Annotated in this window: 48 protein-coding genes, 1 tRNA gene and 1 riboswitch; of the genes, 33 read left to right on the top strand and 16 right to left on the bottom strand. The window is 69.3% G+C overall.

Features of this window, described 5'->3' with window-relative positions; translation table 11 throughout:
• Positions 1-179 precede the first annotated feature (179 nt).
• The 6 genes from F6X38_RS13095 to glgB all read left to right on the top strand — a co-directional run bounded on the left by F6X38_RS13095 (position 180) and on the right by glgB (position 9,735).
• The gene (locus F6X38_RS13095; protein WP_150970278.1) at positions 180-1,427 is read left to right on the top strand and encodes a urate hydroxylase PuuD; all 1,248 of its coding nucleotides are present in this window, start codon (positions 180-182) and stop codon (positions 1,425-1,427) included.
• Positions 1,424-2,809: a guanine deaminase gene (gene guaD, locus F6X38_RS13090; protein WP_150970277.1), complete on the top strand. Its 1,386-nt coding sequence runs from the start codon at positions 1,424-1,426 to the stop codon at positions 2,807-2,809. The genes F6X38_RS13095 and guaD overlap by 4 nt, the downstream gene beginning before the upstream one ends.
• Positions 2,810-2,898: 89 nt before the next feature.
• Entirely contained in the window at positions 2,899-3,747 is an 849-nt protein-coding gene (locus F6X38_RS13085; protein WP_150970276.1) for a fumarylacetoacetate hydrolase family protein, read from the top strand.
• Positions 3,748-3,864: 117 nt separating this feature from the next.
• Positions 3,865-5,919: an alpha-1,4-glucan--maltose-1-phosphate maltosyltransferase gene (locus F6X38_RS13080; RefSeq protein ID WP_246191333.1), complete on the top strand. Its 2,055-nt coding sequence runs from the start codon at positions 3,865-3,867 to the stop codon at positions 5,917-5,919.
• A 49-nt stretch (positions 5,920-5,968) separates the two neighbouring features.
• A complete protein-coding gene (locus F6X38_RS13075) occupies positions 5,969-7,459 on the top strand; it encodes a phosphotransferase (protein WP_150970275.1) in 1,491 nt (496 codons plus the stop codon).
• Positions 7,456-9,735 (top strand): 1,4-alpha-glucan branching protein GlgB, encoded by a 2,280-nt coding sequence (glgB, locus tag F6X38_RS13070; RefSeq protein WP_150970274.1) that lies wholly within the window; start codon positions 7,456-7,458, stop codon positions 9,733-9,735. The genes F6X38_RS13075 and glgB overlap by 4 nt, the downstream gene beginning before the upstream one ends.
• On the opposite strand, the gene F6X38_RS13065 is transcribed toward glgB, so the two are convergent.
• Complete coding sequence (locus F6X38_RS13065) at positions 9,666-10,847, bottom strand: GGDEF domain-containing protein (RefSeq protein WP_150970273.1); 1,182 nt, start codon at positions 10,845-10,847, stop codon at positions 9,666-9,668. The genes glgB and F6X38_RS13065 overlap by 70 nt on opposite strands.
• A 108-nt stretch (positions 10,848-10,955) precedes the next feature.
• Positions 10,956-14,297: a transglutaminase family protein gene (locus F6X38_RS13060; RefSeq protein WP_150970272.1), complete on the bottom strand. Its 3,342-nt coding sequence runs from the start codon at positions 14,295-14,297 to the stop codon at positions 10,956-10,958.
• Between the two features lie 225 nt (positions 14,298-14,522).
• Between F6X38_RS13060 and F6X38_RS13055 the strand changes: the two genes are divergently transcribed.
• From F6X38_RS13055 to F6X38_RS13030, 6 genes are all read left to right on the top strand, one after another.
• A complete protein-coding gene (locus F6X38_RS13055; RefSeq protein ID WP_150970271.1) occupies positions 14,523-15,629 on the top strand; it encodes a zinc-binding metallopeptidase family protein in 1,107 nt (368 codons plus the stop codon).
• 156 nt (positions 15,630-15,785) lie between these two features.
• On the top strand, positions 15,786-17,657 hold the full coding sequence (gene treZ, locus F6X38_RS13050) for a malto-oligosyltrehalose trehalohydrolase (RefSeq protein ID WP_150970270.1): 1,872 nt from the start codon (positions 15,786-15,788) through the stop codon (positions 17,655-17,657).
• Positions 17,654-19,510, top strand: a complete 1,857-nt coding sequence (gene malQ, locus F6X38_RS13045; RefSeq protein ID WP_246191332.1) for a 4-alpha-glucanotransferase — start codon at positions 17,654-17,656, stop codon at positions 19,508-19,510. The genes treZ and malQ overlap by 4 nt, the downstream gene beginning before the upstream one ends.
• Positions 19,507-22,206, top strand: a complete 2,700-nt coding sequence (treY, locus tag F6X38_RS13040) for a malto-oligosyltrehalose synthase (protein ID WP_150970269.1) — start codon at positions 19,507-19,509, stop codon at positions 22,204-22,206. Before malQ ends, treY begins: the two co-directional genes overlap by 4 nt.
• 43 nt (positions 22,207-22,249) lie before the next feature.
• Complete coding sequence (locus tag F6X38_RS13035) at positions 22,250-23,035, top strand: ThuA domain-containing protein (RefSeq protein ID WP_150970268.1); 786 nt, start codon at positions 22,250-22,252, stop codon at positions 23,033-23,035.
• A complete protein-coding gene (locus F6X38_RS13030) occupies positions 23,035-24,087 on the top strand; it encodes a Gfo/Idh/MocA family protein (protein ID WP_150970267.1) in 1,053 nt (350 codons plus the stop codon). Before F6X38_RS13035 ends, F6X38_RS13030 begins: the two co-directional genes overlap by 1 nt.
• Here F6X38_RS13030 and F6X38_RS13025 read toward each other — a convergent pair.
• The gene (locus F6X38_RS13025) at positions 24,084-24,545 is read right to left on the bottom strand and encodes a hypothetical protein (protein ID WP_150970266.1); all 462 of its coding nucleotides are present in this window, start codon (positions 24,543-24,545) and stop codon (positions 24,084-24,086) included. The two genes, F6X38_RS13030 and F6X38_RS13025, sit on opposite strands and share 4 nt — an antisense overlap.
• A gap of 193 nt (positions 24,546-24,738) precedes the next feature.
• Here F6X38_RS13025 and F6X38_RS13020 point away from each other — a divergent pair, with 193 nt between their 5' ends.
• Together F6X38_RS13020 and pyc are read left to right on the top strand one after the other, a co-directional pair.
• Positions 24,739-25,626 (top strand): DMT family transporter, encoded by an 888-nt coding sequence (locus F6X38_RS13020; protein WP_150970265.1) that lies wholly within the window; start codon positions 24,739-24,741, stop codon positions 25,624-25,626.
• Positions 25,627-25,738: 112 nt separating this feature from the next.
• Positions 25,739-29,200: a pyruvate carboxylase gene (gene pyc / locus F6X38_RS13015; RefSeq protein ID WP_150970264.1), complete on the top strand. Its 3,462-nt coding sequence runs from the start codon at positions 25,739-25,741 to the stop codon at positions 29,198-29,200.
• 35 nt (positions 29,201-29,235) lie between these two features.
• Here the strand turns inward: pyc and F6X38_RS13010 are convergent, their stop codons facing one another.
• Positions 29,236-29,565 carry a hypothetical protein gene (locus F6X38_RS13010; RefSeq protein ID WP_150970263.1) on the bottom strand — a complete coding sequence of 110 codons (330 nt, stop codon included), beginning with the start codon at positions 29,563-29,565 and terminating at the stop codon, positions 29,236-29,238.
• Between the two features lie 156 nt (positions 29,566-29,721).
• Here F6X38_RS13010 and F6X38_RS13005 point away from each other — a divergent pair, with 156 nt between their 5' ends.
• A complete protein-coding gene (locus F6X38_RS13005) occupies positions 29,722-30,531 on the top strand; it encodes a DeoR/GlpR family DNA-binding transcription regulator (RefSeq protein ID WP_150970262.1) in 810 nt (269 codons plus the stop codon).
• Between the two features lie 28 nt (positions 30,532-30,559).
• Complete coding sequence (locus F6X38_RS13000) at positions 30,560-31,819, top strand: MFS transporter (RefSeq protein WP_150970261.1); 1,260 nt, start codon at positions 30,560-30,562, stop codon at positions 31,817-31,819.
• On the opposite strand, the gene F6X38_RS12995 is transcribed toward F6X38_RS13000, so the two are convergent.
• Both F6X38_RS12995 and F6X38_RS23400 read right to left on the bottom strand, forming a co-directional pair.
• Positions 31,816-31,974 (bottom strand): DUF3309 family protein, encoded by a 159-nt coding sequence (locus F6X38_RS12995; RefSeq protein ID WP_150970260.1) that lies wholly within the window; start codon positions 31,972-31,974, stop codon positions 31,816-31,818. The two genes, F6X38_RS13000 and F6X38_RS12995, sit on opposite strands and share 4 nt — an antisense overlap.
• A gap of 89 nt (positions 31,975-32,063) precedes the next feature.
• Positions 32,064-32,231, bottom strand: coding sequence for a DUF3309 family protein (locus tag F6X38_RS23400; protein WP_161992744.1), 168 nt, complete (start codon positions 32,229-32,231; stop codon positions 32,064-32,066).
• Positions 32,232-32,354: 123 nt separating this feature from the next.
• On the opposite strand from F6X38_RS23400, the gene ispG reads away from it, so the two are divergent.
• Both ispG and F6X38_RS12985 read left to right on the top strand, forming a co-directional pair.
• Positions 32,355-33,632, top strand: coding sequence for a flavodoxin-dependent (E)-4-hydroxy-3-methylbut-2-enyl-diphosphate synthase (gene ispG, locus F6X38_RS12990; RefSeq protein ID WP_150970259.1), 1,278 nt, complete (start codon positions 32,355-32,357; stop codon positions 33,630-33,632).
• The gene (locus F6X38_RS12985) at positions 33,629-34,495 is read left to right on the top strand and encodes a lytic transglycosylase domain-containing protein (RefSeq protein ID WP_150970258.1); all 867 of its coding nucleotides are present in this window, start codon (positions 33,629-33,631) and stop codon (positions 34,493-34,495) included. Before ispG ends, F6X38_RS12985 begins: the two co-directional genes overlap by 4 nt.
• A 4-nt stretch (positions 34,496-34,499) precedes the next feature.
• Here the strand turns inward: F6X38_RS12985 and F6X38_RS12980 are convergent, their stop codons facing one another.
• The 3 genes from F6X38_RS12980 to F6X38_RS12970 all read right to left on the bottom strand — a co-directional run bounded on the left by F6X38_RS12980 (position 34,500) and on the right by F6X38_RS12970 (position 36,123).
• Positions 34,500-34,889, bottom strand: coding sequence for a type II toxin-antitoxin system VapC family toxin (locus tag F6X38_RS12980; RefSeq protein ID WP_150970257.1), 390 nt, complete (start codon positions 34,887-34,889; stop codon positions 34,500-34,502).
• Entirely contained in the window at positions 34,886-35,107 is a 222-nt protein-coding gene (locus tag F6X38_RS12975) for an AbrB/MazE/SpoVT family DNA-binding domain-containing protein (protein ID WP_150970256.1), read from the bottom strand. Before F6X38_RS12975 ends, F6X38_RS12980 begins: the two co-directional genes overlap by 4 nt.
• Before the next feature lie 104 nt (positions 35,108-35,211).
• On the bottom strand, positions 35,212-36,123 hold the full coding sequence (locus tag F6X38_RS12970; protein WP_150970255.1) for a polyprenyl synthetase family protein: 912 nt from the start codon (positions 36,121-36,123) through the stop codon (positions 35,212-35,214).
• 129 nt (positions 36,124-36,252) lie between these two features.
• Here F6X38_RS12970 and F6X38_RS12965 point away from each other — a divergent pair, with 129 nt between their 5' ends.
• A complete protein-coding gene (locus tag F6X38_RS12965) occupies positions 36,253-36,960 on the top strand; it encodes a biosynthetic peptidoglycan transglycosylase (protein ID WP_150970254.1) in 708 nt (235 codons plus the stop codon).
• Between the two features lie 22 nt (positions 36,961-36,982).
• On the opposite strand, the gene F6X38_RS12960 is transcribed toward F6X38_RS12965, so the two are convergent.
• On the bottom strand, positions 36,983-37,627 hold the full coding sequence (locus F6X38_RS12960) for a LysE family translocator (protein ID WP_150970253.1): 645 nt from the start codon (positions 37,625-37,627) through the stop codon (positions 36,983-36,985).
• Between the two features lie 84 nt (positions 37,628-37,711).
• Between F6X38_RS12960 and F6X38_RS12955 the strand changes: the two genes are divergently transcribed.
• Both F6X38_RS12955 and rpmF read left to right on the top strand, forming a co-directional pair.
• Positions 37,712-38,425, top strand: a complete 714-nt coding sequence (locus F6X38_RS12955) for a helix-turn-helix transcriptional regulator (protein WP_150970252.1) — start codon at positions 37,712-37,714, stop codon at positions 38,423-38,425.
• A 176-nt stretch (positions 38,426-38,601) separates the two neighbouring features.
• Positions 38,602-38,787, top strand: coding sequence for a 50S ribosomal protein L32 (gene rpmF / locus F6X38_RS12950; RefSeq protein ID WP_150970251.1), 186 nt, complete (start codon positions 38,602-38,604; stop codon positions 38,785-38,787).
• Between the two features lie 58 nt (positions 38,788-38,845).
• Here rpmF and phaR read toward each other — a convergent pair whose 3' ends face one another.
• Positions 38,846-39,430 (bottom strand): polyhydroxyalkanoate synthesis repressor PhaR, encoded by a 585-nt coding sequence (gene phaR / locus F6X38_RS12945; protein WP_150970250.1) that lies wholly within the window; start codon positions 39,428-39,430, stop codon positions 38,846-38,848.
• A gap of 189 nt (positions 39,431-39,619) precedes the next feature.
• Between phaR and F6X38_RS12940 the strand changes: the two genes are divergently transcribed.
• From F6X38_RS12940 to F6X38_RS12905, 8 genes are all read left to right on the top strand, one after another.
• Complete coding sequence (locus F6X38_RS12940; RefSeq protein WP_150970249.1) at positions 39,620-40,804, top strand: acetyl-CoA C-acetyltransferase; 1,185 nt, start codon at positions 39,620-39,622, stop codon at positions 40,802-40,804.
• Positions 40,805-40,874: 70 nt separating this feature from the next.
• On the top strand, positions 40,875-41,600 hold the full coding sequence (gene phbB, locus F6X38_RS12935; protein WP_150970248.1) for an acetoacetyl-CoA reductase: 726 nt from the start codon (positions 40,875-40,877) through the stop codon (positions 41,598-41,600).
• 92 nt (positions 41,601-41,692) lie between these two features.
• Complete coding sequence (locus tag F6X38_RS12930; RefSeq protein WP_150970247.1) at positions 41,693-42,034, top strand: SMR family transporter; 342 nt, start codon at positions 41,693-41,695, stop codon at positions 42,032-42,034.
• 61 nt (positions 42,035-42,095) lie between these two features.
• Positions 42,096-45,419: a helicase-related protein gene (locus F6X38_RS12925; RefSeq protein ID WP_150970246.1), complete on the top strand. Its 3,324-nt coding sequence runs from the start codon at positions 42,096-42,098 to the stop codon at positions 45,417-45,419.
• 9 nt (positions 45,420-45,428) lie between these two features.
• Positions 45,429-45,749, top strand: a complete 321-nt coding sequence (locus F6X38_RS12920) for an RNA-binding S4 domain-containing protein (RefSeq protein ID WP_150970245.1) — start codon at positions 45,429-45,431, stop codon at positions 45,747-45,749.
• Between the two features lie 220 nt (positions 45,750-45,969).
• Entirely contained in the window at positions 45,970-46,311 is a 342-nt protein-coding gene (fdxA, locus tag F6X38_RS12915) for a ferredoxin FdxA (protein WP_150970244.1), read from the top strand.
• A gap of 492 nt (positions 46,312-46,803) precedes the next feature.
• Positions 46,804-47,394 (top strand): CarD family transcriptional regulator, encoded by a 591-nt coding sequence (locus tag F6X38_RS12910; RefSeq protein WP_150970243.1) that lies wholly within the window; start codon positions 46,804-46,806, stop codon positions 47,392-47,394.
• 308 nt (positions 47,395-47,702) lie between these two features.
• Positions 47,703-48,569, top strand: a complete 867-nt coding sequence (locus F6X38_RS12905) for an RNA polymerase factor sigma-32 (RefSeq protein ID WP_150970242.1) — start codon at positions 47,703-47,705, stop codon at positions 48,567-48,569.
• A gap of 99 nt (positions 48,570-48,668) precedes the next feature.
• Here F6X38_RS12905 and F6X38_RS12900 read toward each other — a convergent pair whose 3' ends face one another.
• The 4 genes from F6X38_RS12900 to thiB form a co-directional block, all read right to left on the bottom strand.
• Entirely contained in the window at positions 48,669-50,204 is a 1,536-nt protein-coding gene (locus F6X38_RS12900) for a M48 family metalloprotease (protein ID WP_425482861.1), read from the bottom strand.
• A 233-nt stretch (positions 50,205-50,437) separates the two neighbouring features.
• Positions 50,438-51,169, bottom strand: a complete 732-nt coding sequence (locus F6X38_RS12895; RefSeq protein WP_150970241.1) for a thiamine ABC transporter ATP-binding protein — start codon at positions 51,167-51,169, stop codon at positions 50,438-50,440.
• Positions 51,159-52,814 carry a thiamine/thiamine pyrophosphate ABC transporter permease gene (thiP, locus tag F6X38_RS12890; RefSeq protein ID WP_150970240.1) on the bottom strand — a complete coding sequence of 552 codons (1,656 nt, stop codon included), beginning with the start codon at positions 52,812-52,814 and terminating at the stop codon, positions 51,159-51,161. The genes F6X38_RS12895 and thiP overlap by 11 nt, the downstream gene beginning before the upstream one ends.
• A complete protein-coding gene (gene thiB, locus F6X38_RS12885; protein WP_246191330.1) occupies positions 52,790-53,812 on the bottom strand; it encodes a thiamine ABC transporter substrate binding subunit in 1,023 nt (340 codons plus the stop codon). The genes thiP and thiB overlap by 25 nt, the downstream gene beginning before the upstream one ends.
• A 78-nt stretch (positions 53,813-53,890) precedes the next feature.
• Positions 53,891-53,994: riboswitch (TPP riboswitch) on the bottom strand.
• A gap of 94 nt (positions 53,995-54,088) precedes the next feature.
• On the opposite strand from thiB, the gene F6X38_RS12880 reads away from it, so the two are divergent.
• From F6X38_RS12880 to F6X38_RS12870, 3 genes are all read left to right on the top strand, one after another.
• Positions 54,089-54,736: a thiamine diphosphokinase gene (locus F6X38_RS12880; protein WP_150970238.1), complete on the top strand. Its 648-nt coding sequence runs from the start codon at positions 54,089-54,091 to the stop codon at positions 54,734-54,736.
• A gap of 142 nt (positions 54,737-54,878) precedes the next feature.
• Positions 54,879-54,955 (top strand) — tRNA-Arg (locus tag F6X38_RS12875).
• 196 nt (positions 54,956-55,151) lie between these two features.
• Positions 55,152-55,646, top strand: coding sequence for a hypothetical protein (locus F6X38_RS12870; protein WP_150970237.1), 495 nt, complete (start codon positions 55,152-55,154; stop codon positions 55,644-55,646).
• Here the strand turns inward: F6X38_RS12870 and F6X38_RS24120 are convergent.
• Entirely contained in the window at positions 55,627-55,749 is a 123-nt protein-coding gene (locus tag F6X38_RS24120) for a hypothetical protein (protein ID WP_281353066.1), read from the bottom strand. The two genes, F6X38_RS12870 and F6X38_RS24120, sit on opposite strands and share 20 nt — an antisense overlap.
• A gap of 114 nt (positions 55,750-55,863) precedes the next feature.
• Between F6X38_RS24120 and F6X38_RS12865 the strand changes: the two genes are divergently transcribed.
• Complete coding sequence (locus tag F6X38_RS12865; protein ID WP_150970236.1) at positions 55,864-56,886, top strand: hypothetical protein; 1,023 nt, start codon at positions 55,864-55,866, stop codon at positions 56,884-56,886.
• The last annotated feature ends 247 nt before the right edge of the window (positions 56,887-57,133 follow it).

Raw genomic sequence — 57,133 nt, 5'->3', positions numbered from 1 at the left:
CCTCGGGTCTGCGCCTCGGCATGCGACGATGTCGGGGCGCTACGACGAAGAACCGCAATGGACCGGATGCCCGTCTTTCGACGAAAGGCGTTCGATCTGACGAGATCCAACGGACCGCCGGCCTGTGCCGCGCGGTCGCCTGTCGCTCGTCCTTGGCCAGAGGAACGGCAAGGCATCCCATGTGGACCTACTTCTACGACTGGCTGAGCTTCGCGGTGCGCTGGACGCATGTCGTCACCGCCATCGCCTGGATCGGCTCGTCCTTCTACTTCATCGCCCTCGACCTCGGGCTCCGGCGGCCCCGCGAACTCCCGGCGGGCGTCGGCGGCGAGGCGTGGCAGGTGCATGGCGGCGGCTTCTACCACGTGCAAAAGTACATGGTCGCGCCGGCCGGCATGCCGGAGGACCTGACCTGGTTCAAATGGGAGTCGTACTCGACGTGGTTGTCGGGCGCGTTCCTCCTGTTCCTCGTCTACTATCTCGGGGCGGAGCTGTTCCTGATCGACCCGGAGCGGGCGAACCTCTCGCCCTTCGAGGCGAGCGCCATCGGCATCGGCGGCATCGCGCTCGGCTGGCTCGTCTACGACCGGCTCTGCAAGTCGCCGCTGCGCCGGAACGACACGGCGCTTCTCGCGGTGCTCTTCGTCTACGTGGTGCTGGCGAGCTTCCTGTTCAGCCAGGTGTTCTCGGGGCGCGGCGCGATGCTGCACACGGGCGCGATGATCGCGACGATCATGACCGCCAACGTCTTCTTCACCATCATCCCGAACCAGAAGATCGTGGTGGCGGACCTGCAAGCGGGGCGGACGCCGGAGGCGCGGCTCGGGGCGGAAGCCAAGCAGCGCTCGCTCCACAACAACTACCTGACGCTGCCCGTCGTCTTCCTGATGCTGTCCGGCCATTACCCGCTGGCCTTCGCGACGACATGGAACTGGGCGATCGCCGGCCTCGTCCTCCTCATCGGCGCCGTGATTCGGCATTACTTCAACACGATGCACAAGACCGGCAAACAGCTCTGGTGGTGCTGGTGGGCGGCGGGGGCGCTGTTCGTCCTCGTGATGGCGCTATCGGGCGCGCCCGGCTGGCGGACGCCAGCACCGCCGCCGGAAGCCGCCGAGCGCTGGACCAAGGACCCGGAACTGGCGCTCGCGAGTTCGGCGCATTTCGACGAGGCGGAGGGGATCGTCCAGTCGCGCTGCTCGATGTGCCATGCGCGGCAGCCGCTCTGGCCGGGCGTCGGCATCGCGCCGAAGCACGTCTATCTCGAAACCGCAGGCGACATCGTCAGGAATGCCTCGCTGATCGAGCGGCAGGCGGTCCGGAGCCATGCCATGCCGCCCGGCAACGTCACCGGGCTCGAGCCGGCCGAGCGCGAAGTGCTGGCAGCGTGGCTGGCGAGCGGCGACGGACGGGGAGGGGGCTCGTGAGCGCGAGCGCCGAGATCCGCCTCGCCGTCCGGGGCCGGATCGTCTCCTTCGACGGCGGGCCGGGCGACGCGCCGACGGTGCACGAGCAGGGCGTCGTGCTGGTCGATGCCGAGGGCCTCGTCGCCGCGGTCGGCGACGCCGCCGAACTCCTGCCGACGCTGCCGCCAGGCGCGAGGGTCTGCGACCACCACCGGCACATCGTGATGCCGGGCTTCGTCGATCCGCATCTCCACATGCCGCAGACGCAGGTGGTCGGCTCGTTCGGCACCGAGCTGATGGAGTGGCTGGCGAAGTACACGTTCCCCGAAGAATCGCGCTACGGCGACCCGGACGTGGCGGAGGCGGCCGCGCGTTTCCTGGTCGACGAGTTGCTCAGGAACGGCACCACCACGGCCGCGGTCTACTGCACCTCGCACCCGGTCAGCGTCGACGCGTTCCTCGCCGAATGCGAGCGCCGGTCGCTGCGGATGCTCGCCGGCAAGGTGATGATGGACCGCAACGCGCCGCCGCGCCTGCTCGACACGCCGGAGCGCGGCTACGAGGAGACCACGGCGCTGATCGGGCGCTGGCACGGGCGCGGCCGGCTGGAGATCGCGATCACGCCGCGCTTCGCCCCGACCTCGACCGACGCGCAACTGACCGCGACGGGGCTGCTCGCCGCCGAGCATCCCGGGCTCGCGATCCAGACGCATCTGTCGGAAAACCATCAGGAGATCGCCTTCGTCGCCGAGCTGTTTCCCTGGGCGGCGGACTACACGAGCGTCTACGAGCGCTTCGGACTGGTGCGGCCGCGCGCGCTGTTCGGCCACTGCATCCACCTCTCCGAGCGCGAGCGCGAGGCGCTCGGAAGAGCGGGCGCTTCGGCGATCTTCTGCCCGACCTCGAACCTCTTTCTCGGCTCGGGCCTGTTCGATCTCGCCGCCACCCGAGCGGCGGGGATCCGGGTCGGGCTCGCCACCGATATCGGCGGCGGCACCAGCTATTCGATGCTGCGCACTGCGGCGGAGGCATACAAGGTGCTGGCGCTGAACGGGCAACGGCTCACCGCCTTCGAGGCGTTCCACCTGATGACCGCCGGCAATGCCGAGGCGATGGGGATGGAAGCGCGGATCGGCCTTCTGCGGCCCGGCATGGAGGCCGATCTGGTGGTGCTCGACACCGGTGCGACGCCGGCGATGCGGCGGCGGATGGAGCGTGTGGAGACGCTCGCGGAGGAGCTGTTCGCGCTGATGACGATGGGCGACGACCGCGCGGTAGTCGCGACCTACGCGCTCGGCCGCCGCGTCCACGACCGGCAGGGCTTCGTCGAACACCCGCTGCCGCCCCGGGCCGACGCTCCCTTCGCGCCGCCGCAGGACGGCGAGGAGGGGGTGGAGCAGTAAAAACGGTTGCTGCGCCGCGACATTCCCCGGCGTCCGCCTATGTGCAGGGCCGACGCCGGCTTCGGCCGGCCTTTCTTGGGGGCCAAACGATGCGGCTGGTGCGGTTCGGCGAGCGGGGGCAAGAGAAGCCCGGCCTGATCGACAAGGACAACGTGCTCCGCGACCTGTCGGGCGAGATCGACGATCTTCGCGGCGAGCACCTGTCCCGTGCCGGCTTGGCGCGCATCCGCGCCCTCGACCCGAAGAGCCTGCCGAAGGCCGATCCCTCGCACCGCCTCGGCGTTCCGGTCGCCGGCATCACCAACTTCCTCGCGATCGGGCGGAACTATGCCGAGCACGCCGCCGAAACCGGCTCGGACGTGCCGACGGAGCCGCTGATCTTCAACAAGGCGATCTCCTCGCTGAACGGGCCGCACGACGACATCGGCATCCCGAAGGGCGCCACCGCGGTCGATTGGGAGGTGGAACTCGCGATCGTCATCGGCGAGCGGGCGCTGAACGTCTCCGAAGGCGAGGCGCTCGATTTCGTCGCGGGCTTCGCGCTCTGCAACGACGTGTCCGAGCGCGAATGGCAGAAGAACCGCGGCGGGCAGTGGACCAAGGGCAAGAGCGCCCCGACCTTCGGCCCCCTCGGACCCTGGCTGGTGACGGCGGACGAGATCGGCGACGTGCAGGCGCTCGACCTCTGGCTCGACCACAACGGCGAGCGGCGGCAGACCGGCTCGACCCGCGACATGATCTTCGGCGTGGCGAAGCTCGTCTCGTACATCTCCGACTTCATGGCGCTGCAACCCGGCGACGTGATCACCACCGGCACGCCGCCCGGCGTCGGCGCGGGGATGAAGCCGCCGCAGTACCTGAAAGGCGGCGACCGGCTGGCGCTCGGCGGCACGCGGCTCGGCGAGCAGCGGGCGCGGGTTCTCGGCGGCGAAGGCTGACGCTTTTCCGGGCCGCGGCCGCAACCCTCTCGGCGCTCCGGCATTGCCCGAGACGAAACCGTGAGGACCCGCCTTCCACCGGGAGGCGTTCGACAGGCGAACAACGGCGAGGTGCTTGTGTCCAACGTGATCGAGAAGACGAAGCAGGCGACGGCGAAGGCCGCGACGCAGGTGATGGGACCGGTCTCGGAGCCGGCGCACGACGCCCGCCTGATGACGCTCGCCGAGAACCGCGTCGTGATCGAGGGCGTCGCGCCCGAGATCGACGGCGGCCGCTTCGCGGTGAAACGCTTCGCCGGCGAACCTTTGATCGTCGAGGCCGACGTCTTCGCCGACGGGCACGACAAGATCGACTGCTCGGTGCTTTACCGCGAGGTCGGCGAGGCGGCCTGGAGCGAGGCGCCGATGAGCTTCGTCGAGAACGACCGCTGGCGAGCGACGATCTCGTTCGCCGAGAACGGCCCGGCGCAGTTCACCATCATCGCCTGGCGCGACCTCAACGCCTACTGGCGCTACGAGGCGGGCAAGAAGCGCGAGGCCGGCATCGACATCTCGCTGGAACTGGTCGAGGGTCGCGAGCTGGTGGAAGCGGCGCTCTCGTCCGGCCGCGGCTCGGACAAGGACGTCGAGGACACGACGGCGCTGCTGCGCCGGCTGGAGGACCTGGCGAAGGGCGGCGACAAGGACGGGCAGTACGCCCTTCTCACCGCGACCGACACGGTGAACCTCCTCTACCGGACGGGGGTCCGGACCAATCTCAGCCGCTACCATGTCGACGTGCCGGTCTGGGTCGACCGCGAGCGCGCCGCCTTCTCGGCCTGGTACGAGCTGTTCCCACGCTCGCAGTCGGGCGATCCTGCCCGGCACGGCACCTTCGCCGACGTCGAGAAGCGGCTGCCCGACATCAAGGAGATGGGCTTCGACGTCCTCTATCTCCTGCCGATCCACCCGATCGGCAAGACCAACCGGAAGGGGAAGAACAATACGCTCACCCCCGCGGCCGACGACCCGGGCTCGCCTTACGCGATCGGCTCGGCCGAGGGCGGCCACGACGCGATCCACCAGGAACTCGGAACCTTCGAGGACTTCGCCCACCTCGTGAAGGCGGCGAAGGACCATGGAATGGAGATGGCGATCGACTTCGCCATCCAGTGCTCGCCCGACCATCCATGGATCAAGCAGCACCCGGAATGGTTCGACTGGCGGCCGGACGGCACGATCAAGTTCGCCGAGAACCCGCCGAAGAAGTACGAGGATATCGTCAACGTCCACTTCTATCGTGGCGCGATCCCGTCGATCTGGACCGCCTTGCGCGACATCGTCCTGTTCTGGATCGACAAGGGGGTGCGCATCTTCCGCGTCGACAACCCGCACACGAAACCTTTCCCGTTCTGGGAATGGCTGATCGCGGAGGTGCGGCAGGTCGATCCCGGCGCGATCTTCCTCGCCGAGGCCTTCACCCGGCCGAAGCTGATGAAGCGCCTCGCAAAGGTCGGCTACAACCAGTCCTACTCGTACTTCACCTGGCGCAACGCCAAGTGGGAGCTGGAGCAGTACCTGCGCGAGCTGACGACGGAGGAATGCGCCGATTTCATGCGGCCGAACTTCTTCGTCAACACGCCGGACATCAACCCCTTGTTCCTGCAGACGAGCGGGCGGCCGGGCTTCCGCATCCGCCTGGCGCTCGCCGCGACGCTCGGGGGCAACTACGGCGTCTATTCCGGCTTCGAGCTTTGCGAGTACAAGCCGGTGCCGGGCAAGGAGGAGTACCTCAACTCCGAGAAGTACGAGATCCGCGCCTTCGACTGGAAGCGGCCCGGCAACATCCGCGACGACATCGCCTTCTTCAACCGCATCCGCAACACGGAACCGGCGCTGAAGAGCTTCACCGATCTCGCCTTCTTCAACTTCTGGAACGACAACGTCCTCTATTACGCCAAGCGGACGCCGGACCGGTCGAGCTACCTCCTGTTCATCGTCTCGCTCGACCCGTTCGATGCGCAAGGGGGGAACTTCGAGGTGCCGCTCTGGGAACTCGGGCTTCCCGACAACGCCACCGTCCAGGTCGAGGCGCTGGCGAGCGGCGAGCGCTTCGAATGGCGCGGCAAGATCCAGCACTGGTGGCTGAACCCGGCCGAACGGCCCTACGCCGTATTCCGAATCACTCCCTGAGGCGCGGCGTCCCGCGTTTCTCCCCTCGATACCGCCAGCGAGTTCACCGATGAGCCAGCCCGGTTCCCTGCCGCACGACCAGTCGCCCGCGGACGCCTCCGCTTCCTTCGCCGATGCCGACGTCGCCGCCTTCGTCGCCCAGCAGCGCTGGTTCGCGGCGAAGTCCGGCGCGTCGAACGGCGCCGGCACGACCGTGCTCGGCACGTTGCCGGGCCATCCGGACTACGTGCTGGCGGAAAGCCGGCTCGACACGGTGGACGGCCGGCAGAGCTATTTCCTGCCGCTGTCGAGCGGCGGGACGGCGGCCGATCCGAGTCATCGCGTCGCGGGCGGGGCCGTCGACGGTGCGCGCGACGGGGCGCTGGTCGCGGCCTTCGTCGCGCTCCTGACGGAAACGCGCGACCTGCCGCTGGACGGCGGGGCGGCGTTGCGCGTCGAGGTTTCCGAAGCCGCGAAGGATCTGGCGGCGGCGGCGCGCGAGATCGCGCCGGAGCATATCCGCCCGATCAGCGGCGAGCAGTCGAACACATCCATTCTGGTGGGTCCGGTGGCGATCCTGAAGCTCTACCGACGGCTGCGCGACGGCATCCAGCCGGAACTCGAGGTGACGCGCTTCCTGACCGAGAGGACGCAGTTTCGCGCCGCGCCGGCCCTCCTCGGTTCGGCGGTGCTGCGTCGCGGCGACGGCACGGAAGCCGCGGTGGCGGCGCTGTTCGAGCGGGTCGAGAACCGCGGCGACGCCTGGGCGGTGGTGCTGGACGAGCTCGTGCTCGAACTCCACGGCGAAACGCCGGCGAACCGTTTCGACGCCGGTCCCGTGCTCGGGCGGCGCACCGGCGAGATGCATGCGGGCCTTGCCACCCGCACCGGCGATCCGGCCTTCGAGCCGGAGCCGATCGACGCGGCGCGTCTCGACGGCTTCGTCGCCGGCGCGCGCCACGAGACCGAGGAGGCGCTGGCGGTGCTGGAGCGCGTCCGTCCGAATCTGGCGGAAGCCGATCGCGCCGATGTCGACCGTCTCATCGACGCCAAGGCCCGGATCGGCGCGTTCTTCGACTCCTTCCGCGACATGAAGGTGGCGAGCTTCGCCACGCGCATCCACGGCGACTACCATCTCGGCCAGGTGCTGGTCTCGGCGGCGGGCGACGTCACCATCCTCGATTTCGAGGGCGAGCCGGGCGCCTCGCTGGAGGAGCGGCGGGCGAAGTTCTCAGCCCTTCGCGACGTCGCCGGCATGCTGCGCTCCTTCGACTACGCCGCCTTCGCGGCGCTCGACCGGATCGGCGGCGAGGAGGCGGTGCGCTTCCGGGCAGCCGCGACCGACTGGCGCGACCGGACGAGCGCGGCGTTCCTCGAAGCCTGGCAGGCTGCGTCCGGCATCGACCTTGCCGACGAGGCGAACGGCCGGCTCCTCGACCTCTTCACGCTGCAGAAGGCGCTCTACGAGCTTCGCTACGAGGCCGCGATGCGCCCGGCATGGCTGTCGATCCCCCTTCGCGGCATCACCGCGCTTCTCGAAAAACGGCAGGTCCTCGCATGAGCCAGACTGAAACGGCGATCCACCACCATCCGGGCGAAGGCGCGGCCTGGGCGCTGGAGCACGGGCGGCACTACGACCCGTTCTCGGTGCTGGGCCCGCACGCGGCGGAGGGCGGCATGATCGTGCGCGCCTATCGCCCCGGCGCGGAATGGGCGGAGGTGATCGACGCCGGCGGCAAGGTGCTGGCGCGGCTGGAGGCGCTCGGCTACGACGGCCTGCATTCCGGCTTCGTGCCGGGCCTTGGAGCCGGCCAGCCCTACCGCTTCCGCTTCCACCACAAGGGCACCGACTGGGAGGAGGAGGACAGCTACCGCTTCGGCCCGATCCTCGGCGAGCTCGACGCCTTCTATCTGGCGCAGGGCACGCACAACCGCCTCTACGAGGCCTTCGGTGCGCATCCCTTCGAGATGGAGGGCGTCCAGGGCGTGCGTTTCGTGGTGCTGGCGCCGGATGCGCAGCGCGTCTCGGTGATCGGCCACTTCAACGGCTGGGACGGGCGGCGGCACGTCATGCGCTTCCGCCACGACTGCGGCTCGTGGGAAATCTTCATTCCCGGCATCGGCAAGGGCGAGGTCTACAAGTTCGAGGTCATCGGCATCCGCGGCGACATGCAGCCGACGAAGCAGGACCCGGTCGGCTTCCTGCACGAGCAGGCGCCGTCCACCGCCTCGATCGTCACGGGCCTCGTCGAGCATGACTGGCGGGACGGGGAGTTCCGCGCGCAAGGCCAGGACTGGCAGGACGCGGGCAAGCCGATCTCGATCTACGAGGTGCATCTCGGCTCCTGGCGGCGCGGCGACTGGAACGCGGTCCTCGACTACGACCAGATCGCCGGCCAGCTCGTGCCTTACGTGCAGGAGATGGGCTTCACGCATGTCGAGTTCCTGCCCGTTTCCGAGCACCCGTTCTACGGCTCCTGGGGCTACCAGCCGATCGGCCTCTTCGCGCCCTCGTCCCGCTACGGCAGCCCGGAAGCCTTCGCGCGCCTCGTCGACGCGCTGCATCAGGCGGGCATCGGCGTCATCGTCGACTGGGTGCCGGGGCACTTCCCGACCGACATCCACGGCCTCGCGCGCTTCGACGGCACCGCGCTCTACGAGCATCCGGACCCGCGGCGCGGCTTCCACCAGGACTGGAACACGCTGATCTACGACTACGGGCGGACGGAGATCCGCAACTTCCTGTTCTCCAACGCCCTCTACTGGATCGACCGCTTCCACATCGACGCTCTGCGCGTCGATGCCGTCGCCTCGATGCTCTACCTCGACTATTCGCGAAAGCACGGCGAGTGGGAGCCGAACGTCTTCGGCGGGCGCGAGAACCTCGAAGCCATCGCCTTCCTGAAGGAGACCAACGAGCGCGTCGGCGGCCTCTATCCCGCCGCCTCGACCCATGCGGAGGAGTCGACCGCCTTCCCGAACGTCTCGCGTCCGACCTATGCGGGAGGCCTCGGCTTCCACTTCAAGTGGAACATGGGCTGGATGCACGACACGCTGCATTTCATGCAGGAGGACCCGGTCAACCGGCGCTACCACTTCCACCACATGACCTTCGGAATGGTCTACGCCTATTCGGAGAACTTCATCCTGCCGCTCAGCCACGACGAGGTGGTCTACGGCAAGGGCTCGATCCTCGGAAAGATGCCCGGCGACCAGTGGCAGCGGTTCGCGAACCTTCGCTGCTACTACGGCTTCATGTGGGCGCATCCCGGCAAGAAGCTCCTGTTCATGGGCGGCGAGTTCGGGCAGTCGGCGGAATGGAACCACGACCAGTCGCTGGATTGGCACCTCCTCGAATACCCCGAGCACAAGGGCGTGCAGCGGCTGATCCGCGACCTCAACACGCTCTACCGCGAGGTGCCGGCGTTGCACCGGCTCGACTGCGACCCCGCCGGCTTCGAATGGGTCGACACCGAGAACGCAGGGGAGAGCGTGCTCGCGTTCCTGCGCAAGGACGGCGAGGGCCGCGCGGCGCTGGTGGTCTGCAACTTCACGCCGGTGGTGCGCGAGAACTACCGGGTCGGCGTACCCTACGACGCCTTCTGGGTCGAGCGGATGAACACGGACGCCGAGATCTACGCCGGCTCCAACGTCGGCAACATGGGGGGCCGCCAGGCCGAGGCGGTCGGCGCGCACGGCCGGCCGTTCTCGGTGTCGCTGACGCTGCCGCCGCTGGCGACGCTCGTGCTGGTCGCGGAGGACGCGCCTCAGGCGGCGCGCGTCGCGAGCGGGGCCGAAGCCGCGACGATGGGCGGCGCTTCCGCGATCACCACCTGATCGCGGCCGGCGCGCTTCGCCCGGTAGAGCGCGCCGTCCGCTTCGCCGAGGAGCCGGGCGAGGTCGGCGCCCGGCCGGTTGGCGGCGACCCCGGCGCTGGCGGTCGCGCCAAGCGACAGCGTGAAGTGCAGCGCCACTTCGGTCGTGTAGAGTTTCGAGACCGCGGCCGCGAGGCGGCGGGCGTCCTCCGCGCCGCAGCCCGCGAAGACCGCGGCGAACTCCTCGCCGCCGAGCCGGCCGAAGACGTCGCCGATCGACAGTTCCTTCGCAACGACGCGACAGAAGGTTCGAAGCACCTCGTCGCCCACGCCATGGCCGTGCCGGTCGTTGATCGTCTTGAAATGGTCGAGGTCGAAGACGACCAGCGCGGCGAGCGGCTGCTCGGCGAGGAGCAGCGTCGCCTTGGCGGTGAAGGCGCGACGGTTGTCGACGCCGGTGAGGAAGTCGGTCTCGGACGCCGCCACCAGCCGCCGCTCCGTCGCCTCGCGCGCCATCATCAGCAGCGCGGCGGGTGCGAAGGCCGACCAGAGCACGCCCTCGATCATCGTCGCGGCGAAGTTCGCGCCGCTGAACAGGACCTCGCCTTCGATGCCGGACAGCGTCACGCCGATGCGCAGGAGGAAGAACGCGCCGTGCGCCGCGAACATCGCGCGCACCAGGCGGCGCGAGGCGAGCGAGACCGGCTCGTGCCGCTCGCCGAGCGCGCTGGCCGCCTGGAAGCTGAGCCCCGCGAGCGCGAGCCCGGTCACGACGATGCGCGTTTCAACCGGGGCGTACTGACCCCAGACCAGCCAGCCGAGCGCGAAGGCGGCCACCGCGACGACGAAGGACGGGGCGATCCGCCGGCCGCCGAAGAGCATCGCACCCGCGGTGATCGCGGCGTAGCCGAGGAGGAGGGCGACATTCGACAGGCCGATCGACACGAAGCTCGCGACGCCGCCGTCGAACATCCGGAGCAGACAGCCGAGACCGACGAGCCCGTAGCCGGCCGCCCAGAAACCCATCTCGCGCTGGTGGGCGGCCATGGTCCGGCGCTGCCAGAGCGTCAGGCAGGCGCCGACGAACGTCGTTCCCACGATCAGGAGATAGAGCGTGCTGACGTCGATTCGCATCTGGCCGTCCGACTGGCGTTGGCGGGCGCAACCTTAGGCCGCAATCGCCAAGGTTCCCTTGCGTTGCCGGGCTGTCCGCCCGGATGGTGAACGAATTCGAAACATCCCTCAGCCGGTCGGCGGCGGCGGACGGCGGAGATCCAGCGTCATCGGGAAGAGCGGATGCGGCGCCTCCCGCGCCGGCTCGTATGCGCCGGGCGTGTGGCCGATCGCCTCAAACCGCGCGAGGCGGCGGGCTTCGGCCTCGTAGGCGTTGACGGGACGCGTCTCGTAGTTTCGCCCGCCGGGATGGGCGGCATGGTAGCGGCAGCCGCCGAGCGAGCGGCGCGACCAGCGGTCGTGGATGTCGAAGGTCAGCGGTGCGTGGACGGGCAGCGTCGGATGGAGCCCGGTCGCCGGTCCCCAAGCCTTGAAGCGCACCCCCGCCACCGCCTCGCCGACGCGGCCGGTCGCGGTGAGCGGCACCTCGCGGCCGTTGCAGGTGACGACGTGGCGGGCCGGATCGAAGTTCGCGAGCTTGACCTGCAGGCGCTCGACGGAGGAATCGACGAAGCGCACGGTGCCGCCGATCGCCCCCGTTTCGCCCATGACGTGCCAGGGCTCCAGCGCCTGCCGGAGTTCCAGCGAGACGCCCTCGTATTCGACCTTGCCGCAGAAGGGGAAGCGGAACTCGCGCTGGGCCTCGAACCATTCGGGCCGGAGCGGATAGCCGGCGCGGGCGAGCTCGGCGAGGACGGTCTCGAAGTCCGCCCAGAGGAATTCCGGCAGCATGAAGCGGTCGGCGAGCGCCGTCCCCCAGCGCGCGAAGCCGCCGTCCGCCGGCGTCTTCCAGAGCATGGCCACCAGGGCGCGGATCAGGAGCTGCTGCGCGAGGCTCATCCGCGCGTCCGGCGGCATCTCGAAGCCGCGGAATTCGACGAGGCCGAGCCGGCCGGTCGGCCCGTCCGGCGAATAGAGCTTGTCGATGCAGATCTCGGAGCGGTGCGTGTTGCCGGTGACGTCGACGAGGAGGTTGCGGAACAGCCGGTCCACCAGCCAGGGCGGCACGGCGTCGGAGTCGGCCGGCGAGGGCACCTGCGCCAGGGCGATCTCCAGCTCGTAGAGCGCGTCGTGCCGGGCCTCGTCGATGCGCGGCGCCTGGCTCGTCGGGCCGATGAACAGGCCGGAGAACAGGTAGGAGAGCGAGGGGTGCCGCTGCCAGGTCAGCACCAACGACTTCAGGAGGTCGGGGCGGCGGAGGAACGGCGAGTCGAGCGGCGTCGCCCCGCCCAGAACGACGTGGTTGCCGCCGCCCGTCCCGACATGCCGGCCGTCGAGCATGAACTTGTCGGCCCGCAGCCGCGAGGCCCGCGCGTCCTCGTAGACGGCGGTGGTGATCGCCACCGCCTCGTCCCAGGACGCGGCCGGGTGGACGTTCACCTCGATGACGCCGGGGTCCGGCGCGACGCGGATGACGTTCAGGCGCGGGTCGGCCGGCGGCGCGTAGCCCTCGATCAGCAACGGCAGATCGATGCCGGCCGCGGCGTCCTCGACCGCGGCGAGGAGGGCCAGATAGCTCTCCACCGCCTCCAGCGGCGGCATGAACACGCAGAGCCGGCCGTCGCGCGGCTCGACGGCGAAGGCGGTGCGCACCGTCCCCTCGATCTCCGGGACGGGTTCGCGTTTCGCCGGCGGCGCTTCCGCGTCCATGCGCTGCTCGCCGCCGCCTGTCGCCAGCGACTGCGCCATGGTGCCGAGCGACTGGCGCATGGCGTCCGGGAGCGGCGGCAGGTCCCGCGTCGGGTCGGCCGGGTGGAGGAAGGGAAAGTCCTCCGGCGGCAGATGGTAAAGCGAGGACAGCGGCAGGCGGTAGCCCATCGCCGAGTCGCCGGGCGCGAGGAACAGGGCGCTGCGGCGGACGCGCCAGCGCTCCGACCGCCAGGGAACCTCGCCATCCTTCGCCTCGGCCGCCAGCGGCAGCACCCAGCCGACCGGCCGGTCGAGGCGGCGGTCGAAGACGCGGGCGAGGCGGGCGCGCTCCTCCTTATCAGTAAGCTTCGGATCGCTCGCCTCGACGTTCCCCGGCAGTTGCGCCTCGCGGGCGATCCAGTAGGAGGCGTCCTCGAAGGCGGGTGCGGCGTTGCCGGGGTCGAGCCCGAGCCGTTCCGCCACGCGCTTCACGAGGGTTTCGGCATCCGCGACGCCCGGCTCGGCGGCGGAATCCTCGCGGCCGATCCGCTCCGGATCGCGCCAGACCGGCAGGCCGTCGCGCCGCCAGTACAGCGAGAAGGTCCAGCGCGGCAGCGTCTCGCCCGGATACCACTTGCCCTGCCCGTGATGCAGGAAGCCGCTTGGGCCGAAGCGCTTCGCCAACCGGCGGAGGAGGTCGTCGGCGAGCGGGCGCTTTGCCGGCCCGACGGCCTCGGCGTTCCATTCGGGCGCCTCGAAGTCGTCGATCGAGACGAAGGTCGGCTCGCCGCCGGTGGTGAGGCGGACGTCCATGGCGGCGAGGTCCGCGTCGACCTTCCGGCCGAGCGCGTCGAGCGCCTGCCAGCTTTCCTCCGAGAACGGATAGGAGACGCGCGGGCGCTCGGCGACGCGCACGACGCTCATGTCGAAGTGGAACTCGGTCTCGGCATAGTCCACCGCGCCGGTGATCGGGGCGGCGGAGCGGTAGTGCGGCGTCGCGGCGAGCGGCACGTGGCTCTCGCCGGTGAGGAGGCCGGAAGTCGGGTCGAGCCCGACCCAGCCGGCGCCGGGGATGTAGGCCTCGGCCCAGGCGTGGAGGTCGGTGAAGTCGTGCACCGTCCCCGCCGGCCCATCGAGCGCGACGAGATCGGGTTTGAGCTGGATCAGGTAGCCGGAGACGAAGCGCGCCGCGACCCCCAGGTGCCGCAGCGCCTCGACGAGGAGCCACGACGTGTCGCGGCAGGAGCCCGACGCTCGTTCCAAAGTCTCCTCCGGCGTCTGGACGCCGGGCTCCATGCGGATCAGGTAGCGGACCTCGTCGGCGAAGCGCCGGTTCAGCCCGACGAGGAAGTCCACCACCGGTGTCGGGGTCCGGTCGACGGTGGCGAGGAAGGCCGCAAGCCGCGGACCCGCGGGCTCGGCCGGCTCACGGTACGCCGCGAGGTCGCTTGCCAACGCCTCGTCGTAGGCGAACGGCCAGCGTTCGGCCGATTCCTCCACGAAGAAGTCGAACGGATTGTAGACCGTCATGTCGGCGAGAAGGTCGACCTCGACGCGGAACTCGCGGGTCGGTTTGGGAAAGACGAAGCGGGCCAGCCAGTTGCCGAACGGGTCCTGCTGCCAGTTCACGAAGTGCTTCTCGGGCCGCACCTTCAGCGAATAGGACGGCACGCGCGTCCTCGAATGCGGCGCGGGGCGCAGCCGCACCACCTGCGGCCCCAGCCGGACGGGCCGGTCGTAGCGGTAATGCGTGACGTGGTGGAGGGCGGCGAGGATCGACATCGGGGCCTTGCGGAACGGCTGCGGCGACGCATGACCATAGGCACCCCGCGCGGGGTCGCCAAGCGCCTCGGCCTCGATCGCTTCGCATCTGCGAAAAGACCGCTCAGTGAGCGGAGCGGGATGGGAACCGGCTCCGGCCCCAGCCATTTACGCACCGTCCGCGCCTGCCCGGCCGTGCCTCGCGCGCCGCCGTTTCCCGTCCGCCGCGCTGCTCAAGGTTCCGCGATGAAGCTCTTCTCCTGCCCCGCCTGCGAACAGGTGGTGTTCTTCTCGAACGTCGTCTGCGAGCGCTGCAAGCACGCGCTCGGCTACGAGCCGGACTCGAACCGCATGCTGGCGCTGGAGCCGAACCGCGAGACCGGCTTCTGGACGGCGGTCGGGCGCGGCGCGGCCGGCGAGGGCTGGAAATACTGCGACAACTACCGCTACGGCGTCTGCAACTGGCTCTTGCCCTTTGAGAGCCCGGAGACGCTTTCGCTCGCCTCGCGCTTCAATCTGGTGATCCCGGACCTGTCGGAGCCCGCGAACGTCCTCCTCTGGCAGAAGATGGAACTAGCCAAGCAGCAGCTGTTTTACGCGCTGCTGCGGCTGAAGCTGCCGCTGGTGACGAGGAACGAGCATCCGGAGGGGCTCGGCTTCCAGTTCCTCAGCGACCTGGACGGGCAGAAGGTGATGACCGGCCACGACAACGGTCTCGTCACCATCGCGCTGGCTGAGGCCGACGACGCGGTGCGCGAGGAGCGCCGGCACGCGATGGGCGAGCCCTACCGCACGCTGCTCGGCCATTTCCGCCACGAGATCGGCCACTGGTACTGGGACCTCCTCGTGCGCGACGGCGGGGCGCTGGACGAGTGCCGCGCCGTCTTCGGCGACGACAGGGCGGATTACGGCCAGGCGCTGCAGGACCACTACGCCGCCGGGCCGAAGCCGGACTGGCAGAGCGAATACGTCTCGTCCTATGCGGGCGCGCATCCGTGGGAGGACTTCGCCGAGACCTGGGCGCACTACCTCCACATCGTCGACACGATCGAGGTCGGCGGCGCCTACGGCCTCGCCATCCATCCGCGGCTCGACCGGGAAGGGGTTCTGACCACCGACCTCGACTTCCGGGTCTACGACGACGCGACGACGATCGAGCGGATCGTCGAGGCGTGGCTGGCGCTGTCGGGCGCGCTGAACTCGTTCAACCGCGCCATGGGGCACCAGGACCTCTACCCGTTCGTCCTGTCGCCGGCCGTAGTGGCGAAGCTCGGCTTCATCCACGACCTCGTACACGGCCGGGTCGGGCATGGCCGCCAGGCGGTCGAGGAGCAGCGCCGGCTCGCCGCGTAGCGACATCTCGCCCCGCCGCTTCGGGGCCCAAGCAAAAAGCCGTGCGGACCGCTGGACGCTTGCGGCCCCGGCCTCAATTAGCCGCCGTGACGGCACGATGCCGACCGCAGGACATATCCCGGCGACCGGCCGGGCGAAGGGAACGGGACTGAAGGCATGACGGAAGGGACGGCACGCGTTCACCTGGACTCCGACTGGGGACCGAACGTCGTGGAGGACGGCGTCCGGTTCCGGGTCTGGGCGCCGGCGAAGGAGAGCATCGAGCTCGCCTACGGCTCGCAGGACGCGCCGAGTTTCCTGCCCATGCACCAGGTCGCGGGCGGCTGGTGGGAGGTCGTGACGCGGGACGTGCCCTTCGGCGGCGGCTACGCCTTCCGCATCGACGGCGACGCGGTCGTCGCCGACCCGGCGGCGCGGGCGCAGATGGTGGACGTCCACTCCTTCTCGAAGCTCGTCGACCCGCGCGCCTACGAGTGGAAGCGGCCGGACTGGCGGGGACGGCCGCTGGAGGAATGCGTCTTCTACGAGCTCCACACCGGCACCTTCACGCCGGAGGGCACGTTCGAGGCGATCATCCACCGGCTCGACTACCTGAAGGACACCGGCATCACCGCGATCGAGCTCCTGCCGATCGCCGAGTTCGGGGGACAGCGCGGCTGGGGCTACGACGGCACGCTGCTCTACTGCCCGCACGGCGGCTACGGCGGCGTCGAGGGCCTGAAGCGCCTCGTCGACGCCGCGCACGAGCGCGGGCTGATGGTGTTCCTCGACTGCGTCTACAACCACTTCGGCCCGGACGGGAACTACCTCAACGCCTACGCGCCGGAGTTCTTCCATCCGGAGATCATGACGCCCTGGGGTCCCGCCATCGCCTACGACGAGCGGCCGGTGCGCGAGTTCATGATCGACAACGCCCTCTACTGGATCGGCGAGTGCATGATCGACGGGCTCCGGCTCGACGCGATCGACTCGATCAAGGACCGGAGCGAGGTCGACATCATCGCCGAGCTCGCCGCCCGGGTGCGCCAGGCCTTCCCCGGCCGGCACGTGCACCTGACGTCGGAGGACGCGCGCAACATCACCTGGCACATCGAGCGCGGCACCGACGGGCGGCCGAAGCTGATCTCGGCGGAGTGGAACGACGACTTCCACCATTGCTGCCACGTGCTGACCACCGGCGAGAACGAGGGCTACTACGCCGACTACCAGCCCGGCAACGCCCGCCAGCTCGCGCGCTGCCTGGCGGAAGGCTTCGTCTACCAGGGCCAGTATTCGGGCGAGCGCGAGACGCATGTCGGGCACCCTTCCGCCCACCTGCCGCCGACCGCCTTCGTGAACTTCATCCAGAACCACGACCAGATCGGCAACCGCGCCTTCGGCGACCGGCTGACGACGCTGACGACCCATGCGCAGATGCGCTGCCTGCAGGCGATCCTGCTGCTCAGCCCGCAGCTTCCGCTGCTCTTCCAGGGCGAGGAATACGGCGAGACGCAGCCCTTCTGCTTCTTCACCGATTTCCACGGCGAGCTCGGCAAGGCGGTTTCCGACGGCCGCAAGGCCGAGTTCAAGGCCTTCGCGGCCTACGAGAAGGAGGGGCATTCGGTGGTGCCGGACCCGAACGACCGCTCGACCTTCGAGGATTCGAAGCTGCGCTGGGAACGGCTGCGCGAGCCCGACCATGCCGCGCACCATGCCGCGGTGCGCGAGCTCCTTCGCATCCGCCGCGAGGAGGTGATGCCGCTGCTGCGAGACGTGCCGGCCGGCGGCGGCTCCTACTACGCCACCGATTCCAGGGCCTTCGAGGTCTGCTGGTCGCTCGGGCAGGGGGCCGCGATGCACCTCTTCGCCAATCTCGACGACGAGCCCTGGGGCCTGCCGGGCACGATCACGTCGGGCGAGCGCATGGAAGGTCGGACGATCTTCACCACGAGCCCGGAAGCCGAGGATTCGCTCCGGCAGGGCGTCCTGCCCGGCACCTCGGTGGTGGTGCGCCTCGCCGAGCGGCTCCGGATCGGGGTGGCGTCGTGAGCGGCGGCGATCTCGACCGACTGGCGGAAAGCCACGGCATCCAGATCGGCTACGTCTCCGAGATGGGCGAGCGGAAGGTGATCTCCGACCATTCGAAGCGCCTCCTGCTCGGCGTGCTCGGTGTCGATCCGGACGGTGCGGACTACGGCGCCTTCGACGAGGCGGCCGACAAGCCCTCGCTGCGCTGCGCGCTGCCGGAATCGCTGTTCGGCCGCAAGGCCTGGGGCGCGACCTGCCAGCTCTACGCGCTGCGCTCGGGTCGCTCGCTCGGGCTCGGCGATTTCGAGGACCTCGCGCGCTTCGCCGAGATCGCGGCGGAGGCGGGCGCGAGCTTCGTCGGCGTCAACCCGCTCCACGCGCTGTTCATGGCCGATGGCGGCCGCTTCGGGCCCTATTCGCCCTCGACCCGGCGCTTCCTGTTCCCCGCCTATCTCGCGGTCGACAAGGTGAAGGGCGGCGAGGCGGTGATCGCGGCGCTGCGCGCCGAGGACGAAGGCGCCTTCGCGGACCTCGACGGCGAACTCGTCGACTATCCCGCCGCGGTGCGGCTGAAGCACCGGCTGCTCCACCGCATCTTCGACGCGAGGGTCGAGGAAATCCGGAGCGAGAGCGAGTTCGAGCGCTTCGTCGCCGGCAACGGCGAACCCTTGCGCGACTTCGCGCTGTTCGAGGCGATCTCCGCGAAGATGGTGGCGGAAGGCCACCATGCCGGCTGGCATTCCTGGCCGGAGGAATGGCGCGCCCGGCGCGGGGAGACGGTCGTGGCGTTCGAGAACGGCGAGGGCGCCGACGAGGTGCTGTTCCACCTCTGGCTGCAATATCTCTGCGACGCGCAACTGGCCGAGGCGCAGGCGCGGGCGCGCGGCGCCGGCATGCGGATCGGCCTCTACCTCGACCTCGCGGTCGGCGTGTCGCCGGATGGGGCGGAGACCTGGGCCGACCCGGAACTGACCGTCGCCACCGCCCGCGTCGGCTCGCCGCCCGACATGTTCAATTCGAGCGGGCAGGACTGGGGTCTGGCGCCGCTTTCGCCGGACGCCTTGGCGAAGCGCGACTACCAGCCGCTCGGCCATTCCTTCGACGCGCTGACGCGCCACGCGGGAGCGGTCAGGATCGACCACGCGATGGGCCTCGCCCGGCTCTGGTGGATCGCGGAAGGCACGTCTTCGGCGGACGGCGGCTACATGCGCTATCCGCTGGGGCGGATGATCGACACGATCGCGAAGGTCTCGGAGGAGAACCGCTGCATCGTGATCGGCGAGGACCTCGGCACCGTGCCGCCGGGCTTCCGCCACACGATGTCGGAGGCGGGCGTCCTCTCCTACCGGGTGCTCTATTTCGAGCGGAAATCCTCGCCGGAATTCATCCCGGCCTCGGCCTATCCGGAACTCTCGCTCGCCTGCGTCTCGACGCACGACCTGCCGACGCTGAAAGGCTGGTGGAACGGCGCGGACCTCGACCTGCGCTTCCAGATGGGCACGCAGAACGCCGAGCGCACCGCCGAGCAGCGCGAGGAGCGCAAGCGCGACCGCCGCTCGCTGGTGATCGCGCTGAAGGAGGAGGGCGTCCTGCCGGAGCGCTTCGACCGCGCGGCCAGCGGCGAGGACCCGCTGCCGGAGCGGCTCGAGCAGGACATGGCGGATGCCGTCCACCGCTTCATGGCCAAAGCGCCGAGCGTCCTCGTCGCCTTGCAGATCGAGGACATGCTCGGCTCCGAGAAGCAGCCGAACCTCCCCGGCACCACCGACCAGTATCCGAACTGGCGCATCCGCCTGACGGTCCCGCTGGAGGAACTCGCCTCCCATCCGGGCTTCCAGTCGGCCGCCGCCGCCATGCGCGAAGAGAGACCATGAACCGACCCCTCGTCGCGACCTACCGCCTCCAGTTCCGGGAGGGGACGGATTTCGCCAGCGCGACCGAACTCGCGCCCTATCTGAAGAAGCTCGGCGTCAGCCACTTCTACGCCTCGCCGATCTTCGCCGCCTCGCCGGGCTCGACGCACGGCTACGACGTCGTCGACTACAACCGCTTCGAGGCCGATCTCGGCGGCGACGAGGGCTACGGCAAGCTCTCGGACGCGATGAACGCCGAGGACATCGGCATCATCCTCGACTTCGTGCCGAACCATATGGGCGTCAGCCCCGAGAACGCCTGGTGGGAGGACGTCCTCGCCTGGGGGCGCGAGAGCCGCTACGCCTCGACCTTCGACATCGCCTGGGACGCCGAGAAGATCCTCGTTCCCGTGCTCGGCAAGCCCTACGGCGACGCCTTGGAGGACGGCGACCTGAAGGTCGTCGTCGACCCCGAGCGCGCCCGGTTCCGTTTCGATGCCGGCGGCTACCAGCTGCCGGTCGAGCCGCGCTCGCTCGGCCACGTCTTCGGCTTCCTCGAACACAGCGAGAAGGACCGGCTGATCCGCCGCTTCGCGGTCGCGACGCCGGTGGACGGCGAGGAACTGACCGAGCGGCTGCGCGAGCACCTCGGCGACGCGAGCTTCAAGACGGCTCTCGCCAAGGCCGTCGAGGCGATCGACGCCGACAAGCAGGCTCTCCACAGCTTCCATGAGGCGCAGAACTGGCGGCTCGCCTGGTGGCGCACGGCGCGCGAGAAGCTGACCTATCGCCGGTTCTTCGAGATCGCCGACCTGATCGGCGTCCGGCAGGAGATCCGCCACGTCTTCCGCGACGCGCACCGCACCGTGATCCGGCTGGCGCGCGAGCGGCGGCTCGACGGCATCCGCATCGACCATGTCGACGGCGTCGCCGACCCGAAGAACTACCTCCTCGACCTCCGTCAGGCCTTCCAGGCGAACCGGCGCGATCCCGGCATCTGGGTCGAGAAGATCCTGACCGGCGAGGAGCGGCTGCGCACCTCCTGGGAGATCCAGGGCACCACCGGCTACGAGTTCATCACCGCGCTGAGCGGCCTCTACGTCGATCCCGACCAGGAGGATCGGATGACCGAGGCCTATGCCGACTTCCTCGGCGAGGTCGAGGACCTGCGCGGCATGATCCGCCGGCAGAAGCGCGCGATCTTCGCGCGCAACCTCGCGGGCGAGCTCGCCTACCTGACGGCCGAGGCGGTCGCCGTCGCCGGCCGCGGGCTCTCCACCCGTGATCTCGGGCCGGACACGATCCAGCGCTCGATCCTCGAAGTCGCGGCCTCGCTGCCGGTCTACCGCACCTATTGCGGCGTCGACGGCGTGCCGACGAAGGATGTCGAGATCATCGACGACGCGGTGGCCGACGCCAAATCCGGGCGCGAGGTCGAGGCCGACGAGCCGATCGAGTTCATCGGCCGCCTCCTGAAGCTCGACTTCGTCGACGGCGAGGACGTCGCCGGGGCCCTCAACTTCACCCGCCGCTTCCAGCAGACCACCGGCGCGGTGATGGCGAAGGCGGTGGAGGACACCGTCTTCTACCGCTACAACCGGCTGATCGCCCTGAACGAGGTCGGCGGCGAGCCGGACCACTATGGCGCGAAGGTCTCGACCTTCCACGCTGCGATGCAGATCCGCGTCGAGGACCAGCCGGAAGGCCTGCTCGCGACCTCCACCCACGACACCAAGCGGGGTGAGGACGCGCGGGCGCGCCTCTACACGCTGAGCGAGGACCCGGAGCGCTGGGAGGGCATCGTCGCAGCAAGCGCCGAGACGCTGGCTCCCCATCGCCGCCAAGTCGAGCCGCTGCTCGTCTCGCCCGATCCGGCCACCGAATGGGGCTTCTACCAGTCGCTGCTCGGCGTGCTGCCGGCCGATCTCGACCTGAAGAACACGGAGGAGCTGAAGTCGATCGAGCAGCGGCTCCTTGCCTTCGTCGAGAAGGCGGTGCGCGAGGCCAAGCGCTTCACCTCCTGGACCGCGCCGGCGGAAGGCTACGAGGAGGCGCTGCGCGGCTTCGTCTCCGCCGCGCTCGACCCGTCGAAGGGCGGCTTCCTCGAAGGCTTCTGGCAGGGCGTCCAGCCCTTCGTCGCCGCGGGCGCGCTGAACTCGCTCAGCCAGCTGATCGTCAAGCTCGCGGCGCCCGGCGTGCCCGACATCTACCAGGGCACCGAGTTCTACGACCTTTCCCTCGTCGATCCTGACAACCGCCGGCCGATCGATTTCGCCGCACGCGTGAAGGCGATGGACGAGGCGGTGCCGATGCCGGAGGCGCTGCAGAACTGGCGCGACGGGCGGATCAAGGCGAAGATCACGGCGGCCGGCCTCAAGGCGCGCATCGTCGAGCCTGAACTCTTCACGCGCGGCGCCTACGTGCCGCTGGAGGTGAAGGGCGCGAAGGCCGACCACGTCGTCGCCTTCGCGCGGGTCGGCGACGGAGCCGCCGCCATCGCGGTCGCGCCCCGCATGACGCTGAAGCTGCTTGCGGACTGCGGCACGATCATGCCCGGCGAGGGCTGCTGGGACGACACGCGCGTGAGCTTGAGCGACCGGCTGATCGGCCGCGACTGGCGCGACGTCCTCGACGAGGGGACGCTCAGCCTCGACGACGAGCTTCCCTTGCGCGACCTGCCGGGTGGCCTGCCGTTCGGCTTCCTGCTTTCGTCATGATCGTGCCGTAGCCGATCCCGCGAAACGCCAGAAGGACCATCCCATGCCCATCCGTGCCGTCGTCTGGAACGAGTTCATCCACGAGCGCGAGAACGAGACCGTCCGGGGCATCTATCCGGACGGCATCCACGAAACGATCGCCGCCGCCTTGCGGGACGATGGGCAGATCGAGGCCTCCACCGCCAGCCTCGACCAGCCGGAGCACGGGCTGCCGGCCGAGCGGCTCGCCGAAACCGACGTGCTCCTCTGGTGGGGACACAAGGCGCACGGGGCCGTCGACGACACGGTGGTGGAGCGCGTGGTCGAACGCGTTTGGCAGGGCATGGGGCTGATCGTCCTCCATTCCGGCCATTTCTCGAAGGCGTTCAAGCGGCTGATGGGTTCGCCCTGCTCCTTGCGTTGGCGCGAGGCCGGCGAGCGCGAGCGCGTCTGGGCGATCAACCGCTCGCACCCGATCGCGGCAGGCGTCGGCGATTCGATCACCATCGAGAACACCGAGATGTACGGCGAGCCGTTCCTCGTCCCCGAGCCGATGGAGACGGTGTTCGTGTCCTGGTATCAGGGCGGCGAGGTGTTCCGCTCGGGCCTGACCTATCAGCGCGGCGCAGGGCGCATCTTCTATTTCGCTCCCGGCCACGAGACCTATCCGATCTATCACGACGCGACGGTGCAGACCGTGCTGCGCAACGCGGTGCGGTGGGCCTACAACCCGGCGAAGCCCTGGGCGGACGTCGCCCAGGCGCCGAACGTGCCGGTCGACAAGGCGCCCGAGAAGATCGAGAAGCGCGGCGGCTCGCTGCATGCCAAGGGCGAGGAGGGCTTCCGCTGATGTCGAAGCGTATCCTGATCCTCGGCACCGGCTCGATCGCCCACACCCATGCCAAGCGCTTCAAGGCGATCCCGGGCTGCGAACTCGTCGCGGCCGTCGACGTCAACGATGAGCGGGCGAAGGCCTTCGCCGAAGCGCATGCCATCCCGAACAGCTTCGGCGATCTCGACGCGGCGCTGCGCTGGGGGGCGTTCGACGCGGCGGTGAACTCGACGCCGGACGCCGCGCACTATCCGACCACGATGAAGCTGATCGCCGCGGGCGCGCACGTCTTCTGCGAGAAGCCGCTGGCGGTGAACCATCCCGACGCGATGGCGATGACGGAAGCCGCGGAAAGCGCCGGCATCATCGCGATGGTCAACCTCACCTACCGCAACGCCCACGCGATCCAGATGGCGCGGCGGATGGTCGATGCGGGCGAGATCGGCGAGATCCGCCATGTCGACGCGAGCTACCTGCAGAGCTGGCTGACCGCGGCGCACTGGGGCGACTGGCACACCGACGAGCGCTGGCTCTGGCGGCTCTCCGCCGCCCACGGCTCGAAGGGCGTCGTCGGCGACATCGGCGTCCACATCCTCGACTTCGTCTCCTTCGGCACCGGCCTCGACGTCGCCGCGATGAACGCGCGGCTGAAGACCTTCCACAAGGCGGAAGGCGATGCGATCGGCGCCTACCGGCTCGACGTCAACGATAGCTGCGTGATGACCGTCGAATTCGTGAACGGCGCGCTCGGCGTCGTCCACATGTCGCGCTACGGCACGGGCAAGAAGAACGACCTCGACCTGACCATCCACGGCACGGAGGGCGCGCTGAAGGTCTGGTCGGATCACGAGACCTCGAACCTCGAAGCCTGCCTCGGCGACGACATCCAGACGCAGACGTGGCGGCCCGTCGAATGCCCGCCGACGCCGAACAACAACGAGCGCTTCGTGTGCTCGCTCGTCACCGGCGAGCACGAGCAGCCGAACTTCCGGCACGCCGCCGGCATCCAGAAGCTCCTCGACCTCTGCTTCGTCGCCGACGAGGAGCGGCGCGAACTCCGGGTTTCCTAGGACGAGCCGAAGCGCGCCGCGAACTGCCGTTCCAACTGCTCGACCCGCTCGGTCAGGTCGGCGATTTCGACCTTGTTCAGCGTGCCGGCCTGCACGGCGTTGAGGATTTCGTTGTATTGCCCGACGAGTTCCACGCGTAGCGAGCGAATGTCATCGGACAGACGGTCGATCCGGGTGTCCATCTCGTCGAGCCGCTGCAACATCGCGTCGAGCCGGCTGCTCAGGCGCTGGGATTCTCCGTACAACCGCTGAAACTCGGCGTCGTGCTTTCGCAGTTCCGCGACGATCTCGATCTGTCCCTCCTGCAGGCGATTGATCTGCCGGGCCAGCCGATCGTAGCTCGACTCGATGAAATCGTAACGCGTGGCAAAGGCCGCCAACTGGTTGGCGCTGCGCTTCTGGCCCTCGATCACCGCTTCGAGCAGCGGGAACAGGGCTCTGAGATCGTTGTCCGGCATGCGGGCGAATCCTGATGCTTGCGGCTCAAGATGGCGCGTCGCCTGGAAATGGACAAGCGTGGCTCCGGCCGGTTCCCGCCGCGTGAAGCCGCATCACAAGAGGTGATCGTTCGGGCGGCTTGTGCCGGGTGAAGCGGGAGCTTAACGCCCGGTCGCACCCTCCCGCGGCGTCCAGCTTCTCCCGAGCCATCCCATGCAAGCCGGCGTCCTGATCGCCTTTCTGTCGTATTTCGCCTTTTCCTGCGGCGACGCGGCGGTGAAGTTCTCCGGTGCCTCGCTGCCCGTCTTCGAGGTCGGCTTCTTCATCTCGCTCTTCGCCCTCGTGCCGACGCTCCTCACCAAGCGGCCGGACGATACGTGGCGCAACGTCTTCATCCCGAAGAACCCGAAGCTCGTGGCCTTGCGCATGGCGAGCGGCACGGTGGGCGGCATGATGGGCGTCTACGCCTTCTCGACGCTGCCGCTCGCCGAAGCCTACGCGCTGATCTTCCTCGTCCCGCTCTTCGTCACCGTTCTTTCGGCGACGATCCTGAAGGAGCCGATCGGGCTGAAGCGCTGGGGCGCGGTGCTGACCGGCCTTTGCGGCGTGATCCTCGTGGTGCGGCCCGGCTTCCGCGAGCTTCTGCCCGGCCATCTCGCGGCGGTCGGCGTCGCCCTCGTCGGCGCGCTGACCGTGATCATCCTGCGCGTGCTGGGGCCGACCGAGCGCCGTCTGACGCTGATCGGCTCGGCGCTCGGCTCCTCGATCGTCGTGAACGGCATCCTGATGATCCCCGGCTTCGTGATGCCCTCCGCGCATCTCTGGCCGGTGCTCGTGCTCGGCGGCATCTGCGGCGGCATCGGGCATCTGTGCCTCGTCCTCGCGACGCGGCTCGCGCCGGCGGCCGAGGTCGCGCCGACGCAGTACAGCCAGATCGTCTGGGCCGCGGTGATCGGCGCGCTGTTCTTCGCCGAATTCCCGGACGGCGTCGCGGTGGCGGGCATGGGCGTCGTCGGCCTGTCCGGCCTCTTCACCTTCCTGCGCGAGGAGAAGCGCACCTCCTGGTGGCACCGCACACCCCTGCTTAGAAACCGCGTCTGATCCCAGGCGGCACGGCTTCTTCGCACTTGCGAAAAGACGTGACCCGACGCAAAGTCCCGCGCCGGTCCGGACCGCGTTCTGCTTCGCGGTCCTCTGCGTCGGAGGCTGTTTCGTGCCCATCGCCAAGATCCTCGTCGCCAACCGTTCCGAGATCGCGATCCGCGTGTTCCGCGCCGCGAACGAGCTCGGGATCAGGACCGTCGCGATCTGGGCCGAAGAGGACAAGCTGGCGCTCCACCGCTTCAAGGCGGACGAGAGCTATCAGGTCGGGCGGGGGCCGCACCTTTCCCGCGACCTCGGGCCGATCGAGAGCTACCTTTCGATCGAGGAGGTGATCCGGGTCGCGAAACTGTCCGGTGCCGACGCGATCCATCCGGGCTACGGCCTCCTGTCCGAATCGCCGGAATTCGTCGAGGCGTGCGTGGCCGCCGGCCTCACCTTCATCGGCCCGACCGCCGAGACCATGCGCCGGCTCGGCAACAAGGTCGCGGCCCGCAACCTCGCGATCGAGATCGGCGTGCCGGTGGTGCCCGCCACCGACCCGCTGCCGGACGACATGGGGCAAGTCGCCAGGCTGGCGGCCGAGATCGGCTATCCCCTGATGCTGAAGGCCTCCTGGGGCGGCGGCGGGCGCGGCATGCGCGCGATCCGGCAGGAGGCGGACCTCGCGCGCGAGGTGACGGAGGCGAAGCGCGAGGCCAAGGCGGCCTTCGGCAAGGACGAGGTCTATCTGGAGAAGCTGGTCGAGCGCGCCCGCCACGTCGAGGTGCAGGTGCTCGGCGATATCCACGGCAACGTCGTCGATCTCTTCGAGCGCGACTGCTCGATCCAGCGCCGCAACCAGAAGGTCGTCGAGCGCGCGCCCGCGCCGTATCTCGACGACACGCAGCGCCGGGAACTCGCGGGGTATGCGAGGAAGCTCGCCGAGGCGACCGACTATGTCGGCGCGGGGACCGTCGAGTTCCTGATGGATGCCGATACGGGCCGCTTCTACTTCATCGAGGTCAACCCGCGCATTCAGGTCGAGCACACCGTGACCGAGCAGGTCACCGGCATCGACATCGTCAAGGCGCAGATCCACATCCTCGACGGCTTCGCCATCGGGACGCCGGAATCGGGCGTGCCGCGGCAGGAGTACATCCGGCTGAACGGCCACGCCCTCCAGTGCCGCATCACGACGGAGGACCCGGAGCACTCGTTCATCCCGGACTACGGCCGCATCACCGCCTATCGCGGCGCGACCGGCTTCGGCATCCGGCTCGACGGCGGCACCGCCTATTCCGGCGCGTTCATCACGCGCTTCTACGACCCGCTCCTGGAAAAGGTCACGGCCTGGGCGCCCTCGCCGGAAGAGGCGATCGCGCGGATGGACCGGGCGCTGCGCGAGTTCCGCATCCGCGGCGTCGCGACGAACCTGACCTTTCTCGAGGCGATCATCACGCATCCCTCGTTCCGCGACAACAGCTACACGACGCGCTTCATCGACACGACGCCGGAACTCTTCACGCAGGTGCGCCGCCGGGACCGCGCGACGAAGCTCCTCACCTACCTCGCCGACGTCACCGTCAACGGCCATCCCGAGACCCGCGGCCGGCCGCGCCCCTCGCACGACATCGCCCGGCCGGTGGTGCCGACCTTCGAGGCCCCGATCGCGGAAGGCTCGCGCCAGCGCTTCGACCGGCTGGGCGCGAAGGGCTTCGCCGACTGGATGCTGGCCGAACCCCGAGTTCTCGTCACCGACACGACGATGCGCGACGGCCACCAGTCGCTCTTGGCGACGCGCATGCGCACGCACGACATCGCAGGGATCGCCGAATCCTACGCGCGCGGCCTGCCGGAACTCCTGTCGCTCGAGTGCTGGGGCGGGGCGACCTTCGACGTCGCGATGCGCTTCCTCACCGAAGACCCCTGGGAGCGGCTCGCCCTCATCCGCGAGAAGGCGCCGAACATCCTCCTGCAGATGCTGCTGCGGGGCTCGAACGGCGTCGGCTACACGAACTATCCGGACAACGTGGTGAAGCTGTTCGTGGCGGAGGCCGCGAAAGGCGGCGTCGATCTCTTCCGCGTCTTCGACTGCCTGAACTGGGTCGAGAACATGCGCGTCTCGATCGACGCGGTGGTGGAGTCGGGGAAGCTCTGCGAGGGCGCGGTCTGTTACACCGCCGACGTCCTCTCCTCCGCGCGACCTAAATACGATCTGAAATACTATGTCGGCTTAGCGAAGGAGATGGAGCGGGCCGGCGCGCATATCCTCGGGCTGAAAGACATGGCCGGGCTGATGAAGCCGGTGGCGGCGCGCGTCCTGTTCAAGGCGCTGAAGGAGGAGATCGGCATCCCGATCCACTTCCACACGCACGATACGTCGGGCATCGCGGCGGCCACCGTGCTGGCGGCGGTGGATGCCGGGGTCGACGCGGTCGACGCCGCGATGGACTCGATCTCCGGCAACACCTCGCAGCCCTGCCTCGGCTCGCTCAACGAAGCGCTGATCGGCCACGCGCGCGATCCCGACCTCGACCCCGACGCGATCCGGCGCATCTCGTTCTACTGGGAGGCGGTGCGCAACCAATACGCCGCGTTCGAGAGCGACCTGAAGGGGCCGGCCTCGGAGGTCTATCTCCACGAGATGCCGGGCGGGCAGTTCACCAACCTGAAGGAGCAGGCCCGCTCGCTCGGGCTCGAGACGCGCTGGCACGCCGTCGCCCAGACCTATGCCGACGTGAACCTGATGTTCGGCGACATCGTCAAGGTGACGCCGTCCTCCAAGGTCGTCGGCGATATGGCGTTGATGATGGTGAGCCAGGACCTCAGCGTGGCGGACGTCGAGGATCCGAAGCGCGACGTCGCCTTCCCGGACTCCGTCGTCTCGATGCTGCGCGGCGATCTCGGGCAGCCGGCCGGCGGCTGGCCGGCGGAACTTCAGAAGAAGGTGCTGAAGGGCGAAGCGCCGATCACGGCGCGGCCGGGCTCGCTGATCCCGCCCGCCGACCTTGCCGCCGAGCGCGCCGAGGCTGAGGCGAAGCTCGGCGGCCCGCTCACCGACCGGGACTTCGCCTCGCACCTGATGTATCCGAAGGTCTTCGCCGACTTCCGCGCGGCGCAGGAGCTCTACGGCCCGGTCTCCGTCCTGCCGACGCCGAACTACTTCTACGGCATCGAGCACGAGGACGAGATCTTCGTCGAGATCGAGCGCGGCAAGACGCTGGTGATCCGCTGCCTCGGCACCGCCGACACCGACGAGAAGGGCAAGAAGACGGTGTTCTTCGAGCTGAACGGCCAGCCGCGGCGCATCAAGGTGCCGGACCGCTCGAACGGTGGCTCGGCGAAGGCGCGGCCGAAGGCCGAGCCCGGTAACGCCGCCCATGTCGCCGCGCCGATGCCCGGCGTCGTCTCGACGCTCGCCGTCCAGCCCGGCCAGGCGGTGAAGGCCGGCGACGTGCTCCTGTCCATCGAGGCGATGAAGATGGAAACGGCGCTCCACGCCGAGCGCGACGGCACGGTCGAGGCGGTCTACGTCCGCGCCGGCGACCAGATCGACGCCAAGGACCTGCTGGTGGCGTTCAGGAGCGAGTAATCCGAGTCGAGGCGGCGTCCGAACCGCGGTGCCGCCTATCGTTCGTCGAAAGGCTGGACCCGCGCCTCGTCCACGAACGGTGGACGCGGCGGCCTGGAAGGTTCCCGGCCGGCTCGCACCCGTAGAACCAGTCCGATGCCGCCGAGGATGATCGCCAGTCCATAGACGTTGACGGCAACAGCGAACCAGAAGGCGCCCGGATGTTCGGTCACCGACACCGACCCTCCATGGCGAACCCAGATTTCCCCATGGGCCCAGGCGCCCCAGAGCGCGTAAGCGGCAAAACCGGCGAGACCCGCAAAAAAGGTCAGACTGGCGGCGGGTTTGCAGCGCTCGAAAAAACGTTCCCTATTGACTCGGGTCAAGACGGCTGTCGCTTTCGATCGGCCCCTCGCCCATTCTGCTGGAAGGGGCTTAAGCTGATGCTTCCTCGCGTCGGCAAAAGCCGCGCATTCCGACAGTTGACATAGTCTGCACGTTTGTGCACGATTGAGCCGATTATTTCCTGTTTTGGATCGGCCATGTCGGACCTTCTTGCCCTGCAGCGGCGGACGGCGATCGGCGAACTCCTCGCCCGCGAGGGGCGCGTCATCGCCTCGGCGCTGGCGGAAACCTTCCGCGTTTCGGAAGACACCGTGCGCCGGGACCTGCGGGAGATGGCGCAGGCCGGCCTTTGCCGGCGCGTCTACGGCGGCGCCTTGCCGATCGCACCGGGGGCGGACACGTCGCTGGGGCTCCGGCAGGCCGGGGGAGCGGGCCGCAAGGCGGCGCTCGGCCGGGCGCTCGCCGCAGCGATCCCCAGGGGATCGCTGGTCTTCATCGACGCCGGCTCGACCAACCTCGCGATCGCGGAAGCGCTGGACGACGACGCGGCGCTGACCGTCGTCACCAACGCGCCGAGCGTCGCGGCGAGGCTCGGCGAGCGCCCCGGCATCGAATGCATCGTGCTCGGCGGCCGGCTCGATCCGCGCACCGGCGCCTGCCTCGGCAGTTCGACGCTGCGCGAGGCCGAGCGCTTCCGGCCGGGCGTCGCCGTGCTCGGCGTCTGCGGCGTCGACGCGGAAGCCGGCATCACCGCGCACGGGCTGGAGGAAGCGGAACTGAAGAGCGCGGTCGCGGCGCGGAGCGCCACGCTGCTCGTCGCCGCGACCAACGACAAGCTCGGCACCGCCGCGCCCTACGGCGTCGCGCCGGCGGGCTGGGTCGGCACGCTCTTCGTCGAGGCGGATTGCGACGCGGCGACGCTGGAACCCTTCGCGGCGCGGGGCGTCCCGATCGTCCGGGCCGGTTCCGAGGATGCAGCGGCGGCGCGGCCGGCGGGCCGGGCCTGACAGGAAGCAAGCGGGGAGACACGAACCGATGACGATCGCCGAGAAGACGGCGGGTGCCGCGCGCCTCGACCGGACAGCCGCCGGCGGTTCGTCCGCCGCGCACCGCGCCGCGGTGTCGACGGCCTTTCTCGCCAACGGCATGTTCACCGGAAGCTGGGCGCCGCTGATCCCGAGCTTCGCCGAACGGCTCGAACTCTCAGCCAGCCGGATGGGGCTGATGATCCTCGCCTTCGGCATCGGCGCGGTGGCGGTGATGCCGGTCGCGGGGCGGATCATCGGCTCGCACGGCTCGCGCCTGCCGATGCTGGCGCTGAACGTCGCGCTGGTCTTCGCGCTGCCGTTCCTCGTGCTCGCTCCGAACGTGCCGCTCGCGGTGGTGGCGGTGCTCTTCGCCGGCGCCGCGACGGGCGGCATGGACGTCGCGATGAACGCCAACGCCGTCGCGGTGGAGCGGCGGCGGCGATCCGCGATCATGTCGTCCTGCCACGGCTTTTGGAGCGTCGGCGGCGTGATCGGCTCGGCGCTCGGCGGCTTCGTGATCGCGCATGCGGGCCCGGTGACGCACGGGCTCCTGGCGGGGACGGTGATATTCCTCGGCTTCCTCGTCGTCGCCCGCTGGGCGCTGTCCGACGCGCCGAGCGGCGAGACCGCGGCGGAAGCCGTCGCCGGCGTGCCGCACGGGACCGCGCCCGGGGCCGAGACGGCGGCGGCCGGCCTGATATCCGGCTATCGGGGCGCCGTCCTGATCGGCCTCTTCGCGCTTTTCGCGATGATCCCGGAAGGGGCGGCGATCGACTGGAGCGCGCTCTACCTCAAGCAGGAGTTGCAGGCGAGCGCCACCGTGTCCGGTCTCGCCTTCGCGGGCTTCTCCTTCACCATGGCGGCGTTCCGCTTCGCCGGCGACATGGTGCGCGACCGGCTGGGCGCGGTCTCGACCATGCGCTGGTGCTCCGGCGCGGCGGGCATCGGCCTTCTCGTCGCCGGGCTCGCGCCCAACCCGCCTGTCGCCATCCTCGGCTTCGCCCTGATGGGGATCGGCATCTCCAACATGGTGCCGATCGCCTTTTCGGCGGCCGGCAATGTCGGCGGCCTGAAGCCGGGGGCGGGGCTCTCGACCGTCACCGCCCTCGGCTATTCCGGCATCCTGATCGCGCCGGCGGCCATCGGCTTCCTCGGCGAGCATCTCGGCTTCGCCGTGGTGTTCCTCGGCCTCTCGGCCTTCCTGGTCGTGACGCTCGCTGCCGCGCCCCTGATGGCGATCGCCGACGGGGCGCGGCGGCCCCGCTAGATCCGGCCGAGCAAGAGCAGGACCAGCACCACCACCAGGATCACGCCGAGAATGCCGCTCGGGCCGTAGCCCCAGCCGCGCGAATAGCCCCAACCCGGGAACGCGCCGATGAGCAGCAGGATGAGAATGATGATGAGGATCGTGCCGAGGGACATCTGAACACCTTCTCTGACTCCGCCCCATCGGCGGACGCCTCACAAACCCGCGAGACCCGCGTGAGGTTCCGCCGCTTTCCCGCCACAGTTCACGCGCCGGCCGTCCAGACGGCGAGAAGCGCGTAGACGAGAAGGCAGAGGCCGGCGACGAGCATCGGCCGGGGCCCGAGCCGGCGCGACCACGGCCAGACCGGGGCGCTCGCGACCACGAGGGCGAGCATGAGGGCGAAGGCGAAGACGGAGAAGCTGAGGGTCATGCGGCGATACGCGGTGCTTGCGGAAGGGCCGCTCCGTCATGACCTTGACACCGGAGCGATGCAACACGACAAGCGGAGCTTGAGGCCTGATCGGCCACATTCTCCGCCGCGCGGACGGAACCCATGAACAGCCAAGCCCCGATCGACACCGACGAAGCCGAGCCGTTTCCCCGCCGCCGCACCGTCGCGGTGGATGTCGGCGGCGTTCTCGTCGGCGGCGACGCGCCCGTCGTGGTGCAGTCGATGACCAACACCGATACGGCCGACGCCGACGCGACCGTCGCGCAGGTGGCGGCGCTGGCGAGGGCCGGGTCCGAGATCGTCCGCATCACGGTGGACCGCGACGAGGCGGCCAGGGCCGTGCCGCACATCCGCGACCGCCTCGCCCGGCTGGGCGTCGACGTGCCGCTCGTCGGCGACTTCCATTATATCGGCCACAAGCTCCTCGCCGACCATCCGGCCTGCGCCGAGGCGCTGGCGAAGTACCGGATCAATCCCGGCAATGTCGGCTTCAAGGACAAGAAGGACCGGCAGTTCGTGGCGATCGTCGAGACCGCGATCCGGTTCGACAAGACGGTGCGGATCGGCGTCAACTGGGGCTCGCTCGACCAGGAACTCCTGACCCGCCTGATGGACGAGAACTCCGCTTCCGCCCGCCCCGTCTCGGCGCGGGCGGTGATGCGCGAGGCGATCATCCGCTCGGCGCTCCTGTCGGCCGAGCTCGCCGAGGAGACGGGCCTCGCGCGCGAGCGCATCATCCTGTCCGCCAAGGTCTCCAACGTCCAGGACCTCATCGCCGTCTACCGCGACCTGTCGCGCCGCACCGACCACGCGCTGCATCTCGGGCTGACCGAGGCCGGCATGGGCACCAAGGGCGTCGTCGCCTCGTCCGCCGCGATGGGCATCCTGCTGCAGGAGGGCATCGGCGACACGATCCGCGTGTCCCTGACGCCCGAGCCCGGCGGCGACCGGACGCGCGAGGTGCAGGTTGGGCAGGAACTCCTGCAGACCATGGGCTTCCGGCAGTTCGTGCCGGTGGTGGCCGCGTGCCCGGGGTGCGGGCGCACCACCTCCACCGTCTTCCAGGAACTCGCCGAGCGGATCGAGGGCGACCTTCGCCGCAACATGCCGGTCTGGCGCACCCGCTATCCCGGCGTCGAGACGCTGAAGGTCGCGGTCATGGGCTGCATCGTCAACGGGCCGGGCGAGTCAAAGCACGCCGACATCGGCATCTCGCTCCCCGGCACCGGCGAGACGCCGGCCGCTCCCATCTTCGTCGACGGCAAGAAGGTCGCGACGCTGCGCGGCCCGAACATCGCCGAGGACTTCGAGGCCATGGTGCAGAACTACATCGAGCGGCGCTTCGGCGTCGCCGCCGCGCCCGCCGCCGCGGCGGAATGAGGCGAAGCCGGCTGCGCCTCGCCGCCGGCGCGGCCCTCGTCGCGCTCCTGATCTCCACTCCCGCTCTCGCCGAGGACAAGACCGGCGAGAAAAGCGATCCGCGCGTCGGCGAGATTTGCGACCTGATCGCCGAGAACGCGACCGCAGTCGGCATGGCGCCGGACTTCTTCGCGCGGCTGATCTGGAAGGAGTCGCGCTTCGACGAATCGGCGCGCTCGCCGGTCGGGGCCGAAGGCATCGCGCAGTTCATGCCCTATACGGCCCGCGAGCGCGGGCTCGCCAATCCCTACGACAAGAAAGAGGCGCTCTACCATTCGGCGACCTATCTCCGGGATCTTCGCGCCGAACTCGGCTCCTGGGGCCTCGCGGCGGCGGCCTACAACGGCGGGATCAACCGGGTGAAGCGCTGGGTGGCGAGCGGCGGCCGCCTGCCTTACGAGACCGAGGACTACGTCCTGTCGATCACCGCGCAGCCGGCGTCCTTCTTCCGCGAGGACCGGCGCGAGGCGGCGGTCCGGCCGCTGGTCGACGGGCTCGACTTCGCCGCGGGCTGCCGCCGCCTGCCCGTCCTCACCACCCGCGCCGTCTTCACCTATGCCGAAAGCGCGCCGATGCGGCCCTGGGGCGCGCAGATCGCCGGCAATCCGAACGAGGCGATCGCGGTGAACATCTTCCACAAGCTGCAGGACCGCTACCCGTCCGTGCTCGGCGATCTGAAGCCGATCGTGATGCGGGTGCGCCCCCTGTCCGGCCCGCGCCGTATCACCGCGATCCGGATCGGCGCGGACTCTCGCCGCGAGGCGAACAGCTTCTGCGCGAAGTACCGCGGCGCGGGCGGCGCCTGTGTGGTGCTCCGGAACTGAGCCTTCAGCGGATCAGCTCGACCGCGACGTCGAGTTCCGCCGCCGCCTTCGCCCAGACGCGATCCGCGGTGACGGCGACGACGCCCAGCCGCCGTGCCAGGCAAAGGCAGACGCGATCGCCGAGCGACAGGCCGAACCGTCTGGTTCTCGATCCGAGCAATCCGGCCTCGATCGCGAGGTCGCGATCGAGCGGCACGACATCGAACGGCAGGGTCTTCAGTCGCGCCGCGATCCTGGCATCATCGACGCCGCGTCGAGCATAGATCGCCGCGACCTCGCCGACGTTCAGCGACGCCATCGCCACGTGGTCGCCATAGGCCGCGACCCGCTCCGCGCCTTTCTCGTCCAGCATGAGCGCCAGCAGCGCGGAGGCGTCGAGAACCGCCCGGATCAATCCTCCGAAAACTCCCGCGCCGCATCGCGGCGGCGTTCGGCGAGAAAATCGTCGACCGTCAGGTTCTTGTCGCCGAGAACCTCACGACTCCACGCCTGGATGTCGGCGACGAACTCCGCGAAAGTCCGCATGACGATCGAGCTGCCGCGATCTTCGAGCACCATCATACCGCCTTCGGAAATACCATGACGCTCCATCACCTCGGCGGGAAGCCGCACGGTGCCGTCGGCCGAAACCTCAATGCGGTGAGCCATGGATGCGACCTTCCCGACCTACGCCCCCTCGTGCGTTTAACATAGGCGCGAGGCAAGCCGGAAGGAACCTACCGCGTCCGCTCGGCGATGAAGCGGGCGGCGGCGACGAGCGTCGCCGCGTCGGCGCCTTCCGGCGCGAGGAGCTCGCCGGCCTCGGCGACGAGCGCGTCGAGGCGCGCTCGCGTCCAGTCGTGGCCGTGGAGAGCGGGCAGGGTCTTCTTGCCGCGCGCCCGGTCCTTGCCGGCCGCCTTGCCGAGGGTCGCAGCATCCGCCGTCTCGTCGAGGAGGTCGTCGGCGAGCTGGAAGGCGAGGCCGATCGTCTCGCCGAAGCGGCGGAAGCGCTCGCGCTTCTCGGCCGGCGCGCCGGCCAGGAGCGGTCCCGCCTCGCAGGCGAAGGCGATCAGCGCGCCGGTCTTCATCGCCTGCATCCGGGCGATGGCAGCCTCGGGGAGGCTCGTCTCGTCCTCCGCTTCGAGGTCGAGAAGCTGGCCGCCCACCATGCCGGCCGCGCCGGCTTCCCGCGACAGGGCGTGGACGAGATGCAGCCGCGCTTGCGGCTCGGCGTCGTGCGAGGCGGCGACGAGCCCGAAGGCGAGGGTGAGGAGCGCGTCGCCGGCGAGGATCGCCGTCGCCTCGTCGAAGGCGACGTGGACGGTCGGCTGGCCGCGCCGCAGGTCGTCGTCGTCCATCGCCGGCAGGTCGTCGTGGACGAGCGAATAGGAGTGGATGCATTCGAGCGCGGCGGCGGCGTCGAGCGCGGCGGCCTCCGGCGCGCCGCAGAGCCGGGCGGTCTCCATGACGAGGAACGGGCGGAGGCGCTTGCCACCGTTGAGGACGCCGTGCCGCATCGCCGCCCGCAGCCGCGCCGGCACGCCCGCCATCAGCGGCTCGCCCTCCGACAGGCAGCGCTCCAGCCGCTCCACCACCAGCCGCGCGGCTTCCGCCAGGCGCGCCTCGAAGCCCGCATCGTTGTCCGCCATCGCATGTCCCTCGAGATTTCCGCGCGGGCTTCGCCGAACCGGCGCGAAGCGTCAAGCATGTTCGCGCGTCCTCGTTGCGGGGCGAGGGGCGGGCGGCTATGACTTTCCGGTCTCTTCCGAAAGACCCCGATGATCCGACGCGTTCTCGGCTTCCTTCTCGTCACCTTCGCGGTGCTCGCGCTGTTGCCGATCGCGCTGGTGCCGGTCTACGCCATTCCCGCCGTCCATCCCGTCTCGACGCTGATGCTGTTCGACTGGGCGCGGCTGAAGCCGGTCGCGCGCGAATGGGTGCCGCTCGCCGACATCTCGCCGGTGCTGGTGCGCACCGTGATGCTGTCGGAGGACGGGCAGTACTGCTACCACCGCGGCGTCGACTGGCGCGAGCTGAACGGCGTGATCGACGACGCGCTGGAGGGCGAGTCGACGCGCGGCGCCTCCACCATCCCGATGCAGACCGCGAAGAACCTCTTCCTCTGGACGAGCCGGAGCTTCGTGCGCAAGGGCCTCGAAGTGCCGCTGGCGCTCTACGCCGACCTGATCCTCTCCAAGCCGCGCCTGATGGAGATCTACCTCAACGTCGCCGAGTTCGGCGAGGGCATCTACGGCGTCCAGGCGGCGTCCTGGCACTATTTCGAGAAGCCGGCCTTCGCGCTCTCCTCCCGCGAGGCGGCGCTGCTGGCGAAGACCCTCCCCGCCCCCTCGAAACGCAATCCGGGCAAGCCCTCGCGGATGCTTTCGCAGATCGCGAGCCGCATCGAGGGGCGCGCCAAGCGGGCCGGCGGCTTCTCCGACTGCGTGGTCGAGCCGGCGCAGCGGCAGGCGAAGGCGGACGGCTGACGCTCGCCCCGGCGGGCGCGGCTCACGACGAGACCGCGCCGCCGAGGCCGTGCCAGGCCGTGACCAGCGCCACGAGGACGAACAGGACGCCCGCCGCCCGGCCGATCAGGATCGTCGCACCCGGCGACGACGTCAGCACCGTCCGGCTCCTCCCGGCCGCGAGCGCCAGGGCGCCATAGACCGCGAACTGCATGGCGACGGTGATCGCGCCGATCGCCAGGGCTTGCCGCCACAGCGGGCCGTATTGCGGCTTCATGAACTGCGGAAAGACGGAAACGACGAAGAGGTAGGCCTTGGGGTTGAGGAGGCAGGTGACGAGCCCCTGCCGGAAGGCGGTCCACCGCGAGCGGCTCGCCGCCGCGCCGACGGCCTGGACCGTGATCGAACTGCGGATCAGCGTCACGCCGATCCAGACCATGTAGGCCGCCCCGGCGAAGAGCGCGACGGTGAACAGCCACGGCGCCGTCCGGAGGAGGATGCCGACGCCGACCGCCCCGCTCAGCGTATGCACGGCGCCCCCCGCCATGATGCCCGCCGTCGCCGACAGGCCCGCCGGGCGCCCGCCCGTCAGCGCGTTGGTCAGCACGAACAGCATATCCATGCCCGGCACGACGATGATACCGAAGACGAGGGCGGTATAGAGCCAGAGGTTTTCGGCGTAGGTCAAAGCGGCGGCCCTTCTTCGCGTCGAAGCGGCTCCTTACCCGCTCGCAATGGCCAGGGTCGTGTCAGTTGTGACGAGGACTGATCGATGCGTAAGGCATCGCGCCTGTTCGAGATCGTCCAGACCCTGCGGCTCGCCAGGCGGCCGGTCACCGCGGCGCGGATCGCGGCGGCGCTCGAGGTCTCGCAGCGCTCGGTCTACCGCGACATCGCCGCCCTCCAGGCGATGCGGGTGCCGATCGAGGGCGGCCGCGGCATCGGCTACGTGCTCCGGCCGGGCTTCACGCTGCCGCCGCTGATGTTCACGATCGAGGAGACCGAGGCCGTGGTTCTCGCCCTGTCGCTGCTCCGCCGCACGGGCGATGAGGAACTGCGCGCGGCCGCGAGCCAAGTCGCGGCCAAGGTCGCCGCCGCGATGCCGGCGCCGCTCGCCCGGGCGATCGACGGACGGGCGATCCACGCCTGGGGCGAGGTCGCGGCTTCGCCGGCCGGCGTCGACCTCGCCACCGTCCGGCGGGCCGTCCGGGACGAGCGGAAGCTGAAGCTCAGCTACCGCGACGAGGCCGGCCGGGAGACGGAACGCACGATCCGCCCGATCGCGCTGATCTACTATCCCGAGACGACCAACATCGTCGCGTGGTGCGAGCTGCGCTCGGCGCTACGCCAGTTCCGGGCGGAGCGCGTCCTGGCGAGCCAGGCGGTCGACGCGTATTTCCGCGGCGAGGGCGACAGGCTGCGCGACGCCTGGATCGGCGGCTGGATGCCCGACCGGCCGGCCGCGAGCGGTCCTGCTCCCGGATGAGGCTCCGCGGCCTTGGCATCGGGCGCGGCTTTTGGTATGGGCACCGCCAATTCCCGTCATGGCGTCGCTCGTCCGCGATCGATCCGGTCGCGCGGCGGCGCTTTCTGACGGGCAGGACCAATCCCTAGCGGAAGAGCGGTGTCGTCCGTTTCCGCCGATCCGACGGAGAAACAGACATGGCCGTTCCGAAGCGAAAAACCTCCCCCTCGAAGCGCGGCATGCGCCGCTCGGCCGACGCGCTGAAGGCCCCGACCTATATCGAGGACAAGAACTCGGGCGAGCTGCGTCGACCGCACCACATCGACCTGAAGACCGGCATGTACCGCGGCAAGCAGATCCTCACCGTGAAGGAAGACGCGTAGGCGCCATCCGCCTCACTGAGCGACGAAGGGCCGGGCCGCGAGGCGCCGGCCTTTTTCGTCAGGGGTTCTGGTCCTTCCGCCCGTCCAAGGCCTCGATCCGCTCGCGCATCTCGGCGAGCTGGCGGCGCATCTCGGCGAGATCGTCTCCGCCGCCGCCCGCCGCGTCCTTCTCCTCTGAGGCCTTCGGCATCATCGCGTTCGCCATGAACGGATTGAACATCGCCATCGCCTGCCGGAACATCTCGGTGTTGCGCCGCACCTGCTCGTCCATCAGCTTCGCGACGTCGCGGCCCATCACCTTCTCGCGCAATCCCTCCTGCTCGCGCGAGAAGGCCGCCATCGAATGTTCGAGGAAGGTCGGCACGACCATCTGCATCTGGTCGCCGTAGAAGCGGATGAGCTGCCGAAGGAAGGCGATCGGCATCATGTTCTGTCCGACCTTGTTCTCCTGCTCGAAGATGATCTGCGTCAGCACCGAATGGGTGATGTCCTCGCCGGTCTTGGCGTCCTGCACCACGAATTCCTCGTTGGTCTTCACCATCGAGGCGAGGTTCTCCAGCGTCACGTAAGTGCTGGTGCCGGTGTTGTAGAGCCGCCGGTTGGCGTACTTCTTGATGACCGTGGTTTCCGCAGGCTTCGACATCGGCTCGTTCTTTCCCGGCGCGGCCGCCGGACGGGCGGCCGGTCGTTTCGGCGGTGCACAACAGACTAGAGCGATTTTTCCCGCGCGATACCCATCACGGCGGATTAATCTGGTGAAAAGATCGTGCGCCCGCCTATCTGGAGCATACGGGAGCCGCTGCGGCGCGAGACGGTCGAAGGAGCCGATTCCATGTCGAATGCCCAATCCGTGGTGATCGTCGGCGCGGCCCGCACCCCCGTCGGCGCGTTCAACGGCGCCTTTGCCGACGTGCCCGCCCACCAGCTCGGCGCGGCGGCGATCCGGGAGGCCCTCGCGAGAGCCGGCGTCGGGGCGGACGAGGTCGACGAGGTGATCCTCGGCCAGGTGCTGCAGGCGGGCGAAGGGCAGAACCCGGCCCGGCAGGCGGCGATGGCGGCGGGCGTGCCGAAGGAGAAGACGGCCTGGAGCCTCAACCAGCTCTGCGGCTCCGGCCTCAGGGCGGTGGCGCTTGGGCTGCAGCAGATCGCCACCGGCGACGCGGCGGTCGTCGTCGCGGGCGGGCAGGAGTCGATGTCGATGGCCCCGCACGCGGCGCACCTTCGGGCCGGCGCGAAGATGGGCGACCTGAAGATGGTCGACACCATGCTGCGCGACGGGCTGATCGACGCCTTCCAGGGCTACCACATGGGCATCACCGCCGAGAACGTCGCGCGGCAGTGGCAGATCACGCGCGATCAGCAGGACGAGTTCGCCGTCCGCTCGCAGAACAAGGCGGAAGCCGCGCGGCGGGAAGGGCGGTTCCGCGACGAGATCGTCGCCTTCACCGTCAAGGGCCGCAAGGGCGACACGGTGGTGGACGCCGACGAATACATCAAGGACGGCACGACGCTCGACAAGGTCGCGAGGCTCCGGCCCGCCTTCGACAAGGAAGGCAGCGTGACGGCGGCGAACGCCTCCGGCATCAACGACGGCGCGGCGGCCGTGGTGCTGATGACGGAGGAGGAAGCCGGGCGGCGGGGCCTCGCGCCCCTCGCGCGGATCGCCTCCTGGGCAACGGTCGGCGTCGATCCGGCGGTGATGGGCACCGGTCCGATCCCGGCGACGCGCCGCGCCCTGGAGAAGGCCGGCTGGCGGATCGAGGACCTCGACCTCGCGGAGGCCAACGAGGCCTTCGCGGCGCAGGCCTGCGCGGTGAACAAGGACCTCGGCTGGAATCCGGACATCGTCAACGTCAACGGCGGCGCGATCGCCATCGGCCACCCGATCGGAGCATCGGGCGCGCGCTGCCTCAACACGCTCCTGTTCGAGATGAAGCGCCGGGGCGCGAACAAGGGTCTCGCCACGCTCTGCATCGGCGGCGGCATGGGCGTCGCGATGTGCGTCGAGCGGCTATAGTAGCGGAAAGGTCGTCGAGGATCCGGCAGCGGGCGCGGGAGACGCCCGGCCGATGGGAGGAGGCAAGGACATGGCACGGGTTGCGGTCGTCACGGGCGGCACGCGCGGCATCGGCGCGGCGATCGCCACGGCCCTGAAGAGCGCCGGCTACACGGTCGCCGCGAACTATGCCGGCAACGATGCGGCGGCCGAACGCTTCAGCGCCGAAACCGGCATTCCCGCGGTGAAGTGGGACGTCGGCGACTACGAGAGCTGCCGCGCCGGGCTGGAGCGGGTGGAAGGCGAGATCGGCCCGGTCGACGTCCTCGTCAACAATGCCGGCATCACCCGCGACGCGATGTTCCACAAGATGACGCCCGACCAGTGGAAGAGCGTCATGCGCACCAATCTCGACGGCCTGTTCAACATGACGCATCCGGTCTGGCCGGGGATGCGCAAGCGCCGCTTCGGTCGCGTCGTCAACATCTCCTCGATCAACGGACAGAAGGGTCAGGCGGGGCAGACGAACTATTCGGCCGCCAAGGCCGGCGACATCGGCTTCACCCGGGCGCTGGCGCAGGAGGGGGCGCGCGTCGGCATCACGGTCAACGTCGTCTGCCCGGGCTATGTCGGTACCGAGATGGTGCGCGCCATCGACGAGAAGGTGCTCGCCGAGCGGATCCTGCCTCAGATCCCGGTCGGCCGGCTCGGCGAGCCCGACGAGATCGCCCGGATCGTCGTGTTCCTCGCGTCCGACGAGGCCGGCTTCATCACCGGCTCGACGATCACCGCGAACGGCGGCCAGTATTTCGCCTGAACGGCGGGCTCCCGGCGGCTTGACCGGTCCCGCCGCCCTGCGATAGGCGCCGCGCAAGCCCCGACCATCGGCCTTCGCCCCGGGAATCCGTCATGAGTGCCGCTCTCACCTACGGCGTCCTCGCCGTCGCGATCGTCTGCGAGGTCGTCGGGACGATGTTCCTGCAGCAGTCGCGGGAGTTCACCCGCCTGGTGCCGAGCCTCCTGACGCTGCTGTTCTATGCCGCCGCCTTCTATTTCCTGGCGATCTCGCTGCGCACCATTCCGGTCGGCGTCGCCTACGCGATCTGGAGCGGCGTCGGCATCGTCCTCGTTTCCGCCTTCGGCGCTTTGTTCCTCGGGCAGGTGCTGGATCTGGCGGCCGTGGTCGGGCTGTCGCTGATCGTCGCCGGCGTCCTCGTGGTGAACCTCCTGTCGAAAACGGTTCCCCACTGACGGAAACGGCCGGGCCGCCCGCCTTTTCTTTTCGCCCACGCCGGCCCATCTTCGCCCCGAGATGAATTTCCACCCGAGCCCCCGCGCGACGACGCGCTTCGACGGCACGAACGTCACCGCCGTTCTCGGACCCACCAATACCGGCAAGACCTTCTACGCCATCGAGCGCATGGTGGCGCATTCGTCGGGGGTGATCGGCCTGCCGCTGAGGCTCCTCGCGCGCGAGGTTTATGCCAGGGTCTGCGAGCGGGTCGGCGAGAACCAGGTGGCGCTCGTCACCGGCGAGGAGAAGATCCGCCCGCCGAAGGCGAGGTTCCACGTCTGCACCGTCGAGGCGATGCCGCAGCGCACCGACGCCGCCTTCGTCGCGATCGACGAGGTGCAGCTCGCCGCCGATCTCGAGCGCGGCCATGTCTTCACCGACCGCATCCTCCACCTGCGCGGCCGCGAGGAAACGCTGCTGCTCGGGGCCGGTACGATGCGCGGCACGTTGGAGAAGCTGCTGCCCGGCGCGCAGTTCGTCGGCCGGCCGCGCATGTCGCAGCTCCTCTATGCCGGCTCGAAGAAGGCGACGCGGCTGCCGCGCCGCTCGGCCGTTGTGGCCTTCTCGGCCGACGAGGTCTACGCCATCGCCGAGCTGATGCGCCGCCAGCGCGGCGGCGCGGCGGTGGTGCTCGGCGCGCTCTCCCCTCGCACGCGCAACGCCCAGGTCGAGCTCTATCAGTCCGGCGAGGTCGACTTCCTGATCGCCACCGACGCGATCGGCATGGGCCTCAACCTCGACCTCGACCACGTCGCCTTCGCGCAGGACTGGAAGTTCGACGGCTTCCAGTACCGCCAGCTCACCGTCTCCGAGCTCGGCCAGATCGCGGGTCGCGCCGGGCGGCACCTGCGCGACGGCACCTTCGGCGTGACGGGCCAGGTCGACCCGTTCCCGCCGGAGATCGTCGAGGCGCTGGAAGCGCACAACTTTCCGGCCGTGCGCAACCTGCAATGGCGCTCGGCCGCTCACGACTTCTCGTCCGTCCGCGCGCTTCGCGACAGCCTGGAGGTGTCGCCGCCGGTGCCGGAACTGACCCGCGCACTGCCTTCCGTCGACCAGCGGGCGCTGGAGAACGTCTCGCGCGACCCGGCCGTGGCGGAGCGCGCCGTCGGCGACGCGCGGGTGGCGCTGCTTTGGGAGGCCTGCAAGCTTCCCGACTACCGGCGCATCGCGCCGGCCCAGCACGCCGAGATCATCGCCACCGTCTACCGCGACCTCGTCGAGCATGGCTCGGTCGCCGAGGACTACATGGCTGCGGAAGTGCAGCGCGCCGACCGGACCGAAGGCGACATCGATACCTTGTCGCGTCGGATCGCCGAAATCCGGACCTGGACATACATTTCGCACCGCCCGGACTGGCTGGCCGATCCGACACACTGGCAACAAAAGACGCGCGCGATCGAGGACCGGCTTTCCGACGCCTTGCACGAGCGGTTGACGAAACGCTTCGTTGACCGCAGGACAAGCGTCCTGATGAAACGGCTGCGGGAGAAGGCCTTCATGGAAGCTGAAGTCGGCAGCGACGGCAAGGTCTCGGTGGAAGGCCACCATGTCGGCGAGCTGCAGGGTTTCCGCTTCTCGGCCGATGTCGGCGCCGAAGGGCCCGACGCGAAGGCCGTGCGCGCGGCGGCCCAGAGCGCCCTGTCGCCCGAATTCGAGCGGCGATCCGAGCGGTTCTCCAACGCGCCGAACGGCGACCTGGCGCTCGGGTCGGACGGGCTCTTGCGCTGGCTCGGCGCGCCGGTGGCCTCGCTCACCGCCGGCGAGTCGGCGCTCAAGCCCCGCCTCGTGCTCCTCGCCGACGAGCAGCTCGCCGGTCCCGCGCGCGACAAGGTGCAGGCGCGGGCCGAGCGCTACGTCACTTTCCAGATCTCGACGCTGCTGAAGCCGCTTGCCGACCTCGCCGGCGCGGAGGAGCTGACCGGCACCGCGCGTGGGCTCGCCTATCGGCTGGTCGAGAATTTCGGCCTCCTCCAGCGCCGCGAGATTTCCGACGAGGTGCGCTCGCTCGACCAGGAGGCGCGCGCGGCGCTGCGCCGCCACGGCGTGCGCTTCGGCGCCTACCACATCTTCGTGCCGGCGCTGGTGAAGCCCGCGCCCGCCAACCTCCTGACGCTGCTCTGGGGCATCGCGAAGGACGGGCGCGACAAGCCCGGCTTCGGCGACGTTACCGGTCTCCTCGCGACGGGCCGCACGTCCGCCGTCGCGGATACGAGCTACGATCCGGTGTTCTATGCGCTCGCCGGCTACCGCATCCTCGGCCGGCGCGCGGTGCGCGTCGACATCCTGGAGCGGCTCGCCGACCTGATCCGCCCGGCGCTGTCCTGGAAGCCCGGCACCGCCAAGCGCCCGGACGGCGCGCTCGACGGCGCGCAGTTCGTCGCGACCCCGGCGATGATGTCGATCCTCGGTGCGACAGCCGACGACATGGAGGAGATCCTGCGCGGCCTCGGCTACCGCTCGCGCCCGATGGAAGCCGACGCGGTGACGCAAACCCTGGCGCGGCTCGACCGGGAAGCGACGGAAGCCGCGGCCCGCGCCGCCGCCGAGCAGGCTGCGGCCGCCGCCTCCGCGACGGAAGCGCCGGCCGCCGCGGAGCCGCCGGCGGACGATGGCGAAGTGGCGACGGCGACCGACGAGCCGGGCGTTTCGGCCTCCGACGATGTGGAAGCGGTGCCGGCCGACGAGGTCGAAACCGAAACGCCGGCAGCCGTTTCCGAGCCGGAGCCGGAGGCTGCCGACGCCGCGCCGGAACCGGCGGAAGCCTCGGCTCCCGAAGAAACGCCGGTGGAAGCCACCGAAGCCCCCGCCGCCGAAGCCGGGCCGGAAGGCGCGCCGGCCGAGCCGGAGACGGCGCCGGAAGCGGAGTCCGTCGCAGCCGCAGCGCCCGAAGCCGCCGATGCTTCCGCCGCTGCCGCGCCGGAGCCGCCGAAGCTGATCCAGGTCTGGCGGCCGGGCGGGCGGCACGACAACCGCCGCGAAGGCGGCGCGCCGCGGCACGGGCGCGGCAACAACCGCGCCGCGGGGAACGAGAACCGTCGCGGCCGTCAGGGCGAAGCGGCGGCTGGCGGCGGCGTCGGCGAGAACCGGCCCCCGCGCGGCGACCGGCCGTTCGGCAGCAAGCGCCCGCACTTCGACAAGACCGAGGGCGAGGGCAAGCGCTTCGGGCAGGGCGGCGGCGAGCGGAACCGCGGCCGGCCGGAAGGCGGCGAGCGCAAGGGCGGCGGCGGTCAAGGCGAGGGCCGCCGCTTCGACAAGCCGCAAGCGGCGCCCAAGCGCATCGATCCGGATTCACCCTTCGCCAAGCTCGCCGCGCTCCGCGACAAGCTCGGCGGCAAGTAGCGGCGGCGGATGGCCGGCGAAGCGCAGCGCATCGACAAGTGGCTGTTCTTCGCGCGGCTGGTGAAGTCGCGCTCGCTGGCGCAGAAGCTCGTCCTCGCCGGCGCGGTTCGCGTCAACCGCGAGAAGATCGACAACCCGGCCCGCACCGTCCGCCTCGGCGACGTCCTCACCGTCGCGGTGGCGCGCGACGTGCGCGTCCTGCGCATCCTCGCTTCCGGCACGCGGCGCGGCCCGGCACCCGAAGCGCGCCTGCTCTACGAGGATCTCGGCCGCCCGCCCGACGCCGCGCCGCCGGTGCCGGACGAGGGCGACCCGGCACGAACGCCCTGAGGGGCCGAAGGGCGGCATCGTGCCGCGCGTCCCGAGGAAAGCCGTTCCGCTTCCGGGCGTTCCGGCAGCCGGCTTTGCCCTTGCGGGCGGCGGGCGCAGCCGCTACGTCCCCCGCAGCGACGTCCCTGCGTTTCCGGCACGGTTGGGGGACGCAACAGACGAGAAGAGGCGCCGCCCGACATCCGGCAAACGGGCCGCGCGGCGCCGCCCCGAGGATCGCATGACCTACGTCGTCACCGACAACTGCATCAAGTGCAAGTATATGGACTGCGTCGAAGTCTGTCCGGTGGACTGCTTCTACGAAGGCGACAACATGCTCGTCATCCATCCGGACGAGTGCATCGACTGCGGCGTCTGCGAGCCGGAATGCCCGGCCGAGGCGATCAAGCCGGACACCGAGCCGGCGCTCGACAAATGGCTGAAGCTGAACGCCGAGTACGCGCCGCAATGGCCGAACATCACCATCAAGCGTGATGCGCCGGCCGATGCGGAGGAGCACGACGGCGAGCCGGAGAAGTTCGAGAAGTATTTCTCCGCCGACCCGGGCCAGGGCGACGGCTGAGCCACCGCCCGCGAGAACCGCGCGCGATGCGGGCGGCCGCGGTGATTCGCGGCGACGACGGTCGGCGCGGAGGCGCCGTTAAGCCTAACGAATAATTAAGGTTTTACCCGAAGGCCTTGCACCGCAAGCCTTTCGCCGCGCGATCCGCCCCGGCGGCGTGGCGCATGGAGCGTCGGCAGGCGGTGTCAACGCGCGAAAACTTGAATTTCGCGCTGCGATAAGGTATTATTCCTGCAACAGTCGAGCGAAAAGCCTGCGCCGCAGGTTTCCCCGCCCGTCGAGCCTTCCGAAGGGCGATCTTCCTTTACCGCGCTTGCTCTCGCGTCCAGTCGTGCGCGGGGTTCCGGCTGTCGGCTGGTCGCATCCCTAGACAAGGATCAAACTGTTCCCCCGCCGAAGGGCGGGGCGCCTCGCAAATCGGCGGTGCGAAGCACCGTCACCCGTGTCTAACGGCTGTCGCGGCCGGGCACAACAGGGAGTTTGGGCAGCGTAATGACCACGATTCAGAAGAAGCCGCAGCGTCCGTCCTTCAAGACCGGCGAGAGCATCGTGTATCCGGCGCACGGCGTCGGGCAGATCGTCGCCATCGAGGAACAGGTCGTCGCGGGCATGAAGCTCGAACTCTTCGTGATCGATTTCGAGAAGGACAAGATGCGGCTGAAGGTGCCGGTGGCGAAGGCCGAGAGCGTCGGCATGCGCAAGCTGTCGGAGACCGATTTCGTCGAGCGGGCGCTGAAGGTCGTGCAGGGTCGTGCGCGCGTCAAGAAGACGATGTGGAGCCGCCGCGCCCAAGAATACGACGCCAAGATCAATTCGGGCGACCTGATCCAGATCGCCGAGGTGGTGCGCGACCTCTACCGCGCCGAGTCGCAGCCCGAGCAGTCCTACTCCGAGCGCCAGCTCTACGAGGCCGCGCTCGGCCGCATGGCGCGCGAGCTCGCCGCCGTGCAGGAAGTGTCCGAAACGGAAGCCGTCCGCCTGATCGAGGTCAACCTGAACAAGGGACCGCGCCGCGGCGTGAAGCCGGGCGACGAGGCCAACGACGAGGGCGATGCGGCCGACGCGGAAGTGCAGGCCGCCTGAACGCCCCTGCCATTTGCCTTTATGGTCGGCCGCGCGACGAGCGCGGCCGATTTTTTTTGAGACTTTGCACGGCGTTCCGGGGTCCGAGGGCCGCGGCCGGAAACCGCCTCGATCCGTTAACCTTTTGAAGCTGCGGAACGAAACCGCCGACTCGCCGTTGCGTAGGTGGCTCGTCTTCCGATCTTCGAAAGTTTCACCCTCCGGGAACGTTTGCAGTCCCCCCGCGTTGGAGTCTGACCGACGCGTGGGGGCCGTTCGGCGTTTGCGCGAGGAGGCCGTGAGGCTTTCCCACGAGCACGAGGTGAGCGATGAGATCCCAATCCGCACGGCGCACCATGATCCGGGCCGCGATGGCGGCGCCCTACCTTGAGCGCGAGGAGGAGTACGAACTCGCGGTTCAGTGGAAGGAGAAGAAGGATCAGGCGGCGCTGCATAAGATCACTTCGGCCCATATGCGGCTGGTGATCTCGATGGCCGCGAAGTTCCGCCACTTCGGGCTGCCGATGAACGACCTCATCCAGGAAGGGCATGTTGGCCTTCTGGAAGCCGCCGCCCGCTTCGAGCCGGAGCGCGAGGTGCGCTTCTCGACCTATGCCACCTGGTGGATCCGCGCCTCGATCCAGGACTACATCCTGCGCAACTGGTCGATCGTGCGCGGCGGCACGTCTTCGGCCCAGAAGGCGCTGTTCTTCAACCTCCGGCGGCTGCGCGCCCGGCTGAGCCAAGGCTCGGAGGGACTGTCTTCCACCGCCATGTACCGCGAGATCGCGACGGCGCTGAAGGTGTCCGAGGGTGACGTCGCCCTGATGGACTCGCGGCTGTCCGGTCCCGACTCCTCCTTGAACGCCCCGCTGTTGGAGGACGATTCCGGCAGCGCCGACCGGCAGGACTTCCTCGTCGCCAACGACCCGCTGCCGGACGAGATGGTCTCGACCTCGATCGACGACGAGCGCCGCGTCACCTGGCTGAACACCGCGCTCGACGTTCTCAGCGACCGCGAGTTGAAGATCATCCGCGAGCGCCGCCTGCAGGACGAGGGCGAGACGCTGGAAGCGCTCGGCACCAAGCTCGGCATCTCGAAGGAACGCGTGCGCCAGATCGAGACGCGGGCGCTGGAGAAGCTGCGCGCCGCGCTGCTGACCGCGATCCCGGACCGCGCCGCTTTCGTCAGCTAAGACCTCGCGTCACCTGAACCAGCGGCGGTCCCGACGGGCCGCCGTTTTCGTTTGCAAGGCCCGTCGCTGCGGGACCGGCGCTTTTCCGACCGCCGCCGCCTATTCCGCGACGATCTTGTAGCGGGTGCCGGTGGAAACGCCGTCGTTCGCGCCGATGTCGTTCAGCAGGCGGAACATCTCTTCCTTGCGGTCGATGCCGACGATGCGGCGCGACAGCGAGGCGACCGTGTCGCCGCCCTTGGCGGTGACGATCCGGATCCTCAGCGGCTTCAGCGAGGCCTTCTCCTCCGGCGTCAGCAGGCGGAACGAGCCGGCGACCGTCTGCGCCATGCGCTGGATGTCGCCGCTGGCGGATGTCGGCATCGCCGTCAGGAAGCGGTAGACTTCGCCGCCGATGCGGATCACCGTCACGTCGAAGACGTATTCGCCGCCGGCCGCCCGCGCCGAGACGGCTTCGAGCTCGCCGATCCGCTCCAGCTTGATGCTCACCGGATCGAGCCCGCCGATCCAGCCGCTGGTGATGTAGTCGCGAAGCGGCGTCGTCTGCGGCAGCGCCACGCCGTCGAAGCGGATCGCCGTGTCGCCCGGCCCCGTCGCCAGCACCGCTTCCGCCGTGTTGTCGATGACGAAGCCTTCCGGCACGCGGAAGGTGATGCCGAGGCCGGGATGGAAGAAGTCGTGGCCGCGCACGTAGCCTTCTACCGCCGAGTCGCCGAACAGCATGCCCTCGATACCGGTGAGATAACGGTCGCGGTCGGTCGCGCCCGTGCCCGGCGCGCCGAACTGGCGGGCATGGTTCTCGGCCAGTTCGATCCGCTGCGGGGTGCTCGGATGCGAGGCGAGAAAGTCGAGGTTCGGGTTCTCGGCCTGCGAGGCGTTGCGGAAGTGCGAATAGGCGTCCATCGCCCGGAGGAAACGCGCCGCCGCGAAGGCGTCGTAGCCGGCGCGGCCGATCTGCCGGATGCCGAGCGCGTCCGCCTGGAGTTCCTGGTTGCGCGAGAAGGAGGCGAGGCTGAGCCGGCCGCGGGCCAGCGCGGCGCGCCCGGCCGAATCGCTGTCCAGCACCTCCGAGACGACGCGGCCGGCAAGTTCCGCCGCCTGCTCGCGGCGCTGGCGCTCGATGCCGTGATTGGCGGTGACGTGTCCCATCTCGTGCGCGATCACCGCCGCGACCTCGGCGGAGTCGTTGGCGAGGGCGAGGAGGCCGCGCGTCACGTAGACGTAGCCGCCCGGCAGCGCGAAGGCGTTGACGTTCGGCGAGTTGAGGACCGTGATGCGGTAGACGCGGTTCGGATCGTCCGTCACCGTCGCGAGCCGGCCGACGATCGCCGCCAGCGTCTGTTCGAGCTCGGGATCGTTGTAGGCGCCGCCATAGGCCGCGAGGATCTTCGGATGCTGCGAGATGCCGATGGTCGACTGCGGGTCGCCCTTCTGGGCGCCCTCGAAGGTGACCGGATCGCGCGAGGGGCCCGGCATGTAGGCCGTCTTCGTCTTCGCGGCTTCCGCGTCCGCCGCTTCCTGCAGGCCGGACTCGATCGAGGTGCAGGCCGCGAGCATGCCGAGGAGCCCGACCGCCAGGAGCGTGCGCAGCGTCCGGGCCGCCGGAATGTCCGTCCGGCCGGGGCAGTCGGACATGGAATGCGTCGCGAGCATGCGAGGCGTCGTTCCCTCTCGGATCCGCCCGTCCGGGCGGACCCTGACGGCTTTTCGACCCTTTCGCCTAGCGCAGGTCCGAGGGAGCGGTGAAGGACGCGAAGGACACAGCCGCCGCCAAATCCCACTCTCTCGTTCGCGTTCGGTTCCGCTGGGTCGGGAGTCCCGCGTAAGCCGGGATTTCGCCCGAAATGCGTCCGGCGGATGACTCTCCCTTACCGTCCGAGATACTCGGCGACCGGCCCGTCCCGCATCGCCAGCAACGTCTCGGTGGCCCCGAGCGCCGCGACTCGCCCGTCCGCGACGAAGGCGGTGCGGGCGGCGCGGCCCCGCGCGTCTTCCGGGTGGTGCGTCACCATCAGGATCGCCGGCGGCGCGCCGCGCGCGCCGTCCCGCAAGCCGGCCAGCAGGTCGAGCATCTCGCGGCGGAGCGCCGGCCCCAGCGCCGCGAAGGGCTCGTCGAGAAGGAGCAGCGGCCGGTCGCGCAGGGCGGCGCGGGCGAGGGCGACGCGCTGGCGCTCGCCGCCGGACATCGCCGCCGGCCGCCGGCGCTCGAAGCCGCCGAGCCCGACCCGCTCCAGCGCCTCGCCGACCCGCCGGCGCTGCGCGGCGTCGAGCTTCAGGTCCGGCGCGATCCCGAGCGCGACGTTCGCGAAGACGTCGAGATGCGGGAAGAGGTTGTTGTCCTGGAAGACGCAGGTGAGCGGCCGTGCCGCCGGGGGCGCCCGCGTCACGTCGCGCCCCGCGATCAGCACCCGGCCGCCGTCGGCGCCAAGGAACCCGGCCGCGAGGTCGAGCATGGTCGATTTGCCGGCGCCGCTCGGGCCGATCACCGCCAGCCACTCGCCCGGGGCCACGGCAAGATCGAACAGCATCCGGTCCGCGCCGTAGCGGTGCGCGACGGCGTCGAGGACGAGGGCCGGCGGAGGCGCATCGTCAGTCGGCATCCGTGTCGCTCCCTCGCCGCCGCGCGAAAAGCCCTTCCGCGCCGAGCACCAGCAGGAGGCTCAAGGCCCCGAGAATCAGCGCCAGCCCCGCCGCGTCCGAGGTGCGATAGCTGCCCATGCGCTGCAGGAGCAGGAAAGGCAGTGTGGTGAAATCCTGATCGCCGAACAGCGCGGCGACGCCGAGATCGCCGAGCGACAGCGCGAGCGCGAGCGCGAAGGCGAGACCGAGCGGGCGGCCGAGCGCCGGCAGCTCGACATGCCGGAAGCGCGTCCAGCCGCGCAGGGCGAGGTGGGCGGCGAGCCGCTCGTGGCGCTGGAGCGCCTCCCGCAAGGGAGGCCCAAGAATGCGGAGAGTGAAGGGCAGGGTCATCACGGCATTGGTCGCGACGACGAGGATCGGCCCGAAGGCGAAGGCGTCGGTCCAGCCCCGCAGCGCGAGGAACCAGCCGGCGCCGATCACCAGCGGCGGCACCACGAGGACGAGCTGGCCGGAAGCGGCGAGGAGCAGCGCGCCGCCGCGCCGGCCCCGCCGCGAAACCGCCTCCTCGCCAAGAAGAAGCGCCAGGGCGACGAGGAGGCCAAGGACGGCGGCGGCGAACGCGACGAGGGAGCTGGTGAGGATCGCCCTTAGGACGCCGGCTTCGCCGAGAAGACGGCCGAGATCGGCGCGAAGACCGCGGACGAGGATCGCCGCGAAGGGCGAAGCCACGAAGCCGAGCCCGAAGGTGAGGACCACGGTGTCGAACGCGTGCGCTCCCGCGCCGCGGCGGTCGAAGCGTCGGACCGGCCGGCCGAGCGCGAAGCCGGCGTCGATCCGCCCGCCGAGCCGCGCCGCCGCGCCGGCGAAGACAGCGGCGAGAAGAACCTGCGCCAGCGACAGCGCCACGGCGCGGTTCGGGTCGAAGTCGGCGCGCAGCGACTGGTAGATCTCGACCTCCAGCGTCGTCGCGCCGGGACCGCCGCCGAGCACGAGGACGAGCGTGAAGCTGGTGACGCAGACCGCGAAGGCGAGGCTGAGCGCCCCCGGCAGCGCCTGCCGCGCCGCCGGCCATTCGACCAGCCGGAACACCGCGCCCGGCGGCATCCCGAGCTGGCCCGCCAGCCGCCAGCTCTCGGCCGGCACCGCGTCGAGGCTCGCGAAGATCATCCGCGTCGCCAGCGGCAGGTTGAAGAAGACGTGGGCGAGGAGGATGCCGGAAAGGCCGTAGATGTCGAGGCGCGGCAGGCCGAGGGCGGCGAGCGCCTCCGACACGATCCCGCCGCGCCCCCAGACGGCGAGGATGCCGAGCGCCCCGACGAGCACGGGGAGCGCCTGCGGCAGGAGGAACAGCCGCAGCACCGCCCGCCGGCCGAAGAAGCGCGTCCGGTGCAGGGCGAGCGCCAGCGGCAGCGCGCCCGCGACCGAAAGGAGCGCGGACAGCGCCGCCTGTTCCAGCGTGAAGACGGCGACGCCGCGAAGGTAAGGGTCGCCGAGGAGCGCCGCGAAGCGCGACGTCTCCCCCGCGCCGCTCGCGAGGAGCGCGGCGAAGGCGGTGCCGAGGAAGAGCCAGAGCAGCGCCGCCGCCCCGAGCCCGAGCCCGAGCTTCCAGCCGCGATCCGGATCGGGAAACGCGTGCGCGCTCAGCGGCCGATCGCCCGCAGCCACTCGTCGGTCCAGGCGCGGCGGTTCGCCTCCACCGCGGCCGCGTCGACCGCGAGCGGCTTCGATGGCTGCACCAGCTTGCCGAAGGCGGCCGGCAGCGGCGTCGCCGGCTCCGTCACCGGATAGGCCCAGTTGGTGGTCGGCAGGATGCCCTGCGCTTCCGGCGAGACGAGGAAGCGCAGGAAAGCCTCCGCCAGCTCCGGATGTTTCGAGCCGGCGAGCCGGCCGGCGAGCTCGACCTGCAGGTAGTGTCCCTCGCTGAAGGCCGCCGCCTTGTAGCGCTCTGTCTTCTCCTCGATCTCGTGATAGGCGGGCGAGGTCGTGTAGCTCAGCACCATCGGCACCTCGCCGCTGGTGAACAGGCCGTAGGCCTCGCTCCAGCCGGGCGTGACGGTGAGGATGCGCTTCGACAGCGTCCGCCACTTCTCGGGCGCCTTGTCGCCGTAGACCGCCTTCATCCAGAGCAGGAAGCCGAGGCCGGGCGTCGAGTTGCGCGGATCCTCGATCGCGATCTTCTCTTCCGGGTCGCCGTTGACGAGGTCGTCGAGACTCTTCGGCGGGTTCTTCACGCTCTCGCTGTCGTAGACGAAGGCCAAGTAGCTGTAGTCGAACGGCACGAAGGTGTCGTCGCTCCAGCCGCCCGGCACCTTCAGCGTTGCGAGGTCGACGCCGCTCGGAGCGAAGAAGCCGGTCCGCTTCATTTCCGGCACGAGCTCGGCCGTCATGCCGAGGGCGACGTCGGCCTTGGTGGCAGCGCCTTCCAGCTTCAGGCGGTTGAGGATCGCGACGCCGTCGCCGAGACCCACCCACTGGAGATCGCAGCCGCAGGTCGTCTCGAACGCCGCCTCGATCTTCGGCCCCGGACCCCAGTCGGGCAGGAAGCTCTCATAGGTGTAGACGGTGAGCACCGGCTTCCCGGCATCCTGCGCGAGGGCGGGAAGGGCTCCTGCCGCCGCGAGGCCAGCGGCCGCGACGAGGAGGGAGGCGAGACGAGGACGCAACGAAGGCACCTTTCGCGAAGAGGCAGGGCTCGTCCCGGCCAAGGGCCGGAAAGCCGCCGCAGGTTCGCGCGTCGCGCATCGCGGGCCGCCCTCCATCCCTCCGCCGGTCCGAACCGGATCAGGTTCATCGGGTTGGCGACGCCGCCTCTCAGCCTTCCAGGAAGGCACCCCGTGTGAGCGAAGCGGACGCTAGGCGAGAGCGGCGCTGGGCGCAAGCCCATGAAGGTTCCGGCTGCCGCTGCTTTTCCTTGCGCGCGCCCCTAATCTTGGCCGGGCATGACCGATCGCTTCGCCATCCTCCTCGCCGGCTCCATCGACCCGACCCCGGCCTTGCGCGCGGCCGTCGCCGGCTGTCGCTCGATCGCCGCCGACCGCGGCATGGCGCATGCCGAACCTTTAAACCTCGTGCCAGAACTCTGGATCGGCGACTTCGACTCGGCCCCGCCGGACCTTCTCGAACGGCACGCCGATGTTTCACGTGAAACATTTCCGGCCGCCAAGGATCGGACCGACGGCGAACTCGCCATCGAGGCGGCGATCCGGCGCGGGGCACGCCGGCTCCTGCTCGTCGGCGCGCTCGGCGGCCCGCGCACCGACCATGCCTTCGCGCATCTGGTGCTGGCGCTGCGCTATGCTGCGGCGGGCTTCGAGATCGAACTGTTCGACGGCCGCGAGCGCGCCGTGCCGCTACTTCCCGGCGAAAACCGGATTGCCGCCGAGCCGGGCGCGGCCTTCTCGATCCTGAAATTCGACGACCTCGAAGGCCTGTCGATCGACGGGGCCCGGTGGCCGCTGCGGGACGTCGACCTGCCGTTCGATTCGATCCTGACGCAATCCAACGAGGCGGCGGGCGACGAGATCGTCGTCCGCCTCCGAGCCGGGCGGGCCGTCCTCCTCGTGCAGACCGCGCCGGAGCGGATTTGAGGCATGTCGCCGTGCGAACTCGCGCATCCGGCCTACCGGCATCCGAATCTCAAGGGATCGGCAGCTTCGACAAGTCCGCCGGGCGACCCCGGAAACGGACCGCTTGGCGGACCGGCCGGCATGGTCTACTGATCGGACCGGCGGTCCCGTAGCTCAGCAGGATAGAGCATCAGATTCCTAATCTGAGGGTCGCGCGTTCGAATCGCGCCGGGATCACCATAAAAATCAATGATCTACGGCGAACGGTAGGGCGACGGATGGGGCCTGTGGTCCCGCTGTGGTCCCGAAATCGTCTGCCGACAAAAGTTGAACGGCCTGCCGTCCGTCCGTCGCAGCGACGCACGCTATGGATTCCGGATCCGAACTCTGGCTGTTTTGCGAAAGGTCGCGCTAGAGTTGCCGCGTGGGAGGTCCGATGCTTCGATCGTTGCTGTTGCCGTTTCTGATCGGCCTTTCTGTCTCGACCGCTGGCGCAGCGGATCCGACGTTCAGAAAGAACCTGACGATCGACGCGGTCGACGATGCGTTTCAGGACGTCGCCGAGAAACTCGATCTTCCAGACTTCTGGATTCGAAAGGAGGAATGTAGGGCGGCTGTGAAGGCGGTTTGCAATTACACCCTCGAAGGCAAGTTGGCACTCACCGCAGTCGCTGACGCACCGCAGGGGCCGGCTGAGAGCTTGACGCTCATCTTCGGGAGCGGCAGCGAGCCTATGAGCATGCTGGCGTCGATCGGCCTCTTAGTGGATGTCACCCAGCCTGGTTTGACGCCAAACGGACGCAGCCGTGTCGTCAAAGCATTGCTGGACGATCTTGCCGACACTACCAAGGTCGAGACGACCACCAAAAAGGTGCGCTACAAGCGCAACAATAGCGAAATCGGCCTTTTCGTTACAGCCGAACCGCGTTGACCTTCGCCCAGACCGCCGCGCCGTATGCCGGCGCGTCCCGGCCGACGCGCATCGACCAGTGCGCGAAGAGGATCGCGGATCGGCTGATCGCGGGGGCGCTCATGCCCCCGACGTCAGAGGGGCGCTCCCCTAACCGCGCCATGAAAGTATCAGGACAGAGGGTTGGCAAACCGGCTAAGAGCGTTGAAGCTCTAGGTGGTCTCTGCGCGAGTCGGCCATGTTCAAGCGAAAAACTGTCTTCATCGTGGGTGCTGGAGGAAGCAAGGAAGTCCATTTTCCCGTCGGCGGCGAGCTTAAATATACCATCGCTGGCAAGGTCAATTTTAGTTTCGCCGATGGCTTCAACCTGTCTTCTGGCGACCGGAAAATTTACAGCGCCATTCGGAGCCGAGAACAGGCCGGAATACGGGATTTTAACCCGTGGTGGACGGCTGGGCGAATGATCTCAGCCGCGATGCCGCAGGCCAGTTCTATCGACAATTTTCTGCACACGCATTCGAAAAAGCCTGAGATCGTGGAGGTGGGGAAGCTCGCGATCGCAGCGTCTATCCTTGAGGCGGAAAAGAGTTCACCCCTTTACATCGATACTCGGCGACGTGCCGATTTGGATTTCCAGGGGTTACCTACTACCTGGCATACCATCTTCGTTGAGATGCTGGCGGAATATGCCGATGCGGACAACCTCGACGCAATCTTTGACAACGTAAGCTTTATCACATTCAACTACGATCGATGCATTGAGCATTACGTTGCAGAAGCCCTGCGCAACTATTTTCTAATCCACCAAGAGCAGGCTTATGAACTCGCGTCGAAGATGCGCATCTTTCATCCCTATGGGCAGGTCGGGCGACTTCCGTGGCCAAGAAACGCGGATGGCATCCCATTCGGGGTCGATCTTCACCCCCCGCACCTTCTGAATTTGGCCACGCAGATCCGCACTTTCACGGAGCGGATTGAAGACCACGCTATGCTTGAAGCGATGAAGGATACATTGGCTGAAGCCGAACTCGTCGTATGCATAGGGTTCGCCTATGCTCCGATGAACCTTGACCTCCTCTCTCTTATGGGAAGCGAACGCAGTGTCGGTCGCGTCCTTGGATCGTGTTTGGGAATGTCCTCCCCAAATCAGCTGGCCGCGGCTGACGCAGTTCGGCTGGCATTCAGGACAAGCAATGTCCAACTGGTCCATCTGAGCGGCCTTCAATTGCTGGCAGATTACCGAGCTGACATCATGGGCTGACAGGTCAGCCACCGATGAAAACGTCTGCCGAGCCGTCGGCCGCGAAGCTGCCGCAGGCGCCGAGAGCGCCGACGCGACGAGATTGCTGGCCACCAGTTCCTGCTGCACGTCAACTCCAGACGAAGCCTCGATAAGATTTCGGTGTCAGCGATTCCCTCCCCCGCCCAGCTGTTTGAGTTCCGGCGTGATCCAGCTCGCGAGCTTAAACCCCGCCTTGCTGACGACGAGGCAGACGAAGGACATCGTC

This window comes from Plantimonas leprariae (assembly GCF_008802405.1).
GTDB lineage: Bacteria > Pseudomonadota > Alphaproteobacteria > Rhizobiales > Rhizobiaceae > Plantimonas > Plantimonas leprariae.
Note: the sequence above shows the minus strand (reverse complement) of the source record. Positions and strands in the feature narration are given on the sequence as shown.

Excerpts from the sequence above, each read along its gene's own strand:
- F6X38_RS13095 (WP_150970278.1), top strand. The coding sequence starts at position 180 with ATGTGGACCTACTTCTACGACTGGCTGAGCTTCGCGGTGCGCTGGACG.
- F6X38_RS13085 (WP_150970276.1), top strand. The coding sequence starts at position 2,899 with ATGCGGCTGGTGCGGTTCGGCGAGCGGGGGCAAGAGAAGCCCGGCCTG.
- F6X38_RS13075 (WP_150970275.1), top strand. The coding sequence starts at position 5,969 with ATGAGCCAGCCCGGTTCCCTGCCGCACGACCAGTCGCCCGCGGACGCC.
- glgB (WP_150970274.1), top strand. The coding sequence starts at position 7,456 with ATGAGCCAGACTGAAACGGCGATCCACCACCATCCGGGCGAAGGCGCG.
- F6X38_RS13065 (WP_150970273.1), bottom strand. The coding sequence starts at position 10,847 with ATGCGAATCGACGTCAGCACGCTCTATCTCCTGATCGTGGGAACGACG.
- F6X38_RS13060 (WP_150970272.1), bottom strand. The coding sequence starts at position 14,297 with ATGTCGATCCTCGCCGCCCTCCACCACGTCACGCATTACCGCTACGAC.
- F6X38_RS13055 (WP_150970271.1), top strand. The coding sequence starts at position 14,523 with ATGAAGCTCTTCTCCTGCCCCGCCTGCGAACAGGTGGTGTTCTTCTCG.
- treZ (WP_150970270.1), top strand. The coding sequence starts at position 15,786 with ATGACGGAAGGGACGGCACGCGTTCACCTGGACTCCGACTGGGGACCG.
- treY (WP_150970269.1), top strand. The coding sequence starts at position 19,507 with ATGAACCGACCCCTCGTCGCGACCTACCGCCTCCAGTTCCGGGAGGGG.
- F6X38_RS13035 (WP_150970268.1), top strand. The coding sequence starts at position 22,250 with ATGCCCATCCGTGCCGTCGTCTGGAACGAGTTCATCCACGAGCGCGAG.
- F6X38_RS13030 (WP_150970267.1), top strand. The coding sequence starts at position 23,035 with ATGTCGAAGCGTATCCTGATCCTCGGCACCGGCTCGATCGCCCACACC.
- F6X38_RS13025 (WP_150970266.1), bottom strand. The coding sequence starts at position 24,545 with ATGCCGGACAACGATCTCAGAGCCCTGTTCCCGCTGCTCGAAGCGGTG.
- F6X38_RS13020 (WP_150970265.1), top strand. The coding sequence starts at position 24,739 with ATGCAAGCCGGCGTCCTGATCGCCTTTCTGTCGTATTTCGCCTTTTCC.
- F6X38_RS13005 (WP_150970262.1), top strand. The coding sequence starts at position 29,722 with ATGTCGGACCTTCTTGCCCTGCAGCGGCGGACGGCGATCGGCGAACTC.
- F6X38_RS13000 (WP_150970261.1), top strand. The coding sequence starts at position 30,560 with ATGACGATCGCCGAGAAGACGGCGGGTGCCGCGCGCCTCGACCGGACA.
- F6X38_RS12995 (WP_150970260.1), bottom strand. The coding sequence starts at position 31,974 with ATGTCCCTCGGCACGATCCTCATCATCATTCTCATCCTGCTGCTCATC.
- F6X38_RS23400 (WP_161992744.1), bottom strand. The coding sequence starts at position 32,231 with ATGACCCTCAGCTTCTCCGTCTTCGCCTTCGCCCTCATGCTCGCCCTC.
- ispG (WP_150970259.1), top strand. The coding sequence starts at position 32,355 with ATGAACAGCCAAGCCCCGATCGACACCGACGAAGCCGAGCCGTTTCCC.
- F6X38_RS12985 (WP_150970258.1), top strand. The coding sequence starts at position 33,629 with ATGAGGCGAAGCCGGCTGCGCCTCGCCGCCGGCGCGGCCCTCGTCGCG.
- F6X38_RS12970 (WP_150970255.1), bottom strand. The coding sequence starts at position 36,123 with ATGGCGGACAACGATGCGGGCTTCGAGGCGCGCCTGGCGGAAGCCGCG.
- F6X38_RS12965 (WP_150970254.1), top strand. The coding sequence starts at position 36,253 with ATGATCCGACGCGTTCTCGGCTTCCTTCTCGTCACCTTCGCGGTGCTC.
- F6X38_RS12955 (WP_150970252.1), top strand. The coding sequence starts at position 37,712 with ATGCGTAAGGCATCGCGCCTGTTCGAGATCGTCCAGACCCTGCGGCTC.
- rpmF (WP_150970251.1), top strand. The coding sequence starts at position 38,602 with ATGGCCGTTCCGAAGCGAAAAACCTCCCCCTCGAAGCGCGGCATGCGC.
- phaR (WP_150970250.1), bottom strand. The coding sequence starts at position 39,430 with ATGTCGAAGCCTGCGGAAACCACGGTCATCAAGAAGTACGCCAACCGG.
- F6X38_RS12940 (WP_150970249.1), top strand. The coding sequence starts at position 39,620 with ATGTCGAATGCCCAATCCGTGGTGATCGTCGGCGCGGCCCGCACCCCC.
- phbB (WP_150970248.1), top strand. The coding sequence starts at position 40,875 with ATGGCACGGGTTGCGGTCGTCACGGGCGGCACGCGCGGCATCGGCGCG.
- F6X38_RS12930 (WP_150970247.1), top strand. The coding sequence starts at position 41,693 with ATGAGTGCCGCTCTCACCTACGGCGTCCTCGCCGTCGCGATCGTCTGC.
- F6X38_RS12925 (WP_150970246.1), top strand. The coding sequence starts at position 42,096 with ATGAATTTCCACCCGAGCCCCCGCGCGACGACGCGCTTCGACGGCACG.
- F6X38_RS12920 (WP_150970245.1), top strand. The coding sequence starts at position 45,429 with ATGGCCGGCGAAGCGCAGCGCATCGACAAGTGGCTGTTCTTCGCGCGG.
- fdxA (WP_150970244.1), top strand. The coding sequence starts at position 45,970 with ATGACCTACGTCGTCACCGACAACTGCATCAAGTGCAAGTATATGGAC.
- F6X38_RS12910 (WP_150970243.1), top strand. The coding sequence starts at position 46,804 with ATGACCACGATTCAGAAGAAGCCGCAGCGTCCGTCCTTCAAGACCGGC.
- F6X38_RS12905 (WP_150970242.1), top strand. The coding sequence starts at position 47,703 with ATGAGATCCCAATCCGCACGGCGCACCATGATCCGGGCCGCGATGGCG.
- F6X38_RS12900 (WP_425482861.1), bottom strand. The coding sequence starts at position 50,204 with ATGTCCGACTGCCCCGGCCGGACGGACATTCCGGCGGCCCGGACGCTG.
- F6X38_RS12895 (WP_150970241.1), bottom strand. The coding sequence starts at position 51,169 with ATGCCGACTGACGATGCGCCTCCGCCGGCCCTCGTCCTCGACGCCGTC.
- F6X38_RS12880 (WP_150970238.1), top strand. The coding sequence starts at position 54,089 with ATGACCGATCGCTTCGCCATCCTCCTCGCCGGCTCCATCGACCCGACC.
- F6X38_RS12870 (WP_150970237.1), top strand. The coding sequence starts at position 55,152 with ATGCTTCGATCGTTGCTGTTGCCGTTTCTGATCGGCCTTTCTGTCTCG.
- F6X38_RS24120 (WP_281353066.1), bottom strand. The coding sequence starts at position 55,749 with ATGAGCGCCCCCGCGATCAGCCGATCCGCGATCCTCTTCGCGCACTGG.
- F6X38_RS12865 (WP_150970236.1), top strand. The coding sequence starts at position 55,864 with ATGTTCAAGCGAAAAACTGTCTTCATCGTGGGTGCTGGAGGAAGCAAG.